Annotated in this window: 60 protein-coding genes and 1 riboswitch (2 of these 61 only partly in view); of the genes, 20 read left to right on the forward strand and 40 right to left on the reverse strand. The window is 46.0% G+C overall.

Going from position 1 to position 57,671, the window contains the following annotated elements:
* The 6 genes from MHI21_RS23875 to MHI21_RS23900 form a co-directional block, all read right to left on the reverse strand.
* On the reverse strand, positions 1-1,392 hold the 5' portion of the coding sequence (locus tag MHI21_RS23875; protein ID WP_342419029.1) for a methyl-accepting chemotaxis protein. The gene continues 597 nt to the left of window position 1, outside the view; the window shows 1,392 of its 1,989 coding nt (coding positions 1-1,392); the start codon lies at positions 1,390-1,392; its stop codon lies off the left edge, out of view.
* Between the two features lie 154 nt (positions 1,393-1,546).
* Positions 1,547-1,954 (reverse strand): DoxX family protein, encoded by a 408-nt coding sequence (locus tag MHI21_RS23880; RefSeq protein ID WP_341162852.1) that lies wholly within the window; start codon positions 1,952-1,954, stop codon positions 1,547-1,549.
* A gap of 119 nt (positions 1,955-2,073) precedes the next feature.
* Positions 2,074-2,934 (reverse strand): M56 family metallopeptidase, encoded by an 861-nt coding sequence (locus tag MHI21_RS23885; RefSeq protein ID WP_069290603.1) that lies wholly within the window; start codon positions 2,932-2,934, stop codon positions 2,074-2,076.
* Between the two features lie 2 nt (positions 2,935-2,936).
* A complete protein-coding gene (locus MHI21_RS23890; protein WP_039271686.1) occupies positions 2,937-3,350 on the reverse strand; it encodes a BlaI/MecI/CopY family transcriptional regulator in 414 nt (137 codons plus the stop codon).
* A gap of 146 nt (positions 3,351-3,496) precedes the next feature.
* Entirely contained in the window at positions 3,497-4,336 is an 840-nt protein-coding gene (locus tag MHI21_RS23895) for a response regulator transcription factor (RefSeq protein WP_341162850.1), read from the reverse strand.
* A complete protein-coding gene (locus tag MHI21_RS23900) occupies positions 4,312-4,707 on the reverse strand; it encodes a transcriptional repressor (protein ID WP_023990809.1) in 396 nt (131 codons plus the stop codon). Before MHI21_RS23900 ends, MHI21_RS23895 begins: the two co-directional genes overlap by 25 nt.
* A 185-nt stretch (positions 4,708-4,892) precedes the next feature.
* On the opposite strand from MHI21_RS23900, the gene MHI21_RS23905 reads away from it, so the two are divergent.
* Positions 4,893-5,210: a hypothetical protein gene (locus MHI21_RS23905; protein ID WP_341162849.1), complete on the forward strand. Its 318-nt coding sequence runs from the start codon at positions 4,893-4,895 to the stop codon at positions 5,208-5,210.
* 364 nt (positions 5,211-5,574) lie between these two features.
* Here MHI21_RS23905 and MHI21_RS23910 read toward each other — a convergent pair whose 3' ends face one another.
* The 5 genes from MHI21_RS23910 to MHI21_RS23930 are packed head-to-tail and all read right to left on the reverse strand — an operon-like array spanning position 5,575 to position 9,895.
* Positions 5,575-5,772 (reverse strand): GerAB/ArcD/ProY family transporter, encoded by a 198-nt coding sequence (locus tag MHI21_RS23910; protein ID WP_341162848.1) that lies wholly within the window; start codon positions 5,770-5,772, stop codon positions 5,575-5,577.
* Positions 5,754-5,906 (reverse strand): hypothetical protein, encoded by a 153-nt coding sequence (locus MHI21_RS23915; protein ID WP_231109455.1) that lies wholly within the window; start codon positions 5,904-5,906, stop codon positions 5,754-5,756. The genes MHI21_RS23910 and MHI21_RS23915 overlap by 19 nt, the downstream gene beginning before the upstream one ends.
* Positions 5,903-7,015 carry a GerAB/ArcD/ProY family transporter gene (locus tag MHI21_RS23920; protein WP_342419030.1) on the reverse strand — a complete coding sequence of 371 codons (1,113 nt, stop codon included), beginning with the start codon at positions 7,013-7,015 and terminating at the stop codon, positions 5,903-5,905. The genes MHI21_RS23915 and MHI21_RS23920 overlap by 4 nt, the downstream gene beginning before the upstream one ends.
* A gap of 26 nt (positions 7,016-7,041) precedes the next feature.
* Entirely contained in the window at positions 7,042-8,283 is a 1,242-nt protein-coding gene (locus MHI21_RS23925) for a Ger(x)C family spore germination protein (RefSeq protein ID WP_341162845.1), read from the reverse strand.
* Positions 8,261-9,895 carry a spore germination protein gene (locus MHI21_RS23930; RefSeq protein WP_341162844.1) on the reverse strand — a complete coding sequence of 545 codons (1,635 nt, stop codon included), beginning with the start codon at positions 9,893-9,895 and terminating at the stop codon, positions 8,261-8,263. Before MHI21_RS23930 ends, MHI21_RS23925 begins: the two co-directional genes overlap by 23 nt.
* A 223-nt stretch (positions 9,896-10,118) precedes the next feature.
* Between MHI21_RS23930 and MHI21_RS23935 the strand changes: the two genes are divergently transcribed.
* Entirely contained in the window at positions 10,119-11,210 is a 1,092-nt protein-coding gene (locus tag MHI21_RS23935; protein WP_341162843.1) for a diguanylate cyclase, read from the forward strand.
* A gap of 67 nt (positions 11,211-11,277) precedes the next feature.
* Here the strand turns inward: MHI21_RS23935 and MHI21_RS23940 are convergent, their stop codons facing one another.
* Positions 11,278-11,751: an Rrf2 family transcriptional regulator gene (locus MHI21_RS23940; protein ID WP_341162842.1), complete on the reverse strand. Its 474-nt coding sequence runs from the start codon at positions 11,749-11,751 to the stop codon at positions 11,278-11,280.
* A 66-nt stretch (positions 11,752-11,817) separates the two neighbouring features.
* Entirely contained in the window at positions 11,818-14,766 is a 2,949-nt protein-coding gene (locus tag MHI21_RS23945; protein ID WP_342419031.1) for a glycoside hydrolase family 3 C-terminal domain-containing protein, read from the reverse strand.
* A gap of 233 nt (positions 14,767-14,999) precedes the next feature.
* On the opposite strand from MHI21_RS23945, the gene MHI21_RS23950 reads away from it, so the two are divergent.
* From MHI21_RS23950 to metE, 4 genes are all read left to right on the forward strand, one after another.
* Positions 15,000-15,470: an AbrB/MazE/SpoVT family DNA-binding domain-containing protein gene (locus MHI21_RS23950; protein ID WP_160789270.1), complete on the forward strand. Its 471-nt coding sequence runs from the start codon at positions 15,000-15,002 to the stop codon at positions 15,468-15,470.
* Positions 15,471-15,761: 291 nt separating this feature from the next.
* Positions 15,762-17,711, forward strand: a complete 1,950-nt coding sequence (locus MHI21_RS23955; protein WP_341162840.1) for an anaerobic ribonucleoside triphosphate reductase — start codon at positions 15,762-15,764, stop codon at positions 17,709-17,711.
* Positions 17,708-18,205 (forward strand): anaerobic ribonucleoside-triphosphate reductase activating protein, encoded by a 498-nt coding sequence (gene nrdG / locus MHI21_RS23960; protein WP_322155045.1) that lies wholly within the window; start codon positions 17,708-17,710, stop codon positions 18,203-18,205. The genes MHI21_RS23955 and nrdG overlap by 4 nt, the downstream gene beginning before the upstream one ends.
* A gap of 183 nt (positions 18,206-18,388) precedes the next feature.
* A riboswitch (cobalamin riboswitch) is annotated at positions 18,389-18,585 on the forward strand.
* Between the two features lie 159 nt (positions 18,586-18,744).
* Entirely contained in the window at positions 18,745-21,063 is a 2,319-nt protein-coding gene (gene metE, locus MHI21_RS23965) for a 5-methyltetrahydropteroyltriglutamate--homocysteine S-methyltransferase (RefSeq protein ID WP_341162839.1), read from the forward strand.
* 88 nt (positions 21,064-21,151) lie between these two features.
* Here metE and MHI21_RS23970 read toward each other — a convergent pair whose 3' ends face one another.
* On the reverse strand, positions 21,152-21,685 hold the full coding sequence (locus tag MHI21_RS23970) for a hypothetical protein (RefSeq protein WP_342419032.1): 534 nt from the start codon (positions 21,683-21,685) through the stop codon (positions 21,152-21,154).
* Between the two features lie 382 nt (positions 21,686-22,067).
* Between MHI21_RS23970 and MHI21_RS23975 the strand changes: the two genes are divergently transcribed.
* The 5 genes from MHI21_RS23975 (at position 22,068) to MHI21_RS23995 (ending at position 25,260) form a co-directional block, all read left to right on the forward strand.
* Positions 22,068-22,397 carry a PadR family transcriptional regulator gene (locus MHI21_RS23975; RefSeq protein WP_061830478.1) on the forward strand — a complete coding sequence of 110 codons (330 nt, stop codon included), beginning with the start codon at positions 22,068-22,070 and terminating at the stop codon, positions 22,395-22,397.
* Positions 22,390-22,941 (forward strand): DUF1700 domain-containing protein, encoded by a 552-nt coding sequence (locus MHI21_RS23980; RefSeq protein WP_341162837.1) that lies wholly within the window; start codon positions 22,390-22,392, stop codon positions 22,939-22,941. The genes MHI21_RS23975 and MHI21_RS23980 overlap by 8 nt, the downstream gene beginning before the upstream one ends.
* A gap of 4 nt (positions 22,942-22,945) precedes the next feature.
* Entirely contained in the window at positions 22,946-23,797 is an 852-nt protein-coding gene (locus MHI21_RS23985; protein ID WP_341162836.1) for a DUF4097 family beta strand repeat-containing protein, read from the forward strand.
* A 120-nt stretch (positions 23,798-23,917) separates the two neighbouring features.
* Positions 23,918-24,637 carry a 3-ketoacyl-ACP reductase gene (locus MHI21_RS23990; RefSeq protein WP_076264523.1) on the forward strand — a complete coding sequence of 240 codons (720 nt, stop codon included), beginning with the start codon at positions 23,918-23,920 and terminating at the stop codon, positions 24,635-24,637.
* 185 nt (positions 24,638-24,822) lie between these two features.
* On the forward strand, positions 24,823-25,260 hold the full coding sequence (locus MHI21_RS23995) for an AbrB/MazE/SpoVT family DNA-binding domain-containing protein (RefSeq protein ID WP_341163759.1): 438 nt from the start codon (positions 24,823-24,825) through the stop codon (positions 25,258-25,260).
* Between the two features lie 69 nt (positions 25,261-25,329).
* On the opposite strand, the gene MHI21_RS24000 is transcribed toward MHI21_RS23995, so the two are convergent.
* Positions 25,330-25,788, reverse strand: a complete 459-nt coding sequence (locus MHI21_RS24000) for a hypothetical protein (protein ID WP_341162835.1) — start codon at positions 25,786-25,788, stop codon at positions 25,330-25,332.
* 120 nt (positions 25,789-25,908) lie between these two features.
* Here MHI21_RS24000 and MHI21_RS24005 point away from each other — a divergent pair, with 120 nt between their 5' ends.
* The gene (locus MHI21_RS24005) at positions 25,909-26,070 is read left to right on the forward strand and encodes a hypothetical protein (protein ID WP_341162834.1); all 162 of its coding nucleotides are present in this window, start codon (positions 25,909-25,911) and stop codon (positions 26,068-26,070) included.
* Positions 26,071-26,095: 25 nt separating this feature from the next.
* On the opposite strand, the gene MHI21_RS24010 is transcribed toward MHI21_RS24005, so the two are convergent.
* From MHI21_RS24010 to MHI21_RS24065, 12 genes are all read right to left on the reverse strand, one after another.
* A complete protein-coding gene (locus MHI21_RS24010) occupies positions 26,096-27,262 on the reverse strand; it encodes a nitric oxide synthase oxygenase (protein ID WP_341162833.1) in 1,167 nt (388 codons plus the stop codon).
* 150 nt (positions 27,263-27,412) lie between these two features.
* Complete coding sequence (locus tag MHI21_RS24015; protein ID WP_023990827.1) at positions 27,413-27,889, reverse strand: DNA starvation/stationary phase protection protein; 477 nt, start codon at positions 27,887-27,889, stop codon at positions 27,413-27,415.
* 417 nt (positions 27,890-28,306) lie between these two features.
* A complete protein-coding gene (locus tag MHI21_RS24020; protein WP_165177914.1) occupies positions 28,307-30,034 on the reverse strand; it encodes an adenine deaminase C-terminal domain-containing protein in 1,728 nt (575 codons plus the stop codon).
* 28 nt (positions 30,035-30,062) lie between these two features.
* A complete protein-coding gene (locus tag MHI21_RS24025) occupies positions 30,063-31,121 on the reverse strand; it encodes an ABC transporter ATP-binding protein (RefSeq protein ID WP_341162832.1) in 1,059 nt (352 codons plus the stop codon).
* A 16-nt stretch (positions 31,122-31,137) separates the two neighbouring features.
* Positions 31,138-31,926, reverse strand: coding sequence for an ABC transporter permease (locus MHI21_RS24030; protein ID WP_013312456.1), 789 nt, complete (start codon positions 31,924-31,926; stop codon positions 31,138-31,140).
* A 6-nt stretch (positions 31,927-31,932) separates the two neighbouring features.
* Positions 31,933-32,754, reverse strand: coding sequence for an ABC transporter permease (locus MHI21_RS24035; protein ID WP_013312457.1), 822 nt, complete (start codon positions 32,752-32,754; stop codon positions 31,933-31,935).
* A 27-nt stretch (positions 32,755-32,781) separates the two neighbouring features.
* Positions 32,782-33,711 (reverse strand): nucleoside hydrolase, encoded by a 930-nt coding sequence (locus tag MHI21_RS24040; protein ID WP_250260185.1) that lies wholly within the window; start codon positions 33,709-33,711, stop codon positions 32,782-32,784.
* Positions 33,711-34,784: an extracellular solute-binding protein gene (locus MHI21_RS24045; RefSeq protein WP_341162831.1), complete on the reverse strand. Its 1,074-nt coding sequence runs from the start codon at positions 34,782-34,784 to the stop codon at positions 33,711-33,713. Before MHI21_RS24045 ends, MHI21_RS24040 begins: the two co-directional genes overlap by 1 nt.
* Before the next feature lie 175 nt (positions 34,785-34,959).
* A complete protein-coding gene (locus tag MHI21_RS24050; RefSeq protein ID WP_013373571.1) occupies positions 34,960-35,304 on the reverse strand; it encodes a hypothetical protein in 345 nt (114 codons plus the stop codon).
* A gap of 385 nt (positions 35,305-35,689) precedes the next feature.
* Positions 35,690-36,001, reverse strand: coding sequence for a hypothetical protein (locus tag MHI21_RS24055; protein WP_013312461.1), 312 nt, complete (start codon positions 35,999-36,001; stop codon positions 35,690-35,692).
* 32 nt (positions 36,002-36,033) lie between these two features.
* Positions 36,034-36,330, reverse strand: coding sequence for a WXG100 family type VII secretion target (locus tag MHI21_RS24060; protein ID WP_014278615.1), 297 nt, complete (start codon positions 36,328-36,330; stop codon positions 36,034-36,036).
* Between the two features lie 39 nt (positions 36,331-36,369).
* Positions 36,370-37,836, reverse strand: a complete 1,467-nt coding sequence (locus tag MHI21_RS24065; RefSeq protein ID WP_341162830.1) for a hypothetical protein — start codon at positions 37,834-37,836, stop codon at positions 36,370-36,372.
* Positions 37,837-37,989: 153 nt separating this feature from the next.
* Here MHI21_RS24065 and MHI21_RS24070 point away from each other — a divergent pair, with 153 nt between their 5' ends.
* Both MHI21_RS24070 and MHI21_RS24075 read left to right on the forward strand, forming a co-directional pair.
* The gene (locus tag MHI21_RS24070; RefSeq protein WP_226887720.1) at positions 37,990-38,268 is read left to right on the forward strand and encodes a hypothetical protein; all 279 of its coding nucleotides are present in this window, start codon (positions 37,990-37,992) and stop codon (positions 38,266-38,268) included.
* Between the two features lie 359 nt (positions 38,269-38,627).
* Positions 38,628-38,972 carry a hypothetical protein gene (locus tag MHI21_RS24075; protein WP_341162829.1) on the forward strand — a complete coding sequence of 115 codons (345 nt, stop codon included), beginning with the start codon at positions 38,628-38,630 and terminating at the stop codon, positions 38,970-38,972.
* Between the two features lie 74 nt (positions 38,973-39,046).
* Here the strand turns inward: MHI21_RS24075 and MHI21_RS24080 are convergent, their stop codons facing one another.
* From MHI21_RS24080 to MHI21_RS24105, 6 genes are all read right to left on the reverse strand, one after another.
* Positions 39,047-39,184 carry a hypothetical protein gene (locus MHI21_RS24080; protein ID WP_341162828.1) on the reverse strand — a complete coding sequence of 46 codons (138 nt, stop codon included), beginning with the start codon at positions 39,182-39,184 and terminating at the stop codon, positions 39,047-39,049.
* Positions 39,185-39,209: 25 nt separating this feature from the next.
* Complete coding sequence (locus MHI21_RS24085) at positions 39,210-40,604, reverse strand: hypothetical protein (RefSeq protein ID WP_342419033.1); 1,395 nt, start codon at positions 40,602-40,604, stop codon at positions 39,210-39,212.
* A 21-nt stretch (positions 40,605-40,625) separates the two neighbouring features.
* Entirely contained in the window at positions 40,626-42,647 is a 2,022-nt protein-coding gene (locus tag MHI21_RS24090; RefSeq protein WP_341162826.1) for a DUF4163 domain-containing protein, read from the reverse strand.
* 17 nt (positions 42,648-42,664) lie between these two features.
* Positions 42,665-43,321 (reverse strand): hypothetical protein, encoded by a 657-nt coding sequence (locus tag MHI21_RS24095; protein ID WP_341162825.1) that lies wholly within the window; start codon positions 43,319-43,321, stop codon positions 42,665-42,667.
* Positions 43,322-43,420: 99 nt separating this feature from the next.
* Entirely contained in the window at positions 43,421-43,747 is a 327-nt protein-coding gene (locus MHI21_RS24100; RefSeq protein ID WP_341162824.1) for a hypothetical protein, read from the reverse strand.
* Between the two features lie 93 nt (positions 43,748-43,840).
* The gene (locus MHI21_RS24105) at positions 43,841-44,194 is read right to left on the reverse strand and encodes a hypothetical protein (RefSeq protein WP_341162823.1); all 354 of its coding nucleotides are present in this window, start codon (positions 44,192-44,194) and stop codon (positions 43,841-43,843) included.
* A gap of 372 nt (positions 44,195-44,566) precedes the next feature.
* On the opposite strand from MHI21_RS24105, the gene MHI21_RS24110 reads away from it, so the two are divergent.
* Entirely contained in the window at positions 44,567-45,751 is a 1,185-nt protein-coding gene (locus MHI21_RS24110; RefSeq protein WP_342419034.1) for a HAMP domain-containing sensor histidine kinase, read from the forward strand.
* Between the two features lie 139 nt (positions 45,752-45,890).
* Here MHI21_RS24110 and MHI21_RS24115 read toward each other — a convergent pair whose 3' ends face one another.
* Positions 45,891-46,847 carry a nucleoside hydrolase gene (locus MHI21_RS24115; protein ID WP_061830535.1) on the reverse strand — a complete coding sequence of 319 codons (957 nt, stop codon included), beginning with the start codon at positions 46,845-46,847 and terminating at the stop codon, positions 45,891-45,893.
* A gap of 211 nt (positions 46,848-47,058) precedes the next feature.
* Here MHI21_RS24115 and MHI21_RS24120 point away from each other — a divergent pair, with 211 nt between their 5' ends.
* Positions 47,059-47,652, forward strand: a complete 594-nt coding sequence (locus MHI21_RS24120) for a hypothetical protein (protein ID WP_209940612.1) — start codon at positions 47,059-47,061, stop codon at positions 47,650-47,652.
* Positions 47,653-47,732: 80 nt separating this feature from the next.
* On the opposite strand, the gene MHI21_RS24125 is transcribed toward MHI21_RS24120, so the two are convergent.
* From MHI21_RS24125 to MHI21_RS24135, 3 genes are read right to left on the reverse strand one after another with little or no spacing between them, the layout of a single operon-like run.
* Positions 47,733-48,341, reverse strand: a complete 609-nt coding sequence (locus MHI21_RS24125; RefSeq protein ID WP_028540785.1) for a pentapeptide repeat-containing protein — start codon at positions 48,339-48,341, stop codon at positions 47,733-47,735.
* 37 nt (positions 48,342-48,378) lie between these two features.
* Positions 48,379-48,888: a MarR family transcriptional regulator gene (locus MHI21_RS24130; RefSeq protein ID WP_013312480.1), complete on the reverse strand. Its 510-nt coding sequence runs from the start codon at positions 48,886-48,888 to the stop codon at positions 48,379-48,381.
* Positions 48,878-51,250, reverse strand: coding sequence for a helicase C-terminal domain-containing protein (locus MHI21_RS24135; RefSeq protein WP_342419035.1), 2,373 nt, complete (start codon positions 51,248-51,250; stop codon positions 48,878-48,880). Before MHI21_RS24135 ends, MHI21_RS24130 begins: the two co-directional genes overlap by 11 nt.
* Positions 51,251-51,418: 168 nt before the next feature.
* Between MHI21_RS24135 and MHI21_RS24140 the strand changes: the two genes are divergently transcribed.
* Both MHI21_RS24140 and MHI21_RS24145 read left to right on the forward strand, forming a co-directional pair.
* Entirely contained in the window at positions 51,419-52,495 is a 1,077-nt protein-coding gene (locus tag MHI21_RS24140) for a diguanylate cyclase (RefSeq protein ID WP_341162819.1), read from the forward strand.
* Between the two features lie 135 nt (positions 52,496-52,630).
* On the forward strand, positions 52,631-52,804 hold the full coding sequence (locus tag MHI21_RS24145) for an aspartyl-phosphate phosphatase Spo0E family protein (RefSeq protein WP_013312483.1): 174 nt from the start codon (positions 52,631-52,633) through the stop codon (positions 52,802-52,804).
* A gap of 105 nt (positions 52,805-52,909) precedes the next feature.
* Here MHI21_RS24145 and MHI21_RS24150 read toward each other — a convergent pair whose 3' ends face one another.
* A complete protein-coding gene (locus tag MHI21_RS24150) occupies positions 52,910-53,809 on the reverse strand; it encodes a LysR family transcriptional regulator (protein WP_245248344.1) in 900 nt (299 codons plus the stop codon).
* Positions 53,810-53,940: 131 nt separating this feature from the next.
* Between MHI21_RS24150 and MHI21_RS24155 the strand changes: the two genes are divergently transcribed.
* Positions 53,941-54,312 carry a CidA/LrgA family holin-like protein gene (locus MHI21_RS24155; protein WP_013312485.1) on the forward strand — a complete coding sequence of 124 codons (372 nt, stop codon included), beginning with the start codon at positions 53,941-53,943 and terminating at the stop codon, positions 54,310-54,312.
* The gene (locus MHI21_RS24160; protein WP_013312486.1) at positions 54,309-54,986 is read left to right on the forward strand and encodes a CidB/LrgB family autolysis modulator; all 678 of its coding nucleotides are present in this window, start codon (positions 54,309-54,311) and stop codon (positions 54,984-54,986) included. Before MHI21_RS24155 ends, MHI21_RS24160 begins: the two co-directional genes overlap by 4 nt.
* A 148-nt stretch (positions 54,987-55,134) precedes the next feature.
* Here MHI21_RS24160 and MHI21_RS24165 read toward each other — a convergent pair whose 3' ends face one another.
* Together MHI21_RS24165 and glpK are read right to left on the reverse strand one after the other, a co-directional pair.
* Positions 55,135-56,853 (reverse strand): FAD-dependent oxidoreductase, encoded by a 1,719-nt coding sequence (locus tag MHI21_RS24165; RefSeq protein WP_342420241.1) that lies wholly within the window; start codon positions 56,851-56,853, stop codon positions 55,135-55,137.
* 227 nt (positions 56,854-57,080) lie between these two features.
* Positions 57,081-57,671 carry the 3' portion of a glycerol kinase GlpK gene (gene glpK / locus MHI21_RS24170; RefSeq protein ID WP_342419036.1) on the reverse strand. Its footprint extends 900 nt past the window's final position, so 591 of the gene's 1,491 nt are visible here — the last part of the coding sequence; its start codon lies off the right edge, out of view — the gene reads right to left on this strand; the stop codon is at positions 57,081-57,083.

The following is a 57,671-nucleotide window of genomic DNA, read 5'->3' on the forward strand; positions in this document are numbered from 1 at the left end:
CATGGCCTGTCCGAGATCGTTAACGGTCTCATCGATGTCATGCATCTTCTGGACAGCCTGCGTAGCAGCCTTGCTGCCCTCCTGAGCCGACTCGGCGTTCATCTTCACATGTTCAGATACGCCCACCATACGCTCGGATACGTTCGCTGCTTGCTGAGCAAGCTCCTCCATATTTACGGAGCCGTGCTTGACGCTCTCCACCTGACGTTCGCTGCCCACAGCTACTTCCTGGATAGCAATGGTGACATGCTCAATCGCTTGGGTTGTCTGATCTGCACCCGCAGCCAGTTCCTCCGCTGAAGAACTTACCCGATCTGTCGTTTCGTGTACGCTTCGAATCATCGTGCGCAAACTGTCGACCATAGTTTGGAAGTGAGAAGACAATTCGCCTACCTCATCCGTTTTTCCAGTTTCCAAATCGCCCGTCAAATCTCCTTCACTGATTCGTTCTGCTGATTTTTGCAGCTTACGAATCGGTACCAGAACAGAACGGGTGATCAGGAAAATCGCGATAAGCGCAATCACCAGTGAGGCAGCCAGCACGAAAATGGTTACATAACGCATGGCAGCGGTGGCATCGCTAATCTCGGATTGATAGAAGGTGCCTGCAATTTTCCAGCCGGTATCTGTATTCGTTACATAGGTCAAATATTTCTCGCGGCCTTCATGCATATAGTTGAAGTTCCCACTCGGCGCAGTATACAACGTATCAAGCGAATTCTCCTGAGGAGATGAGCCCGCTTTAGCCGTAGGATGGACTACGAATTTCTTCGTATGATCCAAAATGATGATATACCCCTCCTGGCCCACTTTGATGGAGGCCAGTTTACGTACACTCTCCAGATTTAGGGAAATCCCGATAACCCCGGACTTGTCGGAAAGCGTCTGAGATACTACGACAACAGGAATACCCGATGAATTGATAATAACAGGCGTAATTGCAACCTTACCGGGCTGCTTCATCGCTTCGATGTACCATGGGCGTGTGCGAGGATCAAATGTCCCTTCATCCTCCTTGGGCACCCCCCGAATCATCAGCCCCTCCGGTGTTCCAACAAAAATATCCGTGGCATCTTCATGCAAACCCTTGTATTGGATCAGCTTCGGCTGAATCAAAGGGCTGTTTCGACCATCTATCATCGAGCCGTCCAGACGCTCCGCCAAATAACTCGCATCTTTAATTTTACTGGCGATTGCGTATTCAATAATTGAGTTAGCTGTCGCTACCCCCTGATTCGCACTCCCGTGGAGTTGTTTCTCCATAGCATTATATGATGATTTATAGGTCGCAATGGAAATACTTAAGCTCGGAATCAGCAAAACAAGTAAAAAGCCTAAACTTAGCTTGTTCCTGAGTGTCCATATCGTTTTTCTCTTTCGCGTTGTTCCCATGTTTTTTCCCCTTTGCTCATAAAACAATATATTTGAATTACATTCCGTGTTAGTTATATCGGCTGAAAGTAGCAAATGATTTACAATAAAATTTCACAAAGGAGAAAAACAAAAACCGCGCCCTATAAGACTAAGGACGCGGTTATATGAACATTTAGACCTGTACGTTACTGTTTTCAGTCTTTTTGCGGCCAAATAACTGATCCACTGCCAGAAAACGTCCACCGACAAGCGCTTGCTGAAGGCTGGTGAACAGAATCAGCAGATCAAATTCAATCGAGCCAAAAGGCTGTCCTTTTTTAGCGGTTAGCAATACACCAATCATAACAATGGTCAATGCCGCTCCAGCCAGTCGTGTTCCGATACCCAGAACCAGTGCAATTCCTCCAACCAGCTCAACCGTAGCGACCACAGGGGCCATCCAACCAGGGAGTCCGATACTTTGGAAGAAGCCGGAGGTTCCGTCTAATCCCTGAAACTTTTGTGCACCGTGAACGATAAAAATAACCCCTGTAAAGATTCGTACCAACAATAATCCAATATTCATAAGCGTTTGATTCATTTGCTCATCTCCTTTTAAGTTGTATAAAAATCATGTAACAAACTACATAGTGTAGTGTGTTGCACATCGAGAATTGGGAGCGCGAAAAGCGCCACCCGCAGGAAACATTTCTTGTCCAACTAGATTAGCGCCAGTGCGAACATAAGTGTCAGCATCACTAGCACATAGCTGGAAAACATAATCGAACGCCAAGGCATTTGAATGACAGGTTCTTGCTGAGGGTCTAAAATACGTGAGATACGATAATTAATGGACGTTTCTGCAAACGAGGAACAAGCGGCGGAGTTTACCAGGCGAGTATTGGCAGGCGTCATACTCAGAAGCTTGAGCAATGCGCTCCCAATCCCAACTGGTGAACCAGCTCGATGAATCGCTTCGTTATCAGCCAAAATTTCACGGGCCGTCTTATAATGATTGGTAATGTGACGCAGCACTGGCAAGTAAAACAGCTGTTTAGCACACACTTGCAGCAACCAGGTCTTCAACGGATCATAATGTTTCATATGATAGGCTTCGTGGTATATGACAGCCTCTTCCTCGTGCTTGTCCAGTACGGACAATAGTGCAGAGGACAATACAATACGTGGCTTCCATAATCCCATGGTAAAAGCGGCTGGCTTGGCATAATCAATGACCCATATCCGATCGGTCCCGAGTTCACGATATCGCTCACCCAGTGCCTCGGTCAGAGAGAGGTCACGCATTCGGTGCAGTCTGCGAAAAGCTGCCCTGGTAGCCATACACTGTCTGACTGCTTCTCCTCCGGCGATAGCGAAGGTAACGAAAACCAGCCCGCTGAGCGCATCCACCATGTAGCCAATTCCGTAGTGCTGCAACAAACTTCTGCAAATTTGAAACACGTTATAATTCAATTTCCAGCCGAAAACATGCTGCCCGGCGTACATACCCATCTGTATAAGGGCGAAACCCGAAATCAAGGCGCCTGCTGTAAACAGTAATTTAGAACGTGTTTTCCACATCGCTACATATCCTTTTTCCATTGTTTAATTTTTTGTTCCAGACGTTCGATCAACTTCGGATCGGCCACCTCCAGAGCATCAATCATATGATTGACAGCAAGCGGACCAAATTCATCCACCAATTCGTGACTGAGTCCCTTGGATTGCTCATCCATGAACTCTTCCCTACTTAAAACTGGACGATATAAAGACGTTCTCCCACGTATACTCTTACTCAGTATCCCCTTGTCCACTAAACGGTTCATCACGGTCATTACCGTATTGAAGTTAAAGTCCCGATCCCCCTCCAACGCGGTCTGCACTTCTTTGATACTCCGATCCGAAGTGGACCATAAAATATCCATAATCTTGGCTTCCAGAGGCCCGAAAAATCGGTTAAGCCCGGTTTCGCCAGCTTTAAAATTCAGTCGTTTCATAAGAAGCACCTCACACTACCGATTGTAGTGTATATATCCGGCTAAAGTCAACCGTCACACCTAATGTCAGTTTCTTCATGGAATCCTATACAAACCGCCGAATGTCTCCATCCGGCGGAAATTCATCGGTATTCATAACTTTCAGGTCAATCTGCCAATCTGTATCCTACACCTCTTACGGTTGCAATATATTCAGGTTCCGCAGGTCGATCATCTAGCTTCTTACGCAAACTTTTGACATGCACATCTACAACGTTACTACCGCCTACAAAATCCGTCTCCCAGATATCGTGCATCATTTGCTCGCGAGAGATCACTTTGCCTTGAGCATCAATCAGCTTCAGCAACAAATCGTATTCTGTTTTAGTCAGATTCAGTTGACTCTCTTCTTTATATACCAGCATTTTATCTCGGTCAATCCAGATGTCCTTGAACACCGTACGACGGCTGGCTTGCGCTGCCTGACGGGAAACGGCAGGATGGCGTACAATCATCCGTTCAATGTCATGCACCATATGATTGGAAGCCAGCGGCCACACCAGTACCTCTTCTGAAGGAAGCAGCTCATTCGCATGTACAGACACCCGATCCTGAACCACGTACATAACCGGTGTGTCTTTCATGTCTTCTACCTCCAGACGATTGCGGATATCCAGTAATTCACTCTGTGGTTCGGTGGCGGTCAAATCGTAAATCAACAGATCGCTTCCCAGATGACGCTGCACTTCAGGCTCCCAGCGATGAAAAACCATCACATCAAAACACGCATCTGACAACGTACGCACCAACCCGTGAACTATACCCGGTACCGAACTGATTAGAATGATACGACGTGTAGTCGGACAATACAAAGGCTCATTGGAGGGAACGGTCTGCACCGTAGGTGTAGAGGGAGCTGCTAACATCGATGTCCAACTGCCCTTCACCCTTCTAGGCATGTCAGCCACTTTGAAACGATTCGTTATCTGATTCGCTTGCTTTGACATTCCTTACACACTCCTCCGAATACGACATGGGCATGGGCAATATTATACCCCGTTTCATGCGCAACCGTGTCAATCCAATCATGTGGGACTTCACTCATCACTTCATCTACCCGGCCGCAAACCTGACAAATAATATGCTGATGATCGTCCATCCGTCCGTCATAACGACTAGCAGCTTCCCCCAGCTTCAATTCACGGATTAATTCCTTATCCGTCAAATAACGCAGTGAATTATATACCGTTCCATAGGCCAGATTATATCCGCGCTCCATCAACCGATTCATAACATCGGCCGCAGTAGGATGATCGTGGGCTTCACGAACCACATCATATACCGCTTGGCGCTGCGAAGTTAAATTTAAAGTTCTCATGCCGCATCTCCCTTAACCAACGCAGATTATATTAATTACAAACTTACAATCATAATAAAGATCAATTTAGAATAAGTATAAATCTTAATTTATTTCAAGTCAATGGGATCGGATAAATTGAACGGCTTTGCAACACAATGTATACATGGTACATGCTCAGCTCATACACATCGGAGGAATATTTTATGAAAATACTGTGGATATTTACACTCTTTATGATACTTATGCTCGGCACCATTCTGCTAGTGAACTGGCTATTCGGTACTCATACCCCGTGGGAGCCCATGGTATTGGCTTTTAGCACTATGCGTCCATCCGAATATATCGTCTTGGCAGGAATGCTCCTTTTGCTCTTTGTAAACGCGGGCAAAAAGCAAATAGGAAACGCATTTCGCTTCCTTTTCTCACGATGGTCACGTTTTCTGAGAGTTCCCTCTTCTAACTCTGCTTCTTCGCACCAGAGCAATCAGAAAAAACAGAACGGGGAAAAGGTAAACAAATAATGGATGAATATAGATTAGGAACTATCGCCCAAATTCAAAATGCTCACTCAGGCTTGCCCCCCCTATCTGGGACCATAGTAAAACAAGGATACCGCAAGAGAGCAGCGTCTTTCGATAGGGTAAACCAAATATATCGGATATCCCCACCGCGGCCGCATAAAAAACAAAGCCACTTTAAAAAAGTCTCCAATGATAACGGACATCAGTATAATGACATCTGGACGCTGCACGTATTCCGAAAGCTGTACATTCGCAAATGTACTTAAGTAATGGAAAAATAGAGCGCTCTGTTATAGCCGTACCCAGCACGGTTACATTTAATATTGCGACTTCAATTAAAACGATACCCCCAGCTAAAATGCCCTCATAACCTGCTCTGGTCATCTTGTGAAGGCTTATGTACACAAGGGATAAACATCATAAAGCAAATCATTTCACCGTATGGAAAAGCCAGACGTTCCCTGGTCACTGAACTGAGTATGGGCTTAAGGCCCTGACTCATTACGGGCATCAGCTCTTCCAGACGAATGCTGCCCGATAAGATTAATAATGTATTTCCCAAGATAATAACGATGTATTCCGTTCATATTCGTTATCCAAATTAATAATGACTGAGTTTCCCAGAATAAAATGAAACATGAGAATGTGCATTTGCCCGGTACTGATATATGTTTTGTTGGCAAAACGTTGACTCATGGCGCATTCTCCTCTCCTTTTTTAATCCGGGTCTTTTTCAGCCATGACACGATAAGCAGCAAGAAAGGAAAAAACACGGCAAATATCGGAAACAGCCATTTCAGCACAAACTCGCCTATTACAAGATGGTGTTGGTAGCCCAGAGCCATCAATATGCAAGAAACGAGCATGATCAGCCCAAATGGCAGGATCAGTTTACGGTAAGATATTCTTAATACATCCTCCGCAGCCTTAACCGTCGCATAATAGAAGATGAAGATTTTGAAAAAATCAAAAATAATAACGGTCATGACTCCAATTACATCGATCCTGTCGATTAAATCGGATATTTCTACCTTGCTGATCATCGAGAGCAGCGGGTAAGTCGCCCGTTTGAACACGTTCTCTCCCAGTGCAAGCACATTGGACAATGTAACAACAGACAGGAGCAGCCCCCCCAGCAATATAGCGGAGAGCCCTACCCCATTGGCACGGTAGCCCTTTTTTAATGTGGGGAGGATCATAGCAAACGTAACCATCTCTCCGTACGGGAGCATCACGGCTTGCGAATAAACAACTTGCCATATCGGCTGCCAGCCATGCTCGGCTATGGGCAATATATTGCCCATATCCACAATGCCTGCCAACAAAATCAATATATTCGTAACCAAGCCCAGCAGCAGCAGCAAAATCAACATGATGATGGCTGTCCGGCCTGCAACCTCGATTCCCAGATGCATCACATACATGACAAGTCCAATCATCAAGGCACAGATGATTGTCAACGGCGTATGCTGAAGTGTTCGGTCGGCAATCAGGATCCCCGTGTCCCGAAGATCCCGTGCTCCGCCGTAAAGAAAAAACACGATATATAAAAAAGCAAGCGCACTCCCTGCTTTCTTGCCCAAAAGGGTTCTGCAGTACTGTGTCATGAGCAAGTCGGGAAAGCGTCGGTGAAGGCTGCCATAGCATACAAAAAGCATTGCCCCAAAAACCATGGAAATGAGGATGGCGATCCATGCATCCTTACCCGCATTCCTTCCGGGAATAGACATCATAGATGTGCCCATCTCAAACAGCACCATAAGAGAGATCATCTCTTTTGCATCTATCTGTATCTTTTTTTTCACGGCCTTCCCTCCTTGTTCTATTTTCACTATTCTGATTCTCCCTTGGAATACGGGTTAGTCCGCGACTGCGTGTGTTTCAGTACAGAAGTCACTTGAATACGGACGGTGCTTTCCGCAAAAAAACGGCTCCATTCGGAAGAGAGTTTTTTCCATTTTTTAGGATGACTCCTCTCCAGCGCAAGGCCGAAGCCTATTACATCGCTGCGGGTACGCTGAATCTCCCTGACTGTTGAAGTGATCACTTTTTTCGTCTCCTCTGTCCATTGCTCCTGCAATCCTTTCATCGCCTCCGAACTTTGCAAGTTAATCGGGCACTCGGCTTCCTGTACCGCCCCGGTCTGTTTTAAGTTAATCACAAAAACAGGCTCCCCTTGCTCCATCTGAGTGTGTATATTGGTTGCAGAGAACAAGGTTTCGATGCCAATAGTTTCCCCATTCTTACCGCAGTTCAATGTTGTTTGGGCACTTTTTACCTTGTTGTTGATCATAGACAGTCCAATGGCCTGGTCATCGTCCAACCAGCGGACAAGCCGGTCCTTTTGAAATACCCCCATTCCGTTAATATGAACAATTGCTTTCGGTAAAATATTGTCCACATTGTTCTTGGTTGGGGCCTGCTCCAAATTTCCATCGACCTCAATGCCCGTCAGCACAGGACCGCCACCCTTATTGAACATGCTACGAATGACATCGTCGATAGTCACCGCGTAATCCCCGGCATACAAACGCTCCGATGTTTCCAACTTTCCTGAAATATCATTGGCGGGAATACGGCCGATCGCGGTCATGATTGCCAGCACATCCTTCCCAGTATTACCACGTGCCACCATCATTTTCACCGGCAGCCGGATTTCTGTAGACCTTTCCAGAAAATCCATCGTATCGCCGATTCCAGCCCGTGCCAGCTTTTCTCCAATAACGACCAGTCTGGTATGCGCCAGAGAAATGATCCGCGAAACCCTCTGTGAAGCTCTACGGATCGCTTGAAACAGATTCTTGCCCTTTTCCTGAAACAAGACGACAGGGGTGGCTCCTCTCGCTCTAGCTCCGGCTATTTCATCTGCCACGACTACCTGCAGGGAAACCGTATAGCCCGACTCCCCATCCGCATCAATACCTATAGCCGCGACTACTGCCCGCTGGTTCAGCTCCACTGAATCCCAGCAGCCAGATAGGAGTGGCATCAATACAAGCCCTACCAAACTCAGCATCCATATTCTCCATTTGAAGGTTACTGTGCCTCGGTTACTCCCCTTTTCCAGATGCACCCTGAGCGCCCCCCTCCCGCATCGGTGAAGTTTTATCGGAAGGGGAAATCCCGCTTCCATCCTTCATTCGTGTCTGATTCGTTGATGTAATACTTTTAGGACGTTTCCGCATCATCCAAAATGGCATTCGCAATACCGCATCCTTTTGACTCTCCAGCACAAAAGGACTGAAAGGGGCCATGTAGGGCACCCCAAAAGAGCGAAGGCTGTTCATATGGGCGATCAGCGCAATCAACCCCAATGTAATGCCATACAGCCCCATAAATGCAGCCAGCACCATAAAAACAAACCGGAACAGTCTCCCGGCTACCGCCATGTTATATGTCGGAATCGCGTAGCTGGCAATCCCCGTCAGCGCTACTACAATCGTGAGCAGCGGGGTGACGATTCCAGCCTCTACAGCCGCTTGTCCCAATACAAGCGCACCGATAACGGATACCGTTTGTCCGCCCACACGGGGCATTCGAATCCCTGCTTCTCGCAAAATTTCAAAGGTGATTTCCAGAATAAACGCCTCCAGAAATGCTGGAAAAGGGACAGATTCACGCTGCGCTAGTATACTGATGAGCAGTGGGGTTGGTATCATTTCATAATGATAAGTGGTTAAAGCGATGTAGAGAGAAGGCCCTAAAATCAGAATAATAAAGCTGATATACCGGATGAGTCGGACGACAGTCGCCATGTCATAACGTTCTGAATAATCGGAAGAACTTTGAAAAAATTGAGCAAATACAGTAGGCATCACCAGTACAAATGGATTTCCATCGACGATGAGTGCAACCCGCCCCTCCATAATGTTGCTGCTAATCGTATCCGGTCTTTCTGAGTTATAGATCGTTGGAAATGGTGTGAGATTTTGGTCCTGTATCATCTCTTCTACCATGCCGGATTCAAATATGGCGTCAATATTGATGGCTTTTACCCGTTTGCGAACTTCATCTACGACACTTGAATCTGCAATATTTTTCATATACAGTATGGCCACATTCGTGAGGGACGTACTTCCCACTTTGAACATCTCCATCGTAAGATCGGAGCTTTTAATCCGCCGACGTACAAGAGAGACGTTCGTGAACAGGGATTCCACAAATCCATCCTTCGGCCCCTGAACGACAGACTGTGTGGAGGGCTCGTTAACCGCCCGCGTCTCTCCTCCGCGTGTGCCGCATGCGATGGTTTTTTTACAGCCTTCCAGCAGAATGATCGTATCTCCCATCAAGAGTTGTTCCATCATGGAATTCCAATCATCGCAATCCTTCACTTCACCCAGTTCCAGCGCATGAGCCTGTATCCGATTGTAAAGCTCTTCTGCACTTTCTACCTCAGCAGCCACCTCGGCAGATGGCCGGCTAAGCAATGATTTCATGACGAGCTCATTCACCGTATCCGTCTTGACCATACTATCTAGAAATACAATGGCGGCAGGAACATCCGCCTTTAGTCCGACATTAAAACGGCGAATCAAGAAGTCTGGGCTGTTTGACGTCGATTCCTTAATTTGCTGCAAGTTGGTTTCCAAATGCGCCTCAATCTTTAAAGAACGTGAAGAATTTTCATTATTCTTGTCCGCACCCGACTTTTTATTATGTTTGCGATAGGGATAGCGAATCATGAGCAACCTCATCTCCAGTAAGGCAGCAATAGATACCGCCCATTTTTCCTTATTCTTGTATCTTTGGAGTATGCTCAATCTATTCCCAGTTATGCACCAAACACGTGAACGAAACGTCATAAGCGCACCAGCGTAATAAATTTCAATAAATTCTTCATTTGCAAGCTTAATGTCAGTTTTTTTGATAAAATGAAGGAATATGCCTCTCGGGAGGGTTAGCATCTTGTTCAGTACGTTTTTTGTAAATACCTGTATCCTTGTCACCTTTTTGTACATAACCGGCCTTATATCACAAAGATATAAAATCCGGCTGCACACCTTGAAGCGTAAGATACATTGGATTGGAGGCGCCCTTTTTGGGTGCTACGGCATTGTCATGATGTACTATTCAATTCCAGTAGGATTTAATACGATTGCCGATCTTCGTCATTTGGCCATCGTAGCTACCGCAACGTATATCGGCGCCCCAGCAGCACTCATGGCTACCCTGTTTATATGTGTAGGTAGATTATTACTATTTGGTATTAACACTCAAGCCATCGTAGGCGCTATTTTTATGATGCTCGCTGGGCTGGGGTGCGCTTTATTTTCACATCTGTCCTGGTCACGTTTACCCAAGCTGATGATTATGAACGTTTTTGCTTTGGGCATTATATTCTGTCCCCTTATGATTAATTTGAAAAATCTTGATGATGTTCTGCACGTGTATCCGCTCCAATTCTTCATTTCCATGGTCGGCGGATGTCTTCTGTACCTCATTGCTGAATCTATCAACACATCCAATGAGCTGTTACTTCGACTGGAGCATACCTCCTACACAGACCATCTCACTAATTTAAGCAACAGAAGACAGCTTGAGTTTTCATTGGAAGAGAAGCTCCCTCAAGCTCGCCAACGTCATGAGCACTTATCTGTACTGGTGTTGGATATTGATCACTTCAAGGAAGTCAACGATACCTACGGACATGCGGCAGGAGATGCAGTGCTGCGCCAGCTTGGGCAGATTTTAATGGAAAAATGTCGTCCTAATGATGTAGTCACCCGCAGCGGGGGGGAAGAATTCACCGTGCTTTTGCCGAATTGTGCTTTTCGACAAGCGCTGCGCATAGCTAATCAGATTCTAAGTGGAGTAAATCAGCACGAGTTTATTTTAGCGGACGATCTTGTTCTTAAAGTCACGGTGTCCATCGGCGTGACGACCTTTCCTGGTACCGGGGAAGATATGTCCGGGGCAGCCCTGCTGGAGCAGGCAGATAAAGCACTATACGAAGCTAAAAATGCAGGACGTAACCGGGTTTGCTCATATGAAATATAATTTGAGGCATGACCATTTCATAGAAATAGCCGATACAACCCTCTCTTGAGAGTCGTATCGGCTATTATCATTTTGAATCTTCATTATGATTGCATTTCCCCACCACGAGTGATGTACGATTGGCAAGCGAAGCCAGCGTATGGGACCCCCATACTTCTAGCATACGTTGTTCGCTCTCGGCTAAAATTTCGGATACGGCTATCGCCAACTCCTCACAAAAAGGATTGGTTTCCGGTTCATGCATCATACCCGGGAAAATCGGATCACATATTTCAATGGCGTGGTATATATCGGCAAGTGTAATATGGTTGGCCGAGCGGGTAAGCACATAGCCTCCCTCACGACCTTCTCGTGCTGCAATCAAATCTGCCTGTACAAGTCGCGTCAGCACCCTGCGCACCAAAGTGACTTCGCAGTCAATGGAACGAGCAATAGAACCGCTGGCACAGAGTTCTCCGTGCTTTTCCAAATAGACAAGCGCCTTTACCGCCACCCCAAGCCATTTGGGCGTTGCGGTGCGTAGTCGTTTTTCACTATTCAAATGAGATGACACCCCTAAGCTGTAGAAACTTCGTTGAATGCATTGTACGTGATGTCAGAAGTAAGTTCAAGCCTGAAAGCCGGAATCCTCTGTAGCATTAGCGCCCAAAGTAAAATGAGCTAGCCGCACTTCCCCGCTCAATAACAGGTATACATCACGTGTGCCAGAGACTGAATGTACCGCTTCCGCGAGCGTAGTCCATGCTTGTGCCCCTCCTGTATTGCCCACGTTCACACGTGCCACAGTTTCCCTATCCGGCGCATCCAAACGCAGCTCAATTGTGGCATCGCTGCTGTTGCCTGATACGCGGCACTGAAGCTCGACCACACTCACCGTATCCATGTCTACGCCATGAAAGGCAATCCAACCGGAACGTTGAGGTGTCCGCGGACGTACACAAGCCTCCCTTTGCTCCTTGCTTTCATCCAGTACGATGTCGGAGCAATCATCAAAGTTTTCAGCGCGGATACTTTGTCCGGCTTGGCGTGGCGGAATAACTTCGCCACGAACGTACACAGGGTGCTCCAATCGGATATCCGCTGAGGAAGCGCCCGCCAGCAGTGTATATTCACCCGATTCAACGCAATAGCAATCCCGTGTGACATCCCAAATCGCCCAATCCTTCACCCGAATCGTAAAGGAAACCGTTCGCCTCTCACCTGGCTCTAGGCGAATGCGTTGAAATCCGCACAATGTCTTCAACGGTCGCTTTACTCGTGAGGCTCCGGGCCGTACATAGAGTTGTACAACCTCTTCACCAGCAGCTACGCCCCGATTCGTCACCTCTACCCACACCTGGAGCGTATCCACGGCATCCAGTGTAGCAATAGACTTTACGCTATCCTTTGGGGCATCCGTACGCAGGTCATTATATTCAAAAGGCGAATACGTCAATCCATGACCAAACGGATATAAAGGTTCACCTTCAAAATATTGATAAGTACGACCGCCGCGAATAATATCGTAATCTTTAATGTCGCCCAATTGATCCTCGCTCTGAACCCAGGTCATGTTCAAACGCCCCGCTGGCGCGTAATCTCCAAATAACACATCCGCTATTGCTGTACCATGCTCTTGTCCCGCATGAGACGTGTATACGATCGCTGGAATATGCTCCTGAACCCAAGGGATGGCAAATGGATAGCTGCCCGTCAGAACCACAATCGTATTCGGATTGACGCGATACACTTCCTCGATAAGCCGTTGCTGGGAAGCTGCAAGTTCCAAGCCTGGGCGGTCATTCTCTTCCTTTCCATTGATGAGCGGGTGATTTCCAACAAATACAATTGCTGTATCTGCCGCTTGCGCAGCGGCTATCGCTTCCGCTAAACCATCTGATACCGTCTCTACCTGGAATGTTGTATGGCTCTGTCCTGAAAATGTCGAGGCTGTCGAGGCGTTACTCCCTACAGCGTTAGGTGCGGAGCTTTCAGCTACTTTTAATGAGCCCTCCGTTCCCGCAATCACTGGTTTGCCATTCCATGTTGTCCACAGATGCTCTCCTTGTTCAACAGGAGTCAGCCCCAAGACCTCTTTGACATACCAGCCGTACGCTTCATCAGCTGTCACACGGAGCGTCTCCTCATCACTCGTCACGTAAGTACCCAGATGCTCATCATGTAACGTCACACTGCCATAGCCCCAATCCGTCATGGTCAATACCGTTGGGTCTCCATCCTGGGACAGGCGCATCTCACCGGAAGAATCGACTGTGAGCTTCGCCCCGTCATTCGCCGCCGTCAAGGTCACGCGATTTTTGGCATCACGGTACACGACGCGTTCCTTCTCGTCCTCGTTTTGCAGCTTGGCACGAATCGCCTCCAGCGGTGTAACCCGGTAGGGCAGCGTACCGGAATACCAGTCGCGGTACACCTCATTGCCATGCGTACCAATGACCGCTACTTTGCCGCACCGGACAGGGTTCAAAGGCAAGAGTTCATGCTCATTTTTAAGCAATACGATCTGCTCCCTCGCCGCACGCAACGACAATTCACGGGCTTGCTCTGTCAGGAGAGCTTCCTCTCCGATTGAGGCATAAGGATTGTCTGCCGCCAGATCAAATTCCCCCAAACGAAAACGGACACGGTACGTATGGAACAATGCCCGATCCAAGTCTTCTTCTTGTAGCGTTCCTTGCGCCAAGGCTTCACGAATTGCCTGTTTGGAGAGCTCTGTATCATCTGTAATGCTGTCAATTCCCGCCCGAATAGATTCGGCCACACCTGGTGTGTGGGAATCGTAATACTGATGATCGTTGACAATCCCCATGACATCACCCGCATCACTTACGACAAAGCCGTCCATCCCCCATTCGTCCCTGACAATATCGTTAACCCCATGATATAACGTAGCAGGTGTTCCATTAATCAGGTTGTAAGAAGTCATCATCGACTGGGCGCCGCCTTCCGTAAAAGGCTTCTCAAAGGCTCTTAGGTAATATTCTCGCAGGTTTCGTGGATCTATACTGGAGGAGCCACTTCCCCGATCCACTTCATTATTGTTACCCAGAAAATGTTTTAAAGTGGCAACCGCTTTCAAATATACCGGATGATCCCCCTGTATCCCCTTGACTAACTCCTTTGACAGCTCTCCCGTCAAATATGGATCTTCGCCGTAAGCTTCCTCATTGCGTCCCCACCTCGGGTCACGCTCCATATCCACTGTAGGTGCCCACAGGGTCAGACCGTTTAATTTGGGATCACGACGATAGTAAACACGCGCCTCATCTGCGATAACAGAGCCGATGAGGCGCATTAATTCCGTATCCCAAGTACATGCCAATCCTACAGGCTGAGGAAATGAAGTCGCCTCACCCAACCATGCTATCCCGTGTGCCGCTTCCGTACCGTGCTTATAAGCTGCGACTCCCAATCGGTCAATGGCCGGCTGGTATTGCAACATGGATTCAACCTTTTCCTCCAAGGTTAGTCGCGACACAAGATCCCGTACACGCTCATCCAGATGAATCTTCGGATCTTGAAATAAATATTCGATACTCGTTGTTTCATGACTCATATCCGTCATCTCCTTAGCTTAATTAAGATGATAAAAAGTTCATTTATGAAAGCGTTTTAATATATCATAGCTAAAAAGGGGTACCCCGGCAACAAACCGAAAGCATCCTATACTGGTTGAAAGAGAGACCGCAGCATAAAGACAAAAAAAGTTGTATTTTACCTTCAATATACAAAGCTAAAAATAATATTTTTTGGTATAATCAGGATATATCACTGAAGGAGGAAGCGCTAATGAAAAATACCGGAATGACAAGGCCTCTGGATCAATTGGGGCGGATTGTACTCCCTAAGGAAATGCGCACCACAATGGACATCAATATCGGTGATTCACTTGAATTTTTCGTAGATGAAGAAGGGTTTGTACTAAGAAAATACACCGGTGTCTCCTGCAAATTTTGCGGCGCGGTGGATCATTTAACTTATTTTCGCGACAGCTTTATTTGCGCAGAGTGCATCCAGGTATTAAAGACCGATGAAAATGTGCATGCCACAAGCACCGATGCTATCCAGGCTCAAGAACATTCCAAGCCGACCCGAACCAACACAACCTGGCAGCCCAAGCAATCTAGAGTGCAGCAAGGTGAAATGGTAAAAAAGCTACGCAAGCTGATTCAGGAACACCCGAACCTGCCACAAAAAGTGTATGCCGAAATGCTAGATATTTCCCAAGGTCGGGTGTCCCAGTTGAAAAAGCTACTCTAAACCTTCTCAAAACAATATCCCAAGATCCTATACTATGTACTCGCAAGCCTATCATTTTCATCGCAACTACGATGGCCAGATATAGAGTAAGGTGCATATCCGCGGATGTGTCCCTTACTCTGTATCTGGCTTTTTTATGCTGCCCGCTCCTACCAATGTGACAATAGTCACATACTCTCAATGTATACGTATATACAATATATAGATCGAAACAATTGGTTAACACAAGATATCATCAATATGTTGTTTTTGTGAAAAATATATATATTTTACTATATGGAGGGTTTTACGATGAAGGTGCTGGAGGAACATCAATTATACGACATCGGCGAGCGGGTCATTGGGGCACAAGATCTGGACATGCTGCGGGAGAATGCAAATTTGAATGGAGAATCGTTCAGCGGCAAAATGAGCAAGCTTGGGTCCGAGTATGCCAAATGGTATGCGCGCCTGCGGGTACTTCCGCCTGAACTGACGAACGCGATTGACCACGGGTATGTATATGTTCACGATTTGGACCAATATGCACTCGGAACTACAAATTGTATCTTTATCCCTTTTGGTCGTTTACTGCGAGACGGCTTCAATACAGGCAACGGCTCTGTGCGCACACCGCAAACGATTATGTCTGCTATGGCACTAGTCGCCATCATATTCCAGTCTCAGCAAAACAGCCAATTCGGAGGTGTCTCTGCCAATAAAATCGATTGGGACCTTGCCCCATACGTTGCCCGGTCCTTCCGCAAGCATCTGCGCAAGGGACTCCGGTTGTTCGAGGAAAAGATAGAATCCAGTCTGTCTGACGACGAACTACATATGGCCAATCCCCATTTGCAAGAAGTCTGCCCTCGTTCCTACGCATTCGCACGCGAAGAAACGGAAACGGAAACCCGGCAGGCTGCTGAATCGCTCATTCATAACCTGAACACCATGAGCAGTCGGGCGGGGGGACAGATTCCATTCACTTCACTGAATTACGGAATGTGCACGTCTGCTGAGGGACGGCTTGTTACTCAATCGCTGCTAGAGGCCACTATTCGCGGCTTGGGCAGCGGGGAAACTCCTATTTTTCCACAACATATTTTCCAATGTAAAGAGGGAATCAACCAGGCAGAAGGCGACATCAATTATGATTTGTTCTTACGGGCGGTAGAATGCTCTAGCAGACGGATGTATCCCAATTTTGTGAATGTGGATGCTACCTTTAACTTGCCTTTTTACCGTGCTGATGATCCAGATACCATTATAGCGACAATGGGTTGCCGTACCCGCACCATTTCTGACCGTTTCGGTAGAAACCGGCAGAGTGGCAAGGGGAATCTCTCCTTCAATACCATTAATCTGGTGCGACTTGGCATTGAGTATGGTATTTGCACAGGCAAACGCCTAACACCTGACCGTGATCGCTTTGATGCGAGACTAGAAGAAGTTATGCGCATTGCGGTAGATGGCCTAATCCATCGCTATCAAATCCAGACCAACCAGCCGGCCAAAGCTTCGGACTTTATGATGCGCGAAGGGGTATGGGAAGGTGGAGAACAACTGGCGCCAGATGATAAGGTGGGAAGCGTACTAAAACACGGTACGCTTTCGATCGGGTTCATCGGGCTGGCTGAGTGCATGAAGGCACTATACGGGAAACACCACGGAGAGGATGATTTCGTATACCGCGAGGCACAGCGAATCATCACTTCCATGCGCGTGTATTGCGATCGAATGAGTGAATATCACAATCTAAATATTACATTATTTGCTACGCCTGCCGAAGGTCTGTCGGGCAAGTTCACATTGCTGGATCAACGTGATTTCGGGATTATTCCTGAGGTAAATGATCGAGAATATTACACGAATTCTTTTCATATTCCCGTGTATTACACGCTCCCGGCTGCTCGTAAAATCAGCTTGGAAGCTCCGTTCCATAACCTATGCAACGCTGGTGCGATTTCATACATCGAGCTGGACGGTAATGCGCGGAATAACCCGGATGCGTTTCTTAAAATTGTTCAGTACGCGCTGCATCAGAACATCGGCTATTTCTCCATCAACCATCCGGTGGATCGTTGTACGGAATGTGGTTATGAAGGGATTATCGGGACAAGCTGCCCCCAATGTGGCACAGATGAGGAGCACACACACTTTCAGCGCTTACGTCGGGTAACCGGATATCTGACAGGAGATTATACCGTTCGCTTTAATGCTGCAAAACAGGCAGAAGTTCGAGACCGGGTGAAACATAAGTGAATTTGTGTGGCTACATTCCGGAATCTCTGAACGAAGGATACGGCTTGCGCACCGTTGTGTTCATTAGCGGTTGCCGTCATGCCTGTCCTGGATGCTTTAATCCAGCGTCGTGGAGCTTCCGTGCAGGCGAGCCATTCACCCCCCAACGACAACAGGAGGTCATTCGTGACATCATGGAAAATCCGTTGTTGGATGGACTGACTCTCTGCGGGGGAGACCCGTTTTTCTCAGCAGCAGAATGCTCGCAATTTGTGCGTGACTTCCGCGAGGCCTGTCCCGACCGAACCGTGTGGGCTTACACTGGCTTTGTCTATGAAGATCTACTCACAGATCAGGAGCGACAGGAACTGGCGCTTTTGTGCGATGTGATTGTGGATGGTCGTTTTGTAGAACAGCAAAAGGACCTGACCCTTCCCTTCCGGGGCAGTCGCAACCAGCGTCTGGTAGATGTAAAAGCCAGCATTCAGGCAGGTTATACCGTTTCATTGACATAAGGCGATGCTTACCCAGCAAGCAAAATGCTATATCTAATCTAAGACAAGCCCCCATCATGGGTAAGGCTTGTCTTTTTTTCATATAGCTAACAGATTCCATTGGAGTTTCTATTGCGCATCCTGTAAGTTTCACTTATGATGGTGAACAAGTATACGAGTGCATAATTATTCGTCATACCTTAACCGCATAGCTTGGAGATAGGTGTCTGTTCTATTCAGATCAGGCTTAAAAGGGAAGCCGGTGCAAATCCGGCACGGTCCCGCCACTGTAAACGGGGAACTTTCAGCTGTTCATATATCCACTGGTCCACAGACTGGGAAGGAATGCTGAGCGTCATGATCCGTAAGTCAGGAGACCTGCCTATTTTAACAACATCGCAAGTACCTACGGAAGATAGGGAGGTGTTAAGAGCAGTCGCCGTATTTTTGATTTTTTAATCACGGAGGCATTCTTTCCCCTACTTATTTTTAATCTTGGGGGGAAGAATGCCTTTTTTGGTACGTAAAAATAAAACAGCTACCCGCTAGGAGGAAAGTACATGTCCATTATCGAACGGCCTGAATTGTCCGGCTTAATTAGCAGTAATCTGGGATATCCGCGTATCGGCGAAAATCGGGAATGGAAGAAAGCACTGGAACGCTTCTGGAACGGCAGCATTAACGAAAGCGAACTGCAGACGGAGATGAAAAGATTACGGTTGGAGCATCTGAGCAAGCAGCGCGACAAGGGGATTGATCGCATTCCTGTCGGAGACTTCTCCTATTACGATCACATGCTGGATATATCTGTGATGTTCGGTCTGGTTCCCGAACGGTTCAACTATCGTCCCGCGGGTCCGGTTCCTCTGTCCGTGTATTTCGGGATCGCTCGCGGTCAGAAGGGAGCAACCGCCAGTGAAATGACCAAATGGATGAATACCAATTATCACTACATCGTTCCCGAATTGGCAAATGCAGTCCCGGTATTCACTGAAAATAAACCCTTACAGGCTTATCGTGAAGCAAAACAGGAACTAGGCATTGATGGGAAACCGGTCCTCATCGGCCCCTATTCATTCGTTACCCTTTCCAAAGGCTATGATCGTAAGGAGCTTGCCTCTATTATAAGAACCTTCCTGCCTTTATACACCCGTGTCCTGTCTGAACTAGCAGCAGAAGGTGTTCAGTGGGTCCAAATCGATGAACCTGTCCTGACCACCTCATTCCCAGTAGAGGATCTGGACATTATTCAGGAAGTCTATGAAGCTTTGACCCAAGCTGCGCCCTCCTTAAATATAATGCTGCAAACCTACTTTGGCAGCCTAGATCATTATGAGCGTCTGTCCGCACTTCCGGTACAGGGGCTGGGTCTTGATTTTGTGTATGATGATGGCGAAAATCTTCAGCATATATTGCAGCATGGCTTCCCTAAAGGAAAAACGCTGGGCGCTGGTGTCATTGACGGACGCAATATATGGCGCAGCGACCTGAACGCTGTAGCAGCTCTGCTGGGTCAGTTAGCAGAACAGACCACTGCCGAGCAGCTTATCGTACAGCCATCATGCAGTCTGCTACATGTGCCAGTCAGCCTGGAGGCAGAGCACAAGCTGGACAAGGAGCTGGTGCAAGCGCTGGCCTTTGCTGATGAAAAGCTAGAGGAAATCGCCATTCTGACGGCTGCACTTGGCAAACACGATCCATCCGCACTCACCAAGCTTGGACAAAGTGCAGATGCGGTAGCCCGTTTCAACAGTTCAGCGGCACGTGTACAGACAACTGCCGATCTGGCCGACCTGTTGGCCAAAGAGCCTCTATCACGCAGCGTTCCTTTCGCCGAGCGTCGTGAGATTCAGCAAAATAAGCTGAAGTTGCCTCCACTGCCTACGACGACCATTGGTAGCTTCCCGCAAACCGCCGAGATCCGCAAGGCCCGCCTGCACTATCGCAAAGGAGAATGGTCTGCCGAGCAATACCGAACGTTCATCCAACAGCAAATTAAGGAATGGATTGATATTCAGGAGGACATTGGCATTGACGTGCTTGTACATGGGGAATTTGAGCGGACCGACATGGTTGAATTTTTTGGCGAAAAGCTGAACGGCTTTGCTTTTACGCAAAACGGATGGGTGCAGTCCTACGGCTCCCGCTGTGTCAAACCGCCGATTATATACGGAGACGTTTCCTTCGATCAGCCCATGACCGTGGAAGAAACGGCATTCGCCCAATCGTTAACCTCCAAGCCTGTTAAGGGAATGCTTACAGGTCCTGTGACCATTTTGAACTGGTCTTTCGAACGTAATGATATTCCTCGTAGTCAAGTTGCTTTGCAATTGGCTCTGGCATTACGGGCAGAGGTAGAGGCACTGGAACAAGCGGGCATACGCATGATTCAAGTCGATGAGCCTGCAATTCGTGAAGGGCTTCCGCTGAAAAAAGAACAGCAGCAAGCCTATCTGGATTGGGCGGTTCAAGCCTTCCTTGTGACCACGGCCACCGTTGAGCCAGCGACCCAAATCCATACGCATATGTGCTATTCCGAATTTCAGCATATGATTCAGTCCATCTCCGATATGGATGCCGACGTTATATCTATTGAAACCTCGCGAAGCCACGGAGAACTGATTGTCAGCTTTGAAGAGCAGGTATACGACAAAGGCATCGGTCTGGGCGTGTACGATATCCACAGCCCGCGCATCCCCGATGTATCTGAAATGCTAAGCATGATCCAGCGTGCCCTGCGCGTACTGCCATCAGATTTGTTCTGGGTTAATCCGGACTGTGGTCTGAAAACCCGCACCAAGGAGGAATCTGTCGCCGCCTTGCGGCAAATGGTACAAGCGGCTCAAGCAGCCCGGGCTGCATTGGCTGTATCCAATTAATTTTTTTTATCGTATCCAATCGCGCCATCATTTTCGCTTATCGTATTCCCCTTTCCGGCCCTTATTGCTAAAAGCCAGGAAGGGGGATTTATTCTAGATCATATAATGTATATACGCCTTGAATATGCTCCATTTTCATCTGCTTCATATGTACGCCTAAGCCATGTTCCCGATCCCAGGAGCAACTAAAATTCAAATACAGTTCATCCTTTGCCGATGAGTCGGAAATCAGTATAGACATAAGCTGTATTCGATCCAACAATTGTTCCGGCCGCTCCACATAAGGCGCATATTCATCTGGGTCCTCTCCCCATGTACTGTAAGCATTACGGTACTTTTCCACTATGCCAGCATAATGATGGTGTATGGACTCCAATACTTGAGGATGAATAGCTGACGAATATTCCATATACTGCTCCCATGTCTTTTTTTGCAACTGTGTAGGTTCTTCTATAGTCTGTGCCTGTTCTTCGGAGTCGGCTCCCACGATAAATTCGACTTCTACTTCCGAGGGCTGCCCGCAAAAATTAACATGTACTACACCACGCAGAACAATCTCCTCAGATACATCCCAAGACTCATCATCCTGTTCCAGTTCCATATACCAGTGTTTCCAGTCCATCCTTTTACCCACCTCTTCATAAAAAGTAATCTTTAACCCTATTGAATACTTTACAATCTATCATTTTAATGAATGAAATTAAAGTAGCATCCTATTTGAGCTTACAGCCATATTTCGAGGAATTTCCAAATAAAAATACTTTTTTCTACAACATTCGCTATTCAATAAAGCCTTCAAGAAAGAAAATCTGCCCATTTCGGCACAAATATTTTATTATTAAAAATTTAGTACCTTGCATTAATCAGTACATGATGTTAAATTATACCTGACTACTGTTCTATAATTAGTACCCGTGATAAATTATGCACAAACACACGTTTCTTCCCCTTATTCCGAACGACACCTATGATCATTGATAACATCCAGGAAGGGAGCACCGCTCGTGAATGTGAACATCCAATTCAAAAAAGGGGTACTGGAACTGTGCGTTCTAGTTCTAATTGGACGCAGAGACCGTTATGGCTACGAGTTGGCTCAAGCCGTCTCCCGTCATATTGAAGTAGCTGAGGGAGCCCTATATCCACTGCTTCGCCGTCTGGTATCAGAAGGATACTGCACAACGTATTTACAGGAATCGACCGAGGGGCCTCCCCGCAAATATTATCGGCTGACTGATACTGGAAGCCATTATACAAAAATACTTACGCGGGAATGGAATGATTTTGTCCATCATGTCGCAAGCCTACTGGAGGAAGGAAATTCCGATGAATAGAAAACAGTTTCTTACAGAGGTGGAGCAGCGTCTTTCTCCTCTCCCTGCAGAGGTACGCAATGAGCTGCTTAGTGATTTGAGCCAGCATTTTGACTACGGGTTGGTCAATGGAAAAAGCGAAAGTGAGATTGCCCATGAGCTGGGTAACCCAGAGGATATTGCCCGAGAAGCGTTGGATGATCCCAATGCAGCCTGGAACGCTTCTCCTCCGCCTCGCCAGGGAAGCTTCGCACGCAATCTTTTTACTTTCTTAGGGCTGCTGTTTCTCAACTTGCTGATCTCCATCCCGATTATCGCTACCCTATGGGTAGTATGGGTTTCATTGACCGTGGTAGCGGTCAGCTTCATTGCAGCCCCCCTTCTCGCCGTTACTGATTATGCGCTAAACAGCACCTTTTACCCGGCCAAATTCTTTTTCTCTATCACGTTGACGGGTATAGGTCTATTGCTGCTGCCTGGAGTACGTTATCTCTTACTCCTTATGGTCAAAGGCACAGTACGATACTGGAAATGGAATCAGACTACCCTGAGGGGAGCTTACTAACAACATGAATAAAAAGTGGTTTATTGCAGCAGGTCTGTGCATTGTGATCGGTGCAGCCGGAATGGTGGCTTACGGTGCCCCATGGAGTCAACAAGTCATGAAGGAAACAACTGCAATTAATAAAAAATGGACGTTCACACGTGGTCAGCTACAGAAGCTGAAAGTGGACAGTTCTGATGATGTCTCTATTTTGTTTACTCCTGGCTCTGGCGACCAAGGTACGATACGCATTAGTGGAGAAGTTCAGACAAAGGTAGCCGACCAAATTCATAATGCCCGAATTGAGAACGGTAAGCTTACGATTCAATCGGAGCCGGCCGCTTCCTTGTCATTCCTTTCGATCACCCCTGATGTGGATCAAACGATTACCGTAGAGATGCCCTCCGGCGAAACACTAACTGACCTACAGGTAGATGCACATTCAGGGAATGTAAAACTTCAAGATGCCTCCGTGCAGAATACTTCCATCACTGCTACTTCAGGCACTGCCGAGATTACAAACCTCCAAAGTACCCACCTGATCGCAAATTTAACATCCGGCAATTTTACAGCCAGTCAGCTTGCATCAGATATGGAGTTGAAGCTTACTTCAGGCGATGTTACCATTCGCGATTATAGCGGTAATGGCCTTATTTCCCTAACCTCAGGGGAGACAAATATTACGCAACGTGCCGTAGCCAACTTGGAAGTGAATGCTGATTCTGGTGACGTGAAGATTAAACAAGCTCCCGATTTTAAAGGTGTTTATAATGTCCACTCTGACTCTGGGAGTATAGATACTCCCGAATCTGTTCCCGGTAGTGTGAACGTGATAAAGGTAGAAACCACCTCAGGGGATATTAATATTTCCAAATAGGAGACCTCTAGATGAATACCTCATCAGAGGCGAAGTTTGGTTCAATGAGTTTAACCTTGTATAATGTAACCATGTGCTCACATGCACAACCACGTTATGGAGTGAAAAGGAGGAGACTGGATGGAACTTAAGAATAAAACAGCCATTATTACAGGAGCCAGCAAAGGAATCGGTAAAGCAATTGCCGAAACTTTAGCCAAGGAAGGCGTTAACCTGGGATTAATCTCACGAACATTGACTGACCTGCAAAAGCTGCAGGATTCGCTGGGGAGTACATACGGTGTGAAAGTGGTGAGTGCTGTTGCAGATATATCGGATCGTGCACAGGCCGCTGCCGCTGTAGCTTCACTGGAACACGAATTGGGCGCTGTCGATATTTTGATCAATAATGCAGGCATTGCTACCTTTGGCACAGTCGCAGATATGGACCCCGAAGAGTGGGAACGTATTATTCGCGTAAACCTGATGGGAACCTATTATGTTACACATGCTGCTCTTCCAAGCATGCTGGCACAAAAGAGCGGAAACATTATTAATATCTCCTCGACGGCAGGAGAACGAGGTTTTGCAACAGGCTCGGCATATTGCGCATCCAAATTTGCTTTGATGGGCTTCACGGAAGCACTGATGCAGGAAGTTCGCAAATCCAATATTCGCGTCACCGCGCTGACTCCAAGCACTGTCAATACAGAACTGGCAGCAAACGCAGGATTGCCTATTGGTGATGAGGATCGCATGCTTCAACCACAGGATTTGGCCGATCTGACATTAGCCGCATTGAAACTGCCTCCACGGGTTCAATTAAAAGTAGCCGGTATTTGGACAACCAACCCACAGTAATTCGACATGACATCTTAGATTCATTGGCTGCACAATGCTCCGGCAGACGTAATTGTTCGTCATGCCGGAGCTTTTTTTCAGCATAGCTATACCAAAACAAACTGTAATATAAGCGCTTTGTACTTCCAGCATATATACATACAATTCCTACAACTATAAGCGCATTTCAGGAAAGGGGAAAAATGATGAAGAACACAGGAATGACACGGCCATTAGACCATTTGGGCCGCATTGTGCTGCCCAAGGAGCTGCGCAATTCTATGAATATTAATATTGGAGATGCCCTCGATTTTTTTATTACCCCAGAGGGACTGATGATTCGCAAGTATACGGGGGTTTCTTGCTATTTTTGTGGTGCCGTAGATCATTTGAGCTATTTTAGGGATCATCTGATATGTAAAAGTTGTATTGAAAATCTGAAGAGCGATAATCCTTCCAGTCATTTGAATGAATCCCGTCCTGCCCAGCCCAAGAAAAGAAGGAGTTACAGAAATCAGAATGATCTCCTGAATAAACTAAAACAGCTCATGCAGGAGCATCCTAATGTATCTCAAAAAGAATTAGCCGAAATGCTCGAACTATCCCAGGGACGCGTGTCGCAGCTTAAAAAGCTACTTCTTTAAATCATCCGACCCGATCTCGTCTGTTCTAATCAACAAAAAAAGAGCCTGACGGCTCTTGGATCATCATCGTTACGCAATGTCGGACTGCTCTATAACCGGGACCCGATAGGCCAGCAAGGACTCGTCTATTACGGCAGAAATAAACGTTGCTTCTATTTCAGGCACCAGTCTAAGCGCATAATTCCATGCGTTTTCTTCAATTTGCAGCGCAAGTCGTTGCCGGGTCCCTATCCCGTTCTCTTGCTCCAACGCATCGGAGAGGTCCACTAATTCCGTATCGGCGGCGTGCCCGATCTCATGTGCAAGCACAACCGTAAAATACTCCTCAACTCGATCAACGCTGCCGAACATCTGTACACACTGTGTTTCGATAACGTCCGTATACATGGTAATGGCGTGAGCATTTATAGCATATTTGCCCCCAATCAGCCTTCCACCAGGAAAACGTTTCTCCAGCTTGACTGTCACACCTATAGCAGCCCGTTCCAACAGCTCAGCGACAATGCGCTCTGCCTGATTTCTTTCCAACTTAGCTTCGCTCCTCAAACCAGGATATATAAAGTTATATTTACTTTAAACTTATGAAATCATGGATGTGTTCATACCATATACAGTAGGATATTATACCTTTTTACAAAGGAGAATACCATGTCAGAAGATTATTATATAGGTTGGGGAACGCTTGCCCTGATTAATGCCGGCTTGGCACAATCCAAAAATCGGAGCGCGCTAAATTGGTTTCTGCTCTCCCTATTAATAGGGCCACTGGCTACCCTTTTTATCGTTGCATGGGATAAGCTGGAGTCCTAATCCAGCCATTAGGTCATTCCCATCGTTAACCGGAATGAAAAGGGCAGCCTTGGCGCTTCTGCGGAAGCACTGTGTCTGTTGCTGTACTAGTAGCCTGTCTCGACGTATACGGCTTGTCTTGAACTCCAAAATTCGGCTTCACAAGCCGATTATCATAGGAGCTATGAAAAATATGCGTTGTCGCCGGGGATAGCGGGGGGATCAGCCATGTCCAATTGCCTGTCAGCGCGCGCCCAGCCTTGGCTTCTCGTTCCTCAAACAGCTTGAATTGTGCCGCTGCGGTATGGTGGTCGACAATGCTGACTCCCGCTTTTTTAAAAGAATGCAGCACAGCAATATTCAATTCCACCAGCGCCCGATCACGCCAAAGCGTTGTTTCACTCGTCGTATCGAGTCCCATCAGCTTAGCAACCTGTGGCAACATATTATAGCGGAAGGTATCCGCAAAATTACGGGCGCCGATTTCTGTTCCCATATACCAGCCGTTAAAGGGAGCCGCTGTATAGATGATACCGCCAATCTCCAGCGTCATGTCCGAAATCATAGGCACGGCATACCATCGTAGTCCAAGGGAGGCTATACTTGAGAGTTCTGGATGCTCAATGGGCACCTCCATTACCAAATGTTTGGGAATATCAAAGAGCTGGGGAGGCTGCCCACCGGCTTCCACAACCAGTGGCAAAATATCAAAAGGAGTCATCGCCCCTTGCCAGCCCATGTCTTTACAAGCATTGGTAAAATCCACCGAGATCGGGTCCCCGATGATCCCTTGATCGGTTTCATATCCAGCGTAACGAATGAGTTGATGGTTCCAGATGCGGATATTCGGCTGCCCCGGCTTGGAGGCACGAAATACAGTAAGCGTTGGCTTAATTTTACCGCCATTCGTTCCTATGCGTATATGCTCCAGTAGCTCGCTGACCACCTCCGTCGCATCTGATGCGCCCCGCGCATCCCTGACCAAAAGCTTGTCCCAAAATAAGCGCCCGATGCAACGATTGCTATTGCGCCAAGCCATGAGCGCTCCGTGTTCCAGCTCTTCGTAAGTATGATCATACGTTCCCGTAGCCTCTATGTCGTAACGAATATTAAGAAGCCGGGCTTCCGCTTCATCGCGGCTTCGGCCCAGCTCCTCATAACATGTATATATAAACTGCTCCGCTTCATGCAAAAGCTGTTGTTTTACTTCCATAACATACACCCCATCCCGGCAGCTCCATGACTTTAGAGCCCGTGGTCTTCCACGCCTTCTCGTCATTATACTCCAGTGGCAGACTGGAACCAACGGGATGTGTATCTTGTTCACCTGATCTCCATATACATGGAAATATACACCAATTAATTATCCCAAATACGCACTCAGCATCCAGATATGTTTATCCATTGCTTCTCTCAAGCCGTTAAGAAGATCCTCTGTCGCTTTATCCTGTGCTGCTTCCGCTGCTTCCATCCCATTAGCCAGTTCAACAGTGATGGTTTTAAAATCAGCAACAACGGACTTCACCATATCGTCAGCTGTCTGCTCACCTGCGGACTCCTGAATAGCTGAAAGTTGCAAATGCTCCTTCAAGGTCGCAGCCGGACGGCCACCAATAGCTAACAAACGTTCAGCAATCGTATCTAAATTAGCTGTTGCTTCATTGTAAAGCTCTTCAAATTTAGCATGCAGTGTGAAGAATTTAGGTCCTTTCACATACCAGTGGAAATAATGCAGTTTCGTATACAATACAGACCAGGTAGCTACCTGACGATTCAATGCCTTGTGCAATTCTTGAATAGCCTCTTGTGTAGGTGCGTTCGTATGATTTAATGTACTCATGTTAAAATCCCCTCTCGTTTTCATTCAAAATATAGTTGGTTTAAAGCTTGGATACTCGTTAACAGTAGTGTCTGATTTTCTTCAAAATCCCATGCGTGAATCCAATAAATATTTATTAATTAATTTAGACTTAATCTAAATCCTGTTTTAATTATAACACTATGTCGATGTTTTTCAAGTCTTAATTCGGTTTAAATCATGAAGATTACGTGAATTGATTGTAAATCGAACTCTATATGCAATAGGATATCCAGAATCAAGACTTATTTATCTTTTATACATAGGTTACATCAATAGAAGTGTAGAAGATGTTAATTTTGTCTGTTAAAGCTTCTATATTGAAGACAAAATCCATAACCTACTTCATACCTAACCACGACAAAAAAAGAGCCGACCCGTAAGAGGGTCGGCTCTTTTTTATTCTTGCATCTCTGAAGGTTCCACGATTAAGGATACAACCTTGCCTGCATTTACATCAATCAGGCCGTGATCGGTAATTTTCAAGGCCGGGCTGACCGGCAAAGAATGCGTACTCAGCGACATGATTGGATTGTAATGGCGGTAGCCCAGCGACAGCAAGGCTGAACGAAGCTCCTTCACATGGGCCGCAACCATTTCCAGCGGTCCTTCTGTTAAAATCCCGCCTACGGTTAACGGCAAATGGGACAGCACCTTGCCATTTTCAACTACGCAAAAGCCACCTTGGCTGGATAAAACCGTATTCGCAGCCAGTATCATATCTTGCTTGTTATGCCCTACGACCAGCAAGTTATGGTTATCGTGCGAATAGGTGGTTGCCACTGCCCCACGTTTAATCGTATCTCCCCCGATCAAACCGTAAGCACGGTTGCCATTCTTTCCATACCGTTCAAACGTAGCGATGAGTCCATGTTCACCATGTTCCCATACCAGTTCACCCTGCTCCACATGTGCAGGTGCAATCCGTTCGCTCGTAAAAGTTGAGCCATCCTTGACCATCATAATACGACATTGATGTGTGCCATCAGCTACATCCATCTTTACCGTAAAATCCTGCTCCGTAAGCGGATCAAGCTTCACACTTTGATAAAAATGGGCGGGGAAGCGGCTTTTTATCGGTGCTTGATGGTATTCCTCGAACTTATCGAACACCTTGAGTCCGTCCTTATAGACTTGCTCCACATCAAATTGACCAAGATCGGACAACAGTACAAAGTCAGCTATTTTTCCCGGTGCAATTGTTCCGCGGTCATGCATTCGCATCCGTGCAGCAGGAGTAAACGTAGCTGCATAAATGGCATCCTCAGGCTTCATGCCCATTCCGATTGCTTTACTTACAATATGGTTCAGATGCCCTCGCTCTACGAAAGAGTCTGGCATCACATCATCCGTTACGAAGCAAAAATGCTGTGCCACATCTTCCTGAATAAGATAGTCCATCACTTCAGGGGTCATGGATTTTTCCTGGATTTCAATAAACATCCCGGCAGCCATCCGCGCCTTCATACCTTCAATACTCTGGTGAGTATGGTCCGAGCCTATTCCCGCATAGATCAACTGATGCAGATCCAGATCAAGCAGCTGCGGCGTATGGCCTTCAATGATTAGCTCCGGGTAGTGCTCACGAACATGGCGTAAGATGCGATTCGTCTTGCTCTCCGGATCACGAATGACATCCACATAGTTCATAATTTCACCCAGGCAGATCATTTCGCCGGTTTGCAGTAGCGCATCAATCTCGGGAATACCAATCTCGCCCCCTGAGGTTTCGAGCGGCGTTGCCGGGACAGAGCTTGGAATGCCGTAGAACATATCAGCCACGCAATCTTTGCTGGCTTCCATCATTTCCTGAATGCCTTCCAATCCGAAAACATTCGCCATTTCGTGCGGTTCCGGTACAATCGTCGTTACCCCATTGCGAATCAGCCCATAGGAAAAGGTTGCCGGTGTCACCATGGTACTTTCGATATGCAAATGAATGTCGATCAGGCCGGGAATCATATATTTCCCATGCCCTTCGACAATTTCAGCCACCTCGAAAGACTCCAGACCACGCTGACCGATATACATAAACTTGCCATTAAGTATAGCTACATTACCTTCTTCGAACGTCTTGTAGTAACTGTTATACACCTTAACTTGTAAAATCATTTTGTCTGCACGCATGATGTATCTCCTTCATCGAACCCGCTGATTATTGGACCAGCACCATTTTATCTGCCGGAAAATGCAGGGTAACCCGCTGACCACTCAGGTAAGGCGTATCCATTTCCTGATTAGCCGTAAAGTTGCCTTTCGCCGTTTCTACCACGTACTGATAGCTACGCCCCAGGTAAGTACTTACTTTAATAATACCGGGAAGCTCATTTTCCCCTGTCTCGTTGCCTTCTGTTCGAATGACCAAATCATCCGGGCGAATAGCGCCCTGACGAGCACCCGGTTGGTTAGTACCCTGATTACGCGCTACGCCGAATGAAAGATCGCCTGTATTCAGTCGAATACGATCCCCTTCTTCAGTACGCTCGTCAAAACTTAGAAAATTATTAAACCCAATAAAACGGGCGACAAATTCGGTCGTCGGATATTTAAAAATGGTCGATGGAGCATCTAATTGTTCGATGTTCCCCTTATTCATAATCGCAACCTGGTCAGAAATCGAAAAACATTCCTCCTGATCATGCGATACATACACAGTAGTGATGCCCAGTTCCTGTTGAATACGGCGGATTTCCACACGCATATTTACACGCAGGTTAGCATCCAAGTTACTCAGAGGTTCATCAAACAACAGCAGATCGGGTTCAATCACAAGCGCTCGCGCAATCGCAACACGTTGACGCTGTCCGCCTGACAATTCACCGGGGAAACGTTTTTCAAATCCCCCCAGGCTAACCGTATCCAGCATGGCCATAACGCGGCGTTTCACATCATCTTCCTTTACCTTACGTAACCGCAGACCAAAGGCAACATTATCAAAAACGGACAAATGCGGGAAGAGTGCATAACTTTGGAATACAAAGCCGAAGTTCCGTTTATTCACCGGAACCCGAGTATAATCCTTATCGCCAAACAAAAATGTTCCTTGTTTAGCTTCGAGAAATCCTGCAATGAGACGAAGTGTGGTCGTTTTGCCACAACCACTCGGTCCCAGCAACGAGAGCAATTGCCCCCGCTCGAGCTGCAAATCGAAATCCTGCAAGATCAGTTGGTTGTCATAAGCGACCGATACGCGATCCAGAGTAAGCAGTGCCATAAGGTTGAAGCCTCCATTACCTTTTAGTGAAGTAAGACAATCCCATCAGTCGTTCAATCAAGAACATCAGGATACCGGTTAAAATCATCAGCATAACCGAAATCGCTGCAATCGTCGGGTCAAAATAATTTTCGACGTAAGTCAGCATTTGAATGGGCAGGGTGCTGAAGCCCGGTCCTGTCATGAAGACGGAGATGTCGACATTGTTGAATGATTCCAGAAAGGCAATCAGGATAGCCGCAATAATACCTGAGCGGATGTTGGGCAGAACTACCTTGAAAAAGGTTTCCAGCCGTCCAGCCCCTAAACTAAGCGCTGCTTCCTCAATCGCAAAATCAAAGTTAGACAAACTGGATGCAATGACTCTAATAATGAACGGCAACATAATCACCGTATGTCCGATCAATAGTCCAGCATATACTGGTAAATGGTAAACAATGATCAAATAGCGCAGCAGTGTAAAACCAAGAACGATACCCGGTATAAGCAACGGGGAAAGGAACAAAGCATTCAGCGCATCCTTCCCGCGAAACGAAAAGCGACTAAGTGCATAGGCGGCAGGCATACCGATCAGCAGTGCCAAGATGTTGCCTAGCAGAGAGACGACAATGGACGTTTTGAACGTGGACATAAACAAATCCACTTCAAAAATATTTTCATACCAGCGCAAAGAAAAGCCCTGCGGAGGAAATTTTAATACCGTGCCCGGCTCGAAAGAAGTGACCGATATGATCAACAGCGGACCGAGCAGAAAGATGAAGACCAGCAGGCTAAAGAAGCCTAGTCCGTAATGTTTCTCCCGCATATCCACCTACCCCTTCGGATTGAGTTTATGGGCCGCCTTATTTAAGAGACCGACCACGATAAATGTAATAACAATCATAATTGTTGCAATAACAGAAGCTAAAAACCAGTCGTTTAGCGTCATCGCGTTTTGATACAAAAATGTAGCGATAACCCGCTGTTTTCCTCCAAGTAGTGCTGGTGTCGTATATGCAGTCAGGCTGCCTACGAAAACGAGAATGCTTCCAATGATCAGGCCCGGCACAGACAGCGGAAATACGATTTTACGAAATGCGCTGAATCTGGAAGCCCCGAGGCTCTGAGCAGCATGAACAAGATCACCGTCGATATTTTCGAGCACACCAATCAGTGAAATAATCATCAGCGGTAAAAACAAATGAACCAGACCAATAATCATCGCTGCTGGGGTGTACAAAATATTCAGCGGCTCATCTACAAGTCCTAAACCGATGAGCACGTTATTTAGCAGCCCCTTGCGACCCAGAATGACCATCCAGCTGAATGACCGCACCACCGGACTCGTCAATAAGGGAAAGATAGCCAGCGCAAGCAAAATCCCTTTACGACGCGGGGCCTTTTGCGAAATATAATAAGCCGTCGGGAAGCCGAGTAATACGCACACGAGTGTCGTTACGACACTGACTTCCAGCGTAGTCAGCAATATTTTCAGAAAATAAGGGTCCTTGAAGAAATGGAGATAGCCTTCTAGGGTGAATGAGCTGTTCTGTACGAAGGTCGAACCGATCGTCAACACAATCGGAATGACCATGAACACCGCCAGAAAGAGCAGACCTGGCAGCAGCAGCCAATACAAGTATGTTTTCTTCATGGGTAGCTCCTTGCGGTTATCAAAATGTTATTCCTTATTCAGCACCTGGATAAACAGCTCCAGAAAAGCTTCGCTGTCCACCTGTTCGCACACATTCATATTGGGGCTATGATTGAGGCGGTTCTGCACATCGCCCACCGTTTGTCCGTCACATATACGACTGGAGGTTTCCACGTCGACATACAACGATGAGGTATCTACTAACCTCGAATTCAATGCGACACCTACGGCAAGCGGGTCATGAAGCGCACAGGCTTTTACCCCGTTGCGTTCTTCATAACGCTTGGTATAAACAGCCGTACTTTCAGCTACATAATTACGAATTGCAGGATGGGACAGACGAGCAATATGATCGGCAGTCAGCAGAGCCTTCCGTGTTACATCCAGTCCCACCTGTATCAACCGACCAAATCCTGCATGAAATACGATCCGTGCGGCTTCAGGGTCAGCATACATGTTGTACTCCGCTACAGGTGTAATATTGCCGCACCCGTGAATAACACCGCCCATAAAAATGACCTCATCGACGTGATCCGTCAGTTCGGGACACTTCAGCAGCGCCAGTGCCAAATTGGTGAGCGGCCCGGTGCAAATGAGCGTCACTTCCCCCCGGTGAGCCATCACGGTATCAATGATGATATCCGGCGCAAAACCTTCGGATGCAGACATCGCTGGGATTACTCCACTCAATGCACCTCCAATGCCGTCTTCTCCATGGACACGGTGCTCGTGCAGACCTTTACGTATTAAGGGAGCCTCCGCCCCCCGATAAACCGGAATATCCGGTCTATCCAAAAGGTCGAGGATTTTGCATGTGTTCAATGTTGCTTGTTTAAGTGAGACATTACCGCATACTGTAGTAATCGCTTGGATATCCAACTGACCACTTTTGGCGGCCAGTAAAATACCCAACGCATCATCAATGCCCGTATCTACATCTAATATGACCTTTTTCATTATTGTGCTACTTCCCGGTTCCAGCGATCTGTCCATGCCTTGATATGATCGTTAACGAACTTCATATCCAGCTTGGTCAACTTGTTCACTACATCTGTACCGTACGTAATTCCTTCTGTATCCGCACCGGACAGTACCACCTGCGTGTTCACCGGAGAATCAACCTTCGCCTTGGCGGATTTTTCTTGAACTTCCTTGCTCAGCTGCCAGTTGATAAATTCCTCAGCCAGCTCCTTCTGGTCGGAGCCCTTCACTACATTAATCGTGTTCATGACTGCGTAAGCACCTTCACTAGGAGCTACAAATTTCGCTCCTGGCACAGCCGCCTGCAAATCTTTGAAGTACATTTCCATGATCGGACCGCCCGCAATTTCTTGTTGACTAAACATGTTCACGAACTCGGACGTTTTGCTATAAAACTTAACGATATTCGGACTCAGCTCTTTCAGTTTTCCGAAGGCTTGGTCTTCATTAAACTCCTTACTCCCCGCTACCTTGGAGGCTGCATCTACCATCATCGGTCCAGCAGTCGCCGTAATATTCGGCAGAGTCACGTTTCCTTTGAATTCAGGGCCCCACAGGTCGGCCCAGGAGGTCACATCTTTTTTCACCAGTTCCGGATTATAGGCAATACCAAGGCGTCCAACTGTATAAGCAGGACCATATTCCTCACCCAGCGGTGCTTTGGCAATATCATAAATTTGGTTCAAGTTTGGCACTTTACTGCGATCCAACTTCTCGAATAGCCCCTGTTGAATTCCCTGTTGGGCATAATAATCAGACAGATAAATCAGATCGACGTCTGTGCTGCCTTGACTGATTTTGTTCAACCGTTCAGCGTTATTTCCAATTTCGACCACGATATCAACGTTATGTTCTTTTTCAAAAGGCTCGTACACTTCTTTGTTAAAAAAGTCCTCGGAAAAGCCCCATGTGGAAATAACTAGTTTCTTTTTTCCATCAGCTGAACCATCTTTTCCATCTGTCTGACCGCCAGTAGCATTGCTGCCGCAACCTGCCAGTACCACGGATGCCAAGGTCACAGCCATAAAACCTTTAAACCATTTTTTCATATGAAACTCCCCCTATTTTTTTATTATGCACACCTTATGACACAAAAAAGAAAAGTACTCTTGTAAAACAAGAATACTTTTCTTCGTAAACAAAGAATAAGTTGATCCCGCTGCGCGTTATAACAGGTTCTCCCCTCAGATAGATCCGAAGCGAAAAGCCGAATATCCAATTTTATTAGGATTCTTTCAGTATGATGTTCGTAATTGCCCACTGCGTTGCTGAATCATAATCACGCAGTAAAGCTTCTATATCGAGCTCCATATCCTCAATCAGCTTCTCGCGAAGTCTCTTCTTGTACAGCATGGACATTCGGAAATCCACTTCCAGCTTCAAGCCGGGGGCTTCCACTTCCAATGCCGCCGAGCGTGGAGAACGCCGGTGCTTCGCCACAAAGGTAACAATGTTGTTCTCAACGGTGGCCCGCAGCAGCGTGGTCCCGAAGCCGAACAGTTCCTTTGAAACTTCATTGTAAATCTGGCACATCCGCTTCTTGCTTTCGTTACTGTCGAGCAGCGTCATGAACCCACCCTCATCAGCATATTACGTACAATCAATCTTTCAACACGATAGATTATACATAAATATACGATAAATAGCAAACAAAAATCCCTAATCTAATAACATATGATGCGAAAAAGCGAACAATATGTCGAACTTTGTAGCTTTTCAACATTTTGACACTTTTTCATCTAACTCTTAAGTTTTCGAACACTGCTATATTCCCCGCAGGAAAATTAAAGTAGACTACAAAGTCGTTATCGTCACCACTCTGGGAGAATATTTTTTTCTACTACTATATATGTAGTTTTTATTTAAACGCATTTAACCGTACCCCGCGGGAGTCCCCTAGCGATTGTACGGTTTTTTTTATGTTATGTAGCTGACTGGCCAGATGGGAACCCCTTCAAGAAAAAGCCGATTGAATCCACGAGGACACTACAAGAGTAGCTGGCCACAGCAGCATAAAGTTAGCTATGATATACGCCTTCTTAAAAGCATAACGATGATAAAAATACCAACAGCTCCATGAAATAAATACTCCTATCGGGTAGCTCATTATGACATAGGCAAAAATATAACTGATGAGATAATCTCCAGCTGTTGGTGCATCGAAAGAAAATACGACCACCATCAGCATGGCCGGATAGGCAAATAGCGTTAAGCCATAAACGATATTCAATATAAGTAAAATGACAAATGCATTTTGATCTTTCATGATGTTCTCCTAACTATTGCAGTCTGCCTGTATCACCATTGTGCAGCCCGTTTACGTCTCTCCTCACGCCGATCAGCTTCTTCCATTTTCCGAATATAACGTTTCAACTGCTCTTTATGATCGTCCAATTCCTGTATTCGTACAGTTGTACCTTGGAGAAACGTCTCCATTTTACGTGTTAATTCAGCAGCCGATTCGCCCCTCCAGTCTTGCAGACGACCATATATATTCCTCATCTGCTGCTCCTGATGCTGAAGTCTTTGCTTTAGCTGCTCGCATTGCTGAACAGCCCTACGCAGATCCCCCAGGCTCAAAGATATTCTGCTCATCTCTTTTGCCTCCCGTTGTGTTCTTCCAGCTGCTCTTTTTTATTGATCCACCATCGTAAATTCCTGGCCCTTGCGATCTATATACTCTGCTATCTCTGTAATCGATTCCTGATACCAGCGATTGATCCGATCCAATGTTGCCGTTGCACTATGCGCAATTGGGGTCAAAGACTGACTTTCACTTGTCCCGATATGAGCCTGAAATAACTGGATGGATGCTCGGGTATCGCTAGAAAATCCATGCAGGCTGGAACGCATCTGGTTAGCCGCATGCTTTAGCTCCTCAGGTGTTAATTGAATTGTGCCTGCATTCTTGTTGCCCACAAAATATGCCCCACCATTAACGCGACCATCTTGTTGTCCTGCTCCCATCAAATTCACACCCAGTGCATTAGCAGCAAACTGCCCGAAGGCACCTAATTGTCCACCGTAACGTTCAACCAGATCGCCCACGACTTGCTTGAGCTCTGTCTGCGCGGCCAGCATTTGCTCGTACGCCTGCACCCGCGGATTACCTTCTACCAATTGTCCATCCATGGTGTACAGTGGATTGCTGATATTACCGGTACGATCGTCAAATGTAAAGTGCGCCATTCTATGAGTATGTTCTCCCCCTATTAAAGAATTATAGAACTTGGTGAATGCATCTTGCTGCATCATAGGCAATGTAATCGGAACATAAACAATAGGAGTCCATTTGGGGCCAAGAATAAGTCTTTCCAATTCGTTTTTTCTTTCCATGGGAATTGAAACAGGAATAGTAAACTTGGCTGCATTGGCAGTCTTATAATCACTCCCAATATGATACGTTTCTCCTACATGTTGATTAGCTTTAGTAGCTCCCCCGCCAACGGTATCTCCGGGATGGGCAAAAGCCACATTTGTTTTCTTAAACTCTCCTGCTTCTACCCTCTTTTGAAGATCCTCAGGTAGTAAGTGTACAATACCGGGAGCATTAAAACTCACGGATGATAATCCGTTCCGTACCGCAACGTACTCTGCTTCGGCTCCTCCAAGAGAATGGCCTGTTGTAGAGATTTCAGCAGATGGATACTTTTTCTTCACTTCATCGTACAAGTTTTGGGCATGCGTAAATTGATTATTTTGATACTGTGTCTCATATTGTTTAAATGAACTTTGCACCTGTGGAGGGAAGGTTTTTACCTCTTCCGGATTATTTACATAATAATCATGAATTTGATTCAGAGTTTTCACCCGTCCACCTACGACATCGTTGATATCCGTTTCCCAGTCCATTGCTACACTCCACTTGGGGCGATCCGGCGGCTCTGTTCCTCTATAACCGATAATCACCTGATTGGTTTTTTCATTATGGAATACAGTCGCATCGAATCCAGAACCGTTCGTGTCATGTAATAGTTTCTCATCAAGTTTTGCTACTTCCCAGCCTGGAGGGGTTTGATCCTTGTAACCCTTTGGATGAGGTTCCCTTTCGTAAGCTTGGTCGGCAAGCTGCCAATATATCTTGTCTTCAATAAATGTCAATGTATATTCCCACCTTGTTTACTAAGTAAATATATTATAAAGTTACATAATAGAGGTAAAATAATCAAAAAGGAGCTCATCAAATTGTATAGAAATTTAAGGATTGCTCTTACAATTATTCTAGTCACCATCCTTATAGGAGGTTGCTCAAGCATGTCCAGTAAGGAAAAGGAAGAAACCGTAAAAGCGGCCACAGCTAGCGGCGTAAAATATATTAAATCCCACTATAATTCCGACTTCACTTTAAAAAAGTATGAAATAGAGGAAAATACCGTTCATGCAAGAATTCATCTTTATGGCTATATAAAAGGAAACAATAAAGATACCATCATTATTTCATATGATTTAGACTCGAAAGAAGTTGTCAATGTTACGGGACCGGATTGGTTTATTGATAGTAGAATTATAGACAAGAATGCACCTTTCTCCTAAAGAAAGCGAGACGTATCTGTTACATAAAATAAGATTCGCTTTATTCAGTAATCAAGTTCACTCTTCCATTCTCAGGAAGTAGTATCATTATAATGTATTATGTTTATTTCGAGTATCAATCGGAATACAAATGAGAACAAAGTCGGAGAGGATTGCATTATTGATCATAATTCATACCTAATAACGATTAGGACTTTGTAACTGTATGTTAGAAGAAATTTGCATATATGAACATAATTTTTAGAGGTTGTATTGAGCTAATCCTTATATTGGCTATAATGATCTATTCTATTATTAACAAACAAAGCAATAAGGTTCCTGGGTATATAATAAGGAGATAATAAGGAGAAGAATACAACTTGAAGAAGAAAAAGGTTCGGGGAAGCATCCTTATATTACTTTCAATCCTTGTCGGAATCTTTTGTTACACGCAATATACAGCAAATACAGAAAAAGAAGCATACGTTCAATCTGGCATACCCATCGGAAAAGAATACATTAAGAAGTATTATAATGCCGATTTTGTTTACCAAAATAACGAGTTTATTGGCAGTTACGTTAACTCTACCGTTTATCTCCGTGGCTATATAAAAGGGCATGAAGGCCAAATCATATCTATTGCTTATGATTATAAAACCAAAGAAGTGATCGACGTCTCTGGACCTGCTTGGTTCATCGATAGTAGAAATCCTAAAAAGAATTAGAATATTGAACCATGATTGCAGAAAAGGCTCCTTAGGAGCCTTATTTACTTGTTGCTAAACATATTTAACGCTATTCACCTTTGGGCGCTATGCTTAGTTACATGAATAAAAGGATATTCACCTTTGCTTATTTTACGTTTCCACTCTTGTATCATGTCTTCTTGGGTAGGCGGTTTCTCATTCACGATTGCTCCTGTAGTTACTTTAGCCATGGTTACCCTCTCTTGGTGGTTTTAGTTATTGAGTCTTTATCTTTTCTCCAGTCATTTTGATGTTACCATCCATTTCTACCAAACTCGTTTTACATTTTAAACCGATAGCATCCTTCGCGGTGACCTGTATTGTGTTACCCGCATTGAACACCAGGTTCCCGTCGGCTTTTACACGAATATCCTTTTTGCTTCGTAGTTCAATTCCATGGTCATCCAGTAGTCGAATCACCACTTCATCGTCGTTCCCCGTAATTAAAATTTCATTTTTCTCAAATATAATGGCTTTGCGGTACTTGGTCATAAAGATTTTCGTCGACGGGTCCTTAATAAAGTCACCGCCTTTGGATCTCTTTCGGATCGAGTGAGTTACAATGGCGTCTTTTTCTGTAGAGGTCGGAAAGTAGATATCTACAAAGTCAAACAACTCTGGCATGCAGTACCATCCCGTATTCCCTTCCGATGTATAAAATGTAGCCGTTGGAAAAGCGTAGGTTTCCTTGACGTTAGGCTTGACCTTCTCCATTTCATAAAAGAAAACCTTCACATGATCCTGTTCAATTCCAATAACCTTGGACTTCAGCGAGATGCCACGAATGCTCTCATTTACAATCAAATCCTGTTTCATTCCATCCGATGTGGTCAGCACATATTCATGCCACAAGACACTATGGCGTATAAACGCAACCGATTGCAGGACGTATAAGGCTTTCCCTTTAAATTTAACCTCCGCCCCAATTTGCAGCAGGACATCTCTAGCCCCTGTCGTTTGTACTTTATAATACAAAAGATTGTCGTCCTTGCTGGCCCCTGGCTTAGTTTTTCTGGTCATCGAGTAGTTATACTGTTTTAGCTCACCTTGATTGACACCATCCGGTAATCCAAAATAAAACTGAGGTTTGTCTCCAATCGGATCAGGTATCAGTCCCCAACCAAGCCGAGACGCGATACGTTTCAGAAACGACCAGTCCGTTTCGTCGAATTGCATCGTAAATTCCTGTAAAAGCTGATCTTTTAAGCGGCTCGTACAATTGGCTTTGGGATATGATTTGAGTACATGTTCAAGCAATGCCTGCACCTTCATCTTCACATTTTGAAAAGATTGTCTATGAAGCACTTCATCCAACTGACTTGTATAGGATAGGGCTTCGACGACTAAATAGGCTACATTGGACACCAACTTGATTCTGAACTGCGTGACTAATCCCCTAAATAATACAATCTGCTTTTGATCATCATTCATATAGGAAACAACTAACTTCGCCCCTGCTTCCATATGATCTGTATACTCTTCCATTTGAGCACCCGTTAACACACCTGTCAAAAGGACCTTCACATGCTCATTCATTTTCTGTATAACTTTAACTTTTGGATTTTTAAGAGATAAAACTGTTCCATTATACTTGATGATTGGATATCCCATGTTACCGCTCCTCTATGTCGGTTATTTTACGTTTATCCGTTGTTTGCTTACGTATTGAATGACATCTTTAATGGTTTGATTATGCCCCTGATCGTTAAGAGCCTCATCTAATGCAGGAATTGTGGTAAAAGTTCTATTTTTTTTCTGAAAATAAATGTCCGCTATAGGGAATTCATCAACTCTACCAGGTCCATGAATCCCGTTGTCAACATCGGCAATGATGATAACATCCTTCAATCCATCCTTATTCACATCCTTGAAGGCCACTGCTTCTACTCCTCCGTAACGTGCAACCCACTCACGGTTCCCGTAGAAATCGGGGAATGGATAAAGAATATGTCCTTGGTCATCCAATAGGAAGAAAAAGAATTTACGAAAACCTTCCGGATACCCATATGTGGATACAAACCTTACTTCTCCAAAACCTTCGAGAGTAGTTTGAAAAGACTGCGACTCTTCAATTTCATATTGGTTGGTATCCAATTTTTCACCGCCAACTGTGGAAACAGACTGATCCTCAACAGAACTTAGCTCACTCCATAGTTCCTCATTCCGCCTAATATTCTCTGGAATTTGTAAAAAACGAATCTCATACTCCGCATGGTCCCCTACTACATGAGCCATAGGTACACTCATCCCCAACGAATCATTTGTGAGATAACTAAACGATTCCATTTCTACTTCCGCAAGCGAACCTTTGGTTACATCCGCGTTTGCTAACAATTGAATCAAATCATCTTTTGTGAAATCACCGATTAACCCTTGTTGCTCTGGCTGAACAGCTGTAATCTTCCCGCTTTTTATAAGCTCAATAAAAGGTTTCTCGACCTTTACCAGGTCCCTCAATCTTATTCTTGAAGCCTGCTTCATATCCAGATTCGTCGTATAAAACATATGACTAGGATAGGCTGCGTCCTTCACATAACGAATACCCGTATATTGAACGCTCAAGAATCGTTCACTTTGTCGTTTGATCTCATAATCAATTTCAACATGGACTCCAGAATTGGAATCCGCATAGTTTTGTAATCCTTCTAAAGCATCAGTCTTAAGAATTTGGTTTAAATATTTTTGCTTTGCAATATCCTTGAGTTTTGTAATTTGAGGGTATTTAATCACGATCCCATGTTCTGAATATTTCTCTTGAATGAGTTCATAGCTTTGCTGTTCACTAGTATTCGAGGCGGTGCTATACTCAGAATCAATACGGACTTCTCCACTGGTGGAGAACTCAATGATAAAGTTTTGTTCAGAATCATCACTGTTTATGAAGAAACCATCGCCGTGGTCTAAAACTTCGATACTCATGCTATCATGCTGCCGATTCTCTAAAACAAACTCATCTATATCCTCGTTCAATTCCCACGCATCCGGAAGCTTTATCTTATCTGTTACTATTTCTTTCTGTGTCCATTTTTCCCCGGAGAATTCCCACAACGCAACAAATACGGGGTCTGGATGATATATTGAAACATATCCCCCTAACAACAGCTGTATTCCCTGGTCTGAATCCCGAACCATAAAATCTGTAGCTAATTCTGGCCCGTCTTCCTCAAGCATCTGGGCGTGTACAAGTTGCTTCGAACTCCACCACTGAATAAATGTGTATTTATCTCCGATCGTACCTGTCACCGTTTTAGGTGCTCTATAATTCATAACCCTAACGTTTAGCTGCCCGCTTTTTAACGGAAACGATTTTGTTAAGATAGTGAGATTATTCTCGAACTTTTCTACTAATTCTTCATCCTTCATCTCTACACTTTCAGGCTCGTTTAACAACGAATTAAGTTCCTGTATGAACTCCTCAAGCTTATTTTGTCTGGTATCAGAATCCTTATTTTCATCGTTGACTATACGAAGTTTTTGAACTAATGCATCCAACATTTCCGAATAAGAAATCGTTTTAACGTCATTTTGAAGAGAAAGCGTATGATTAGTTTCTGCTTTTGAAGAATCATTCTCTTTCGTACATCCGTTCATTACTACACAGGAAATTAGTAGTAACAGGACGCAACATATACGACCGCCCTTTAAATGATTCATGCTGGATATCACGCTCTCTACAATTTATCATTTATCTCTATACTCATAATCTTCCATTTATCTGACTGTTTTTCTAACGTAAACGTAATTTCCTTTTTCGCTCTTTCTTCTAATGAATTATCTTTTACCAAAAATATTTTTCGGTTATCATTGCTACTAACCTCATTAATACTCAGTTCCAACACCGGGTAAGATAAATATGCTAAACCGGAAAGATCGACAGCATCCTCAAAATCATACGTTTGCCTTGCTGCCGGATCGGCAAGCTGGTCCATTTCAGGAAAAGGTAAATCAAACCACTTCATAAGATAATCAACTTCCAAGTAGTTCAATATCACAGCCTTAGGATCGCTTGGATATGCAAACTTTTTACTTTTATTTTTATACAAAATCTCCTTTTTTTCAGGTCCTGTTCCATCATATTTTTGATAGACCACGATGGTATGCTCCTGAGTGTCGCTAAACTCGTAATAATCGACACTTTCAAATACACCATCATGGTCGGTATCTTTTAACGTTCGAATTCCTTGTCCAGTAGCATTAGGAAAATCAGAATTTATACTCTTGATATGATTATTTTCCAAGGTGTATATGGAGAATCCCTCTGAATAAGCCCCTCCGTCGCCTATAGAGTATACAACGATAAATTTTTGATCTGTTTGGTCCAGCTTCATGATTTTCACATCTGTATTTATATGCACAACTATAACCGGGTCCTCTAGTTTATCAATGATGAGATACCCATCATCATCCTCCCGGACTACAAATATGTTTTAAATCTCCTCTTTTTCTAATCCAAAAGCAAGCACATATTCCGGCTTTCCATCACGGTCTAAATCTTCTTTTATTATTTTTTGAAGATGCTCATCCTTGGGTTGAATTTTCTTTATAAACTGATCTAATGTGTCAGAATCTTGCACAGTATTTTTTCCAGTATCATCCACAGTAACTTCACTAGAACCTTCCGTTATGTCAGGACTATCAACAGTTGGTGTAGATGATTTAGGAGCGATACTTTTTACCTCGGCCTCTTTGTTCACACCACAACCACTAAGAATTAAAATAACTAACACAAGTACAAACAACTTCTTATTACTCACACTTTCCCTTCTTTCAAAATCCCTATTTTATAATAACTTGATTACCTTGATGAAGCCTGTGTAGGTTCAGGGCAAGCAGCTGCAGGCATATTCTTATATACGGGGCTCCACTTCTGCTAAAAAGCTGAATGCCCAGCCTGCATCATAGATTCCATAACAAGGTTGAGGATCAAAGAACCAATTTTTATCATAGGCTTCGACGACATAGTTATAGTTACGATCCATCAGATACGTGCGCCTCATAGAATAGGTAATGTATCCGATCCTCGTCTTGGCCACTTCTGCAGAATGGGCTTGCAGGCAGATCGATTGAAAGGATTGAATAAAAGAAGATATGAGCTCTTCTTTTCTTTGTTCATACAAAGACGCTGCTTGATGTAATTTCTGGTTCAACGCATCTTCTGCATAGGTCTTAAGGAAGTGTTGTAGGGCTTCCTGTCTATTCATAATCCCACCTCTGAACCTATTATATAGAATATTTACATGATATTACTGGTTCTATCCTCCTATTTTATTACACAATTTTCATATCATGAGATTACATATGAATTTATGAAAATAGAATGAAAATAATCATATATTTTCGTGAATGTGTAATAATACAAACAAAAACCTTCCCAGAAAGGCTAGCATTAGACCTAAAAAATGAAGGTTTGCGCAAGCGAATAGGTAAATGGAAGTAGAAAGATCGGTTTATAATGAAATAATCATGTATAATTAATGATACGCTCCAAAAACACATTCAGAGGATCGGGAATGGGATACACAAACTGCTAAAGTTTTTGGATAACCACCACTTTGCATCAGGATTGGAGATACATGACTACTTCACCTACAGGTTTTTATAATAGTATTCAAGAGGCTACCGCGCATGTCATTGATGTGTTGAGTGATATTTTGCATGTAAATACCATTTTCATTGCCGCTAATGATGGGATTACGAATGTAATCGTTGATTCATTTAACCGGGAAGAGATACTCGTTAAGAAAGGGGATGTGCTCCCTTTTGAGCTTAGCTATTGCAGTCTGGTGTTGGACCATCCTGCAGATCACCTCACGATTTCAGAAACGACTATTCACCCGCACACATGCGATTTAGATGTGACTAAAACCATGGGAAACCACTCATTTACAGGAATCCCTATTCGCATGAAAAATGGTCAGGCTTACGGAACCATTTGTATCTTGGACGCGCCATCTGTACATTTGACAGAATCCGAATTGAAGGCCCTACAGGCTATGGCTGTATTTCTGGGTTATGTGGTGGAACTGGAGAAAGAAAAGATAGATGCTGAGATCTCTGCCCTGAGCAAGCTGGATTTGATCTCTTCCCTGAGTAATAAAATTCGGTTTTCGCTAACCGAAATATGGGGAGCCACCGACCTCATGCTGACGACGGAGTTAACAGAGGAACAACAGCAATATATGAGCATCATGGAGTCGAGCAGTCGCTCGCTTATGACGTTGTTGAGTAATATTTTGGATTACAGCAATATAGAGTCCAGGCAGATCGATGATATTGAAGATCCGTTTGATCTGAGAACGATGATGGAAAATGTATTGAGTCTGTATACAGAGGTAGCTGCGCGACGGAATCTAGAGTTGAAGCTCGACTGGAATCTCACCAGCTCGCCTATTTTTATCGGGGATGAGGCTAAAATTCGCCGTATGCTGATTAATTTGGTAGATAATGCAGTGAAGTTTACAAGCACAGGAGCCGTCACTTTATCTGCAACCACCCGATCTGTGACCGATGCACCTGAGGTTGAACTGGAATTGAAGGTGAAGGATACTGGAATCGGTATATCTCCGAATAAATTGAAATTGTGGCTTGAACATGACCGTGGGTACTCCCCCTCATATGGCAATCCAGGATTGGGTTGGCAGATTACCAAACATCTATTAAAACGAATGAAGGGTAAGATGACAGGGAACAGTGAACCTGGTAGCGGGACGGAGATAACGCTCCAGTTCACTCTGAAAATATACCAGGAGTCTGCCTGAAACAGAGATTAGCTTGTGATATATAGAGCACATCATGTAATAGAAGCCCGTGACGCATAACGTCACGGGCTTTATGTTATGAGTACGTGTCACTAGGCAGTATTATCACCCTATGCCGCACGTTTGTGCATAGTCAGACTTAGTAACGTTTGGGAGCAGCTAGCTTGGCCAAATCGGCCATATACGTAAAAAAGGCTTCTGGATCTGTATCGTATACCAGGTTCACAGGACGTCCCTCTGCCTGTTCCACCGTTCTGCCCTGACTTGGACCTTCTGCGATAACGCTGCAATGCACCGTCTTTTTCTTGACAATGTCCGGGCGTCCTACGGATGCAGTGGTCAGTACATCCCACAAGTAGTAGGTTGAGTTCGTTTCGCTATAGACGAGCGGCGGACATCCAGCATAGCAATTACCCAAGAAATCCACGCCTTCATATCGGCGCTCGGCCGCCCAACGATTGCGTACTGCTGGAGTTAATGGCACTTTGCTTGTGCTTTCCAGCGCTACCAGATCAATCGTGATGCCGCTTTGCCACACCCGATACGCCGCTTCTGGGTCCCAGAACACATTCCACTCTGCTGTGCCGTCATGCTCCGGCTCCTCCACATTCCCTTTTTCAAAGGTTCCGCCCATCCATACCAACTTTTCGATCTTTGCTTCAATATCCGGTGCTTCATCCAGCGCTCGCGCCAGATCGGTTAGCGGTCCAGTGAATAGCAACAGCGTCTTACCTTCAGCTCCGCGTACCTTTTCGATCAGATGCTGATGAGCTGGTAGGGATGAAAGCGGTGCTTCCATACGCCCTGATTCATTCAGTACGGGTAATGCATCCACATAGAAGGAATGTAAACGCCAAGCGGCAGGAAACGGATTTTTACCGCGTGAATTAGACTTTGCGACTTCCACAGGCCCTTTATTTTGTCCAAAACGATCAATAATTTTACGGCTGGCATCCGTCGCAGGCTCCAGGTAACCATCTGCTGGAATCACCGATACTCCGGTCAAATGAACCTGCTCCATCTGAAGCAGCATAAAAAGGGATACTAGATCATCCACTCCACCATCATGATTAAAATAAACGTTTGTCTGACTCATCTGTCTCTTCCTTCCTTTATCCCCGTAAAACAGGCTTGTTCTTATCGGCAACCACCCTTCATTATGCCTGATCGCTTCACAGGAGTAAATGTAGGATAGTGCGTGAATCAGGGATTTTTTGCTTACTCCCTGCTTAAGATAGGTAGAAATGTGTGTAATAACAGGGTAGAATCATGGGTCCTAATCGGAAGCGTATGAAGGAGAGATGCATATGACAGCCCGAACAATAGAAGAGTTGGAGCAGATCCGTAAAGAATGTAAATCCATGGTGACGAAAAGGGCTGCGGCTTCGGGTGGAGCGGTATTGGTTCCAGTTCCAGGGGCTGACGTTCTTGCTGATGTTGGCATTTTGATGCAGCTGCTGCCTGCCATTAACGGAAAATTCGGATTATCTGAGAAGCAGCTGGAAGGTCTGGACGCAGAAACAAAATCCATGGTGTATGGTTTTATCACCTCGATTGGCAGCAAGCTGATCGGGCGACTCATTACCCGTGAAGTCATCGTGCAGATTTTGCAAAAAATGGGCATTCGGATCGCTACCAAGCAGGTTAGCAAGTTTGTCCCCCTTCTGGGGCAAGGGCTAGCCGCGGCAATTGGCTTCACTGCCATGCGAACCATTGGTAATCGGCATGTCGATCAATGTTATGAAGTAGCCAAACGCTTGCTGGAGCAGCGAACTGCCGCGGATACCGCGCGCAACTGGACAGTTCCACAGCAGCCTCTAGAGCCTGTGGGAGTTGATCATTTGCCAAACCGGGACCCGGGAGCAGCGATTCCACTACTGCCGGCACCCCCTAAAGATTAAGTTCTTCACATTCGAGTCAACCATCCATTTCACCCGCACGGGGTACCGCAGATCGAGACGGGTCCTGTATCCCGTGCTTTTTAGCCTTCCACCTTGGCTCCATAGGAGCGGGCCACCGCTACTGCCTGCTCGATATCCAACTTGGCTCCGGTGATGTCCAGATCTTTAAAATTCACGCCATCCATCTTCGCACCGCGCAGGTCTGTTCCTTGAAGATGGGCTTTGTGCAGTCTTACCCGGGTAAGATCCGCCTCCCGCAAATCTGCTTTTTCCAAATTGCATTCGGATAAGTCGGCTTCCTTGAATCGTATTTTTCGCAAATCTTGTTTTCTTAAATCTGCATGACGCAAATTCGTATAAGACCAGTCTCCGCCCGTAATTGTGATACCATCCATATTCGCCCCCGCAAAATCTGAACCTACCAGCTTGCAGTTATCAAACCGGACTACAAACAAATTGGCGCTGGTGAACAAACAATTGGTAAAAGCCGACTCCTTGTAGTGAGATGCATTCAGAATGGCTCCGGTAAAATCACAGTCCACAAAAGTACAGCCTTCCACGAGGGACTCATTCATCTCCACACCCCGAAAGCGACATCGGGTAAACTCGCAATTTCTCCACTCGCCTTCTCTGGCATCCATTGAGCCAAAATCACGGGCTTCATAGACCTCATCTGTATAAAAGAACATGTTCTCTCTCCTATTCCTTATTCCCTATGTTAGGAACTCAGCATTTCGGCAAGGACCGCTCAAAACCGCCTTTCATTTTTCCCAGTAAACCCTTCATCATCTTATGATCCTGCGGCGTAAACTCAGACATACACGACCGAATCAACTTCGTATAATAAGGGACTATCTTACTTAACAGCTCTCGTCCTGCCTCTTTTAATCCGACAGTCACCATCCGCCCGTCACTCTCATGAGCCACACGTTCAATCATGCCATCTCGCTCTAATCCGTCGATCAGCCCCGTCATGGTTCCACGCGTCACATCAGCTTTTTCCGCCAACTCTGATGGTGTCATGCGATGCGGCGAATGGCAATGCAACAGGCTAAGAACAATAATCCGACCCTGAGAAGCCCCCAACTTGCTAAAATCCGTATCCATTTCTCTGAAAATACCATTAGCCAAGCGCGCAAATGTCACAAAAGTCTCTATATTATCCACTTCGGCATCTTCATGTCCAAAGCTACGCAGCACCCCGCGTATGGAGTCATTATGAAAATTAAAGTTCATAGTCTATCCATTCCTTCCTTAATCCCGCTTGTTCCGTCAGACGGTAGCTTTTCCATTCGTCAGGCAGCAAAGAAGCATATGGTTCCTTGGCAAAACGATCATCTACCAGGACCAGCAATCCTTCGTCGTGCTCTGTGCGAATCAGTCTGCCACCTGCCTGAAGAACCTTGTTCATTCCCGGATATACATACGCATAGTTGAAACCATTCCGTCCCTGTTCCGAAAAATAATCCCGCAGCACATCCCGCTCTGCTCCAATTTGCGGCAAGCCGACGCCGACGACCACTACCCCATTTAAGCGATCCCCAGGTAAATCGACACCTTCAGCAAACACACCACCCAATACGGCAAAGCCAAGCAAGGTGTGCTCTTGCCCAGGCTGGAAGGCCTCTAGGAATTGATCCCGCTCTGGTTCGGTCATCCCCGGGCTTTGTACCAACGTATTTGCGGACACGTCCCGAAGCATGAATTCCTCATACACCTCACGCAGATATGGATAGGACGGGAAAAATACAAGGATATTTCCTTTCCGTTCCACAACCAATGCAGCCAGCATATCCGCAATCGCCCCTTTGGAACGTTCACGATCCCGATAACGGATGGAGAGCGGCAGCAGACGTACATCCCACTGCTCCTGATGGAAGGGCGAAGGAACCTGTAACGTATAATCTTCCTCGTTTGCTCCGAGCATGTCCCGGTAATAAGCAAGCGGTGTCAACGTCGCGGAAAAATAAATGGCTGAGCGGTAGCCCTTAATAGCTTGTCCCAACAAGTGAGAAGGATCGAGGCAGAACAGCTTGACCCTCACTTCACTGCGCCCTGCTTCCACATAAGTAACGTACCGTTCATCATATAAAGCTGCAATTCGCAGCATATTCTGAGCGGTAAAATACGTATCTAGAAGCAATGCATAAGCCGTACCCTCACCGCTTGCATGGCTTGTACTGCCCCCCGTTACCAGTTCACGTTCAGCTGCTTCCACAAAAGGCACCAACAGCTCCAGTACCTCTTGCGGTGCTGCTGTCTCCACTGCTTTTCCTGTATCTGCATATTGCTTGCGCAGCGTAATCATATGTGCGTTCACTGCACTCGCAGCTGCAGCAATCTCTGGGCTTAGCAACTTAAATTCTCGTTTCAGTTCCAAAAAAGAAGATTTCAAAATTTCCGCCGAAAACATGTCCCGGCCGCGTTCTACCAGATTATGCGCCTCATCCACCAGTACAACACCTTTTCGCTTGTGCTCCTCCAGCAATCTTTTCAAAGAAATCCGTGGATCGAAAACATAATTATAATCACTGATTATACCATCCGAGGCATACGCCACATCTAGGGAAAATTCAAAGGGACATACCTTATGCTTGCGCGCATAATGCTCAATCACCGCCCGGGTCATTAACGTCTCGTTCGCCAAAATATCGGAAACCGCACCGTTGATCCGGTCGTAATAGCCCTCGCACATGCTGCATGATCCAGCATCACAATCATTTTCATCCTTGAAGCAAATTTTATCCTTCGCAGTCAAAGTCACCACATGCATGTGCAGCCCTTGAACCTGCATTCTGGCATAAGCTTCTTCGGCTGCTGCCCGAGTGGTGGTACGAGCCGTCACATAATATACTCGTCTCACCAACCCTTCGCCGATCGCCTTAATCGCAGGAAACAAGGTGGATACCGTTTTACCAATACCTGTAGGTGCTTTGGCAAACAGGTTAACCCCTTCGGCAATCGTCTTGAACACGGAGCCCGCGAGCGTTCGCTGACCCGAACGATACGTGTCAAAGGGAAAGTTCAACATAGCAATGCTGGCATCCCGCTTTTCCGCATGTGCTCTCAGCAGGAATGCATACGGTGCATAACCAGCAATCATCTCCTGTGCGAAAGCTTCCAGCTCAGTAAAGGATAGTTCTCGTCTGAATCGGCGAATGTCTTCACTGTGTGCCTGTACATAAGTAAGCTGGACCTGCATCGAATGATGTTGTTCCTCACGAGCAATCATATAGGCATACAGAAATGCTTGTGCCCAGTGTACAGGTTGGCCGTCACCCTGAATATCTTCGAGTGGCAAAGAGGTCGATTTAATTTCATCGACCGTCCATACGCCATCCAGCTCAATCAGTCCGTCACAGCGGCCTTCAATGATAAACAATTCATCCTTATACGGAATTTCTGTACGTAAATGTACCTCTTTGCGGTCATGCTCCTTGTAACCTTTCTGGATAACCTGATGCACGCGAGTTCCTTCGAGCATACTGCTATTCGATCGAAAGCCGCTATGAATGCTGCCGCTCCGATGCACATATTCCACAAGTGGACGCACCGATATGTGAATTGGTTCCTTCATACGATCACCCGTTCCGGTCATAGTCCTTTCACTGTACCACGTAGATAAACGAAACGTAAGGGACATAAGAATCGTTTGTATTCAATTGGTATTCACTCATGCCTACTTTTTACCGAAATATAGAAACGAGGCCTTTTGCTTTATTCCCCACGATACTACAACTCTCAATACAGCATAAAGGATAGGGATATGTTAAAAGAATTAATTAACAATTTTGCGTTATTAACAAGCTTCTTATTCTTTGGAAATTTATTTTTCCGGAAATATGAACGTTACCTAAAAAAACATATATTCATTTATCGGGTAATGAACGGTTTAATGCTGGGTCTGTTTGGCATTCTGTTAATGATGACCGGTTTATGGGTCCGTGGGCACTTTGTGGTCGATCTGCGCCAATTGGCGATTATCATATCTGTTTATATGGGAGGATCGGTATCCGGTCTGCTGACCACCTTGATCATAAGCCTGTACCGTATTTACATCACAGGTGGTTGGACAGATGTTTCTCTGACTGCTGCCGTCAATTGTTTCATGACACTGGGCATTTCACTTATCTTTATTCGAGAAAAAAGCCTAACACTCCGCAAGTGGATGTCGGCCGTACTTGGAGCTGCTGTAGTGTCGCTGTTATCTACTTTCTTTGTAGTTAACCCTCCTGATAATGAATCTATGATAATAATCACAACTATTAAGTTGCTTGGCGGCCTGTTCACTTATTTTATGATGTCCTATATCAAAAAAACAGAACGGGCTGTTCATCTACTGGAAGAAGCTGCAAATCGGGATCATTTAACCGGACTCTACAGTCCACGTGCTTTCGATGCGCTATTCGATGAGGTCTTTCATACTTCCAAGACTACAAAACAACCCTTTGGACTTGTGATGCTGGATATTGACCACTTTAAAAATATTAATGATACGTATGGTCATTTGAACGGAGATACCGTCTTAAGCCAATTGGGAATGCTGTTAACCCGGGAATCTACAACGAGGGCGTACCCCTCCCGTAAGGGCGGAGAGGAATTTGCCATTCTGATTGGAAATTGTGATAGTCAGAAAGCAGCAAGCTTTGCCGAAAAAATTCGGAAAGCTGTGGAAAATGAACGTTTTCTTTTGAATGACGGAACCTCAATCTCGCTAACCGTATCCATCGGAGCAGGCAGTTCACCTGTCATTGCATCGAGGCACTTACTGGAAAAGTCAGATGAGGCATTATATGAAGCTAAGCGTTCAGGACGCAATCAGGTGAAACTGGCAAAACCATAGATATTAGTCGCTAAATGTCAGGAAAGCTGGATTATTGTTAATAAAAAGTGGTAAAATGGAAATAACATCGTTATCAAAAAAAACTTCTGCCGCTAGTGGAGACATGCCTTACAATCGACATGGGGGGTGGGCTTTGTGAACCTCGAACAATTGGAAAAACTCATGGAAAAAGAACGCCGTGAACTGAATCGCATGGCTGACTTACACGGATTAAAAGATGAACGTGTATTGGACAAATCCTCCAGACTTGACCGTATTATGGACAAGTACCTTCACACCAAGCGTGCAATAAACCAAACACACTCATAGAAGCAAGCTACATCGCTGCCCCTCAGGGCAGCTTTTTTATGATGTAAGCAGTATTCGTCCTCCTTCGGTACACATCTGCATCGTACTCACCTTCTCGCGGACTGACTACTTCCCGCCATATTCCGTCCGCAACAATTGCTGTGTGAACGATATCCATTCTCTGGCTGCAAAGGACAGATAACGATCGTTCCGCCAGATCATCCCCAAATGCCAAGGAATGACGGGGTCCACCAATGGAAGAACACGCAAACGCTCGGAATCCAGATCTCGGCATATAGCCTCCGGCAACAGCGCTACTCCCAGGTTTGCAGCAACCATTTCGCTAATCAGATCCCATTGTGAGCTTTCGTAGACTACACGCGGTTGAAAGCCAGCACGAACACATTCCGCAATGATACGGTCATGCAGCGTAAAATCCTCACGGAACAGTACAAACGCCTCCTCCGCCAGCGCAGATAACGGTACCTCCTTGCACTCTGCCAATGCATGCGTAGGATGAACGAGCAAATTCAGCTTTTCCTCCACAAACAGAAATGTCTCAAACATATCTCCAACCGCAGGCAGCACAATCACCCCGATATCCAATGCCCCGGCTTCTACGTCCCGTTCCACTTTCTTCGCCCCGTCCTCAAATAATTGAATGGTCACATCAGGATATGCCTTATGGAATTCTCCAATGACACGCGGAAAAAAGCTCGATCCGACCATAGGGGGCAGGCCAATACGGATATGTCCCTTTTTCAGGTTCATCAAATCACTCAGCTCCGAGGACAGGCTCTGAAAGGACTTTACAATCGCTTGTGCTTGAAGCTCAATTACCTTGCCCGCGTCCGTCAGTTCGATTCTTTTGCCAATTCGGTCGAACAAAGCGACCCCCAGTTCATCTTCCAGACTTTTAATCGTCTTACTGATCGTCGGCTGGGTAATAAACATGCTCTGGGCTGCCTTTGTAAAGCTACGCAACCGCGCGACTTCCAAAAAATATTGTAAATGTCGGATATCCAAACCTACACCTTCTCCCATAGACAAACGGAATAGATTACATTCTTTATATGCATTTTACTCATGAAAGCTTGTGATGTAAAATTTCATTACAGTTTGAAAATAACCGATCTCAAAGATAGGAGCCATTATATATGAAAAGCTTCATACGCGGTGTCCTCCAGATCGCCGTCCTGATGGCCTTTTCGCTCATCCTGAACGCGGTAGTCTCCTGGCTCCACCTGCCTGTACCCGGTAGTATCATTGGTATGCTGATCCTTTTTATTCTGCTGCAAACCGGCTTGGTCCGGCTAAGCTGGATTGAAGTTGGCGCAAACTGGTTGCTTGCCGAGCTGCTATTATTCTTTATTCCCTCTGCTGTCGGCGTTATGAATTATTGGCCGATGCTAGAACACGATGGTATGAGCATCATGCTGGTCGTGCTGCTCGGCACCTTTCTGGTGATGGCCTGCACAGGTATGGTCGCCAGTCTGCTTGGTAAACGAAAGGAGCATAAATCATCATGACCGGTCTTCTATGTATTGTATTGACACTCGCTATTTACTGGATGGCCAAACGCATGTACCGCACACTGCCCAAGGTGTATTTGTCTCCATTGCTCATTACACCTATTGTTATCATTTTGATTTTGACGCTGACGGGTGTGAACTACCGTTCTTATAATTCGGGCGCTCACTTGCTGTCCATGCTGCTACAGCCAGCTACGATTGCATTTGCTGTCCCTTTGTACCGATATTTCCCTGTGTTAAAAAAACACGCGACTCAAATCGTGCTTAGCGTGCTGTCTGGGTCTGTTGTAGCCGTGTTGTCCTCCATGGCGCTTGCCAAGTGGATGCATCTGAATTCTTCGCTGCTGAGCAGCCTGATTCCTCGCTCCATTACGACACCCATTGCGATGAATGTATCGCAAACGATTGGCGGCAATCCGACGGTCACGGCTGTATTCGTTATTCTGACCGGTTTGAGCGGTCTTATTATCGGTCCGATGATTGTAAAACTGTTCCGTATTGAAAATGAAGTCTCACGTGGGGTGCTGCTCGGTACCGGTGCTCATGGTACTGGCACTTCCAAAGCCTTCGAGTTCAGTTCGCTGACGGGGACGATATCCAGCATCTCGATGGTGCTCGCCGCTCTCTTTACCTTGGCAGCCGCCCCGTTCCTGTTCCACTTGATGCTGTAAGCCATCTGTATACAAAGAAGCAGCGATTCTCTTGTTATTGGAGAATCGCTGCTTTTGTTTTGTAGGCCCCTTTTCCGCATAAAGCAGTGGCGAGAACGAAACGATTGTAGAGAAGCGGAGCGGTAAAGGGTACGCATCCTCGTTCCTATTAGATGGCTTTAACGTCACCGGGTTTCACCTCTGCCTCTACAGGCGTTACAGCTTCATACAGGTAAGCATCCAGCTCAGCCGTATATTGGCGTTCTTGCGCGGCGCTCCAGCCTGCATGTTCGGACATCCATGCGATGGCGGGCTGTTTCCAGCGCTTCACCTCGTCAATCTGGAAGAACAGCGCCCCGGTTCGGCGTATGAAAAAATCAGACGGTGTCACCGTCATTTCCTGTTCCATCGCATACAGGAGCGGGACACGCACTTCCACAGGCAGCGCCGCTTCCTTCTCGGTAGCTTCCTTCTCGGTAGCCTCCTTCATGCTCCGTGCCGCTATGGCAAACAGCCGCTCTGTGTTGGAGCCATAGCGGGTTGCCCATGCTCTAGCCGTTTCCGGCGACAGGCCAAGCGCAACACCTGCTGCGGTTTGCTTACCTACGTACGCGTCCCAGCCCGCCGAGCCGCCTACGCTGCCACCCGAAATCGGGATGTGTCTGGTGCGGCATGCCCGGAAGCTCTGCCCATGCAAGCGCCCCAGCTTCCGCACCGCACGATCCACGACGAGTTCGGACATTTTCCGGTAGCCCGTCAGCTTGCCGCCTGCAATCGTGATCAGACCTGAGCGGGATTCCCAAATTTCGTCCTTACGTGAAATTTCTGAAGGGCTTTTACCGTCTTCATAAATGAGCGGCCGTACCCCTGCCCAACTGGATTCTACATCCGTAACAGTCAGCTTCACATCCGGGAACATTCCGTTGATCGCTTGAAGCACATATGCCCGATCTTCGGCGGTCATCCGAGGATGCGCCGTATCCCCTTCATACACCGTGTCGGTCGTACCTGCATAGGTTTTTCCATCACGTGGGATGGCAAATACCATGCGTCCATCCGGTGTATCGAAGTACACTGCCTGTTTGAGTGGAAAGCGCTCAGCATCGAACACCAGGTGAATACCTTTCGTCAGGCGTAGCACCTTGCCCTCTTTGGAGCGATCCATTTCCCGCAACGTATCTACCCATGGTCCGGCCGCATTAATAACCAGTGAGGCTCGAATTTCGTATGGCTTTCCCGTTACCCGATCCGTTACGCTTGCACCGCTTATTCGTCCTTCGTCATACAGCAGCTTGTCAGCCTTGGCATAGTTCACCGCCAGCGCCCCTCGTGTAACAGCTTCCTTCATGACCTCAATCGTCAGGCGAGCATCATCTGTGCGGTACTCCACATAGCTGCCGCTTCCCTTCAGTCCATCACGCTTCAGCAAAGGCTCGCGCTCTAGCGTAGCCTGGATGTCCAGCATCCGACGGCGCTCACTACGCTTAACACCAGCAAGGAAATCATATACCAGCAGCCCGACAGAGGTGGTGAATGCGTTAAACGTGCCGCCCTTGTGAAAAGGAAGCAGCATACGCTCCGGTATGGTCACATGTGGGCCATTTTCGAATACGATGGCCCGCTCCTTCCCAACCTCGGCTACCATCTTAACTTCAAACTGCTTCAAATAACGAAGACCACCATGCACTAGCTTGGTCGAGCGGCTGGACGTACCTGCTGCGAAATCCTGCATCTCCACCAGTGCTGTCTTCAAACCACGATCCGCCGCATCCAGCGCAATCCCCGCCCCTGTAATGCCGCCGCCAATAATTAAAATATCAAAATGCTCATCTCCCATACGTTCCAAAACAGCGGTTCTCTCCTGCGCAGCAAATCCCTGTTCTCCCATCATGTATCCCTCCAGCTTTGTATATATTCATGATGCAATCTGCCAACCGAATCATCATAAGGTACAAAAAAAGACCACGAACATCGCTGCGGCGGATGCCGAGCGGTTCATGGTCTCTCCAAGTCTCCTGACGAGTATTAACTTATCTATATCGTAGCACACACAGTACGCTATGAAAAGGGAAATCTGCCTGTTGCCAGATGGCTGCCTTCTACCTAAAACTATCTCTACTTGAACGCCATTGCGGCATGAACTGCCTTTTTCCAGCCACCATAAAGCTCAGTCCGCACGTCCTCACTCATGGACGGAGTAAAGGTATGATCACTCTGCGCATATCCCCGGACTTCATCCAGACTGCTCCAAAACCCAACTGCCAGTCCCGCCAAATACGCCGCACCGAGTGCAGTTGTCTCGTTCACAGCAGGTCGTTCTACAGGCAAATCGAGAATATCGCTCTGGAACTGCATCAGGAACTCGTTCATCACAGCACCTCCATCTACACGCAATGAACGCACAGGTACACCCGAATCGTTCGCCATGGCAGTTAGGACATCTTTAGTCTGGTAGGCCAGCGATTCCAGTACCGCTCGTATAAAGTGCTCCTTGGTCGTTCCCCGCGTCAAACCAAATGTCGCGCCGCGCACGTCACTGTCCCAATACGGGCTGCCCAGACCCACAAAGGCCGGGACAAAATATACCCCCTCCGTCGAGGTCACACGCGCCGCATACGCTTCACTATCTTTGGCTTCACGGAACATACGCAACCCGTCACGCAACCACTGAATAGCAGACCCAGCTACAAAAATGCTGCCCTCCAG

The sequence above is a fragment of the Paenibacillus sp. FSL H8-0168 genome (assembly GCF_038592955.1).
Classification (GTDB): Bacteria; Bacillota; Bacilli; order Paenibacillales; family Paenibacillaceae; genus Paenibacillus; species Paenibacillus polymyxa_B.

What these genes read in the sequence shown, in the direction of transcription:
- MHI21_RS24005 (WP_341162834.1), top strand. Translation starts at nt 25,909, where the DNA reads ATGTCAGAAGATTATTATATAGGTTGGGGAACGCTTGCCCTGATTAAT.
- MHI21_RS24090 (WP_341162826.1), bottom strand. Translation starts at nt 42,647, where the DNA reads ATGAATCATTTAAAGGGCGGTCGTATATGTTGCGTCCTGTTACTACTA.
- MHI21_RS23885 (WP_069290603.1), bottom strand. Translation starts at nt 2,934, where the DNA reads ATGTGGAAAACACGTTCTAAATTACTGTTTACAGCAGGCGCCTTGATT.
- MHI21_RS24140 (WP_341162819.1), top strand. Translation starts at nt 51,419, where the DNA reads ATGTTAAAAGAATTAATTAACAATTTTGCGTTATTAACAAGCTTCTTA.
- MHI21_RS24110 (WP_342419034.1), top strand. Translation starts at nt 44,567, where the DNA reads ATGACTACTTCACCTACAGGTTTTTATAATAGTATTCAAGAGGCTACC.
- MHI21_RS23900 (WP_023990809.1), bottom strand. Translation starts at nt 4,707, where the DNA reads ATGAGAACTTTAAATTTAACTTCGCAGCGCCAAGCGGTATATGATGTG.
- MHI21_RS24070 (WP_226887720.1), top strand. Translation starts at nt 37,990, where the DNA reads ATGTCCAGTAAGGAAAAGGAAGAAACCGTAAAAGCGGCCACAGCTAGC.
- MHI21_RS24035 (WP_013312457.1), bottom strand. Translation starts at nt 32,754, where the DNA reads ATGAAGAAAACATACTTGTATTGGCTGCTGCTGCCAGGTCTGCTCTTT.
- MHI21_RS23880 (WP_341162852.1), bottom strand. Translation starts at nt 1,954, where the DNA reads ATGAATCAAACGCTTATGAATATTGGATTATTGTTGGTACGAATCTTT.
- MHI21_RS24055 (WP_013312461.1), bottom strand. Translation starts at nt 36,001, where the DNA reads ATGAAAGATCAAAATGCATTTGTCATTTTACTTATATTGAATATCGTT.
- MHI21_RS24105 (WP_341162823.1), bottom strand. Translation starts at nt 44,194, where the DNA reads ATGAATAGACAGGAAGCCCTACAACACTTCCTTAAGACCTATGCAGAA.
- MHI21_RS24060 (WP_014278615.1), bottom strand. Translation starts at nt 36,330, where the DNA reads ATGAGCAGAATATCTTTGAGCCTGGGGGATCTGCGTAGGGCTGTTCAG.
- MHI21_RS24165 (WP_342420241.1), bottom strand. Translation starts at nt 56,853, where the DNA reads ATGGGAGAACAGGGATTTGCTGCGCAGGAGAGAACCGCTGTTTTGGAA.
- MHI21_RS24135 (WP_342419035.1), bottom strand. Translation starts at nt 51,250, where the DNA reads ATGACCGGAACGGGTGATCGTATGAAGGAACCAATTCACATATCGGTG.
- MHI21_RS24020 (WP_165177914.1), bottom strand. Translation starts at nt 30,034, where the DNA reads ATGCGTGCAGACAAAATGATTTTACAAGTTAAGGTGTATAACAGTTAC.
- MHI21_RS24080 (WP_341162828.1), bottom strand. Translation starts at nt 39,184, where the DNA reads ATGGCTAAAGTAACTACAGGAGCAATCGTGAATGAGAAACCGCCTACC.
- MHI21_RS23970 (WP_342419032.1), bottom strand. Translation starts at nt 21,685, where the DNA reads ATGGACTGGAAACACTGGTATATGGAACTGGAACAGGATGATGAGTCT.
- MHI21_RS24050 (WP_013373571.1), bottom strand. Translation starts at nt 35,304, where the DNA reads ATGACGCTGCTCGACAGTAACGAAAGCAAGAAGCGGATGTGCCAGATT.
- MHI21_RS24025 (WP_341162832.1), bottom strand. Translation starts at nt 31,121, where the DNA reads ATGGCACTGCTTACTCTGGATCGCGTATCGGTCGCTTATGACAACCAA.
- MHI21_RS23980 (WP_341162837.1), top strand. Translation starts at nt 22,390, where the DNA reads ATGAATAGAAAACAGTTTCTTACAGAGGTGGAGCAGCGTCTTTCTCCT.
- MHI21_RS23930 (WP_341162844.1), bottom strand. Translation starts at nt 9,895, where the DNA reads ATGATTCGCTATCCCTATCGCAAACATAATAAAAAGTCGGGTGCGGAC.
- MHI21_RS23995 (WP_341163759.1), top strand. Translation starts at nt 24,823, where the DNA reads ATGAAGAACACAGGAATGACACGGCCATTAGACCATTTGGGCCGCATT.
- MHI21_RS24095 (WP_341162825.1), bottom strand. Translation starts at nt 43,321, where the DNA reads ATGAAGCTGGACCAAACAGATCAAAAATTTATCGTTGTATACTCTATA.
- MHI21_RS23985 (WP_341162836.1), top strand. Translation starts at nt 22,946, where the DNA reads ATGAATAAAAAGTGGTTTATTGCAGCAGGTCTGTGCATTGTGATCGGT.
- MHI21_RS23890 (WP_039271686.1), bottom strand. Translation starts at nt 3,350, where the DNA reads ATGAAACGACTGAATTTTAAAGCTGGCGAAACCGGGCTTAACCGATTT.
- MHI21_RS23950 (WP_160789270.1), top strand. Translation starts at nt 15,000, where the DNA reads ATGAAAAATACCGGAATGACAAGGCCTCTGGATCAATTGGGGCGGATT.
- MHI21_RS24115 (WP_061830535.1), bottom strand. Translation starts at nt 46,847, where the DNA reads ATGAGTCAGACAAACGTTTATTTTAATCATGATGGTGGAGTGGATGAT.
- MHI21_RS24130 (WP_013312480.1), bottom strand. Translation starts at nt 48,888, where the DNA reads ATGAACTTTAATTTTCATAATGACTCCATACGCGGGGTGCTGCGTAGC.
- MHI21_RS23905 (WP_341162849.1), top strand. Translation starts at nt 4,893, where the DNA reads ATGAAAATACTGTGGATATTTACACTCTTTATGATACTTATGCTCGGC.
- MHI21_RS24045 (WP_341162831.1), bottom strand. Translation starts at nt 34,784, where the DNA reads ATGAAAAAATGGTTTAAAGGTTTTATGGCTGTGACCTTGGCATCCGTG.
- MHI21_RS23955 (WP_341162840.1), top strand. Translation starts at nt 15,762, where the DNA reads ATGAAGGTGCTGGAGGAACATCAATTATACGACATCGGCGAGCGGGTC.
- MHI21_RS24015 (WP_023990827.1), bottom strand. Translation starts at nt 27,889, where the DNA reads ATGAGTACATTAAATCATACGAACGCACCTACACAAGAGGCTATTCAA.
- MHI21_RS24155 (WP_013312485.1), top strand. Translation starts at nt 53,941, where the DNA reads ATGAAAAGCTTCATACGCGGTGTCCTCCAGATCGCCGTCCTGATGGCC.
- MHI21_RS23945 (WP_342419031.1), bottom strand. Translation starts at nt 14,766, where the DNA reads ATGAGTCATGAAACAACGAGTATCGAATATTTATTTCAAGATCCGAAG.
- MHI21_RS24120 (WP_209940612.1), top strand. Translation starts at nt 47,059, where the DNA reads ATGACAGCCCGAACAATAGAAGAGTTGGAGCAGATCCGTAAAGAATGT.
- MHI21_RS24040 (WP_250260185.1), bottom strand. Translation starts at nt 33,711, where the DNA reads ATGAAAAAGGTCATATTAGATGTAGATACGGGCATTGATGATGCGTTG.
- MHI21_RS24125 (WP_028540785.1), bottom strand. Translation starts at nt 48,341, where the DNA reads ATGTTCTTTTATACAGATGAGGTCTATGAAGCCCGTGATTTTGGCTCA.
- MHI21_RS23915 (WP_231109455.1), bottom strand. Translation starts at nt 5,906, where the DNA reads ATGAGTCAACGTTTTGCCAACAAAACATATATCAGTACCGGGCAAATG.
- MHI21_RS24085 (WP_342419033.1), bottom strand. Translation starts at nt 40,604, where the DNA reads ATGGGATATCCAATCATCAAGTATAATGGAACAGTTTTATCTCTTAAA.
- MHI21_RS23895 (WP_341162850.1), bottom strand. Translation starts at nt 4,336, where the DNA reads ATGTCAAAGCAAGCGAATCAGATAACGAATCGTTTCAAAGTGGCTGAC.
- metE (WP_341162839.1), top strand. Translation starts at nt 18,745, where the DNA reads ATGTCCATTATCGAACGGCCTGAATTGTCCGGCTTAATTAGCAGTAAT.
- MHI21_RS24010 (WP_341162833.1), bottom strand. Translation starts at nt 27,262, where the DNA reads ATGGAAGTAAAACAACAGCTTTTGCATGAAGCGGAGCAGTTTATATAT.
- MHI21_RS24030 (WP_013312456.1), bottom strand. Translation starts at nt 31,926, where the DNA reads ATGCGGGAGAAACATTACGGACTAGGCTTCTTTAGCCTGCTGGTCTTC.
- MHI21_RS23990 (WP_076264523.1), top strand. Translation starts at nt 23,918, where the DNA reads ATGGAACTTAAGAATAAAACAGCCATTATTACAGGAGCCAGCAAAGGA.
- MHI21_RS24160 (WP_013312486.1), top strand. Translation starts at nt 54,309, where the DNA reads ATGACCGGTCTTCTATGTATTGTATTGACACTCGCTATTTACTGGATG.